General features: G+C 70.7%; 57 protein-coding genes and 1 pseudogene (2 of these 58 only partly in view). 31 read left to right on the top strand and 27 right to left on the bottom strand.

All coding sequences use genetic code 11. The annotated features are described in order from the left end of the window. Nucleotides 1-174 carry the 3' end of an SPW repeat protein gene (locus ACGFSB_RS23750; protein ID WP_393402599.1) on the top strand. Its footprint begins 273 nt before the window's first position, so the window shows 174 of its 447 coding nt (coding positions 274-447); the start codon falls outside the window, past its left edge; it ends in the stop codon at nt 172-174. A gap of 87 nt (nt 175-261) precedes the next feature. On the opposite strand, the gene ACGFSB_RS23745 is transcribed toward ACGFSB_RS23750, so the two are convergent. From ACGFSB_RS23745 to ACGFSB_RS23730, 4 genes are all read right to left on the bottom strand, one after another. Continuing rightward, nucleotides 262-1,626: a GH1 family beta-glucosidase gene (locus ACGFSB_RS23745; protein WP_393402597.1), complete on the bottom strand. Its 1,365-nt coding sequence runs from the start codon at nt 1,624-1,626 to the stop codon at nt 262-264. 44 nt (nt 1,627-1,670) lie between these two features. Next, nucleotides 1,671-2,549 carry a carbohydrate ABC transporter permease gene (locus ACGFSB_RS23740; protein ID WP_393402595.1) on the bottom strand — a complete coding sequence of 293 codons (879 nt, stop codon included), beginning with the start codon at nt 2,547-2,549 and terminating at the stop codon, nt 1,671-1,673. Then, complete coding sequence (locus ACGFSB_RS23735) at nt 2,542-3,495, bottom strand: carbohydrate ABC transporter permease (RefSeq protein ID WP_393402593.1); 954 nt, start codon at nt 3,493-3,495, stop codon at nt 2,542-2,544. Before ACGFSB_RS23735 ends, ACGFSB_RS23740 begins: the two co-directional genes overlap by 8 nt. Nucleotides 3,496-3,605: 110 nt before the next feature. Next, nucleotides 3,606-4,925 (bottom strand): ABC transporter substrate-binding protein, encoded by a 1,320-nt coding sequence (locus ACGFSB_RS23730; RefSeq protein WP_393402590.1) that lies wholly within the window; start codon nt 4,923-4,925, stop codon nt 3,606-3,608. 189 nt (nt 4,926-5,114) lie between these two features. On the opposite strand from ACGFSB_RS23730, the gene ACGFSB_RS23725 reads away from it, so the two are divergent. The 3 genes from ACGFSB_RS23725 (at nt 5,115) to ACGFSB_RS23715 (ending at nt 7,940) form a co-directional block, all read left to right on the top strand. Continuing rightward, complete coding sequence (locus ACGFSB_RS23725; RefSeq protein WP_393402587.1) at nt 5,115-6,410, top strand: ROK family protein; 1,296 nt, start codon at nt 5,115-5,117, stop codon at nt 6,408-6,410. 237 nt (nt 6,411-6,647) lie between these two features. After that, nucleotides 6,648-7,724, top strand: a complete 1,077-nt coding sequence (locus ACGFSB_RS23720) for a medium chain dehydrogenase/reductase family protein (RefSeq protein WP_393402584.1) — start codon at nt 6,648-6,650, stop codon at nt 7,722-7,724. An 87-nt stretch (nt 7,725-7,811) separates the two neighbouring features. After that, nucleotides 7,812-7,940, top strand: a complete 129-nt coding sequence (locus ACGFSB_RS23715) for a hypothetical protein (protein WP_393402582.1) — start codon at nt 7,812-7,814, stop codon at nt 7,938-7,940. A gap of 133 nt (nt 7,941-8,073) precedes the next feature. On the opposite strand, the gene ACGFSB_RS23710 is transcribed toward ACGFSB_RS23715, so the two are convergent. Next, on the bottom strand, nt 8,074-8,634 hold the full coding sequence (locus tag ACGFSB_RS23710) for an NAD(P)H-dependent oxidoreductase (RefSeq protein ID WP_393402580.1): 561 nt from the start codon (nt 8,632-8,634) through the stop codon (nt 8,074-8,076). 141 nt (nt 8,635-8,775) lie between these two features. On the opposite strand from ACGFSB_RS23710, the gene ACGFSB_RS23705 reads away from it, so the two are divergent. Beyond that, nucleotides 8,776-9,423 (top strand): TetR/AcrR family transcriptional regulator, encoded by a 648-nt coding sequence (locus ACGFSB_RS23705; protein ID WP_393402578.1) that lies wholly within the window; start codon nt 8,776-8,778, stop codon nt 9,421-9,423. 24 nt (nt 9,424-9,447) lie between these two features. On the opposite strand, the gene ACGFSB_RS23700 is transcribed toward ACGFSB_RS23705, so the two are convergent. Beyond that, a complete protein-coding gene (locus ACGFSB_RS23700) occupies nt 9,448-10,476 on the bottom strand; it encodes a GlxA family transcriptional regulator (protein WP_393402575.1) in 1,029 nt (342 codons plus the stop codon). 102 nt (nt 10,477-10,578) lie between these two features. Here ACGFSB_RS23700 and ACGFSB_RS23695 point away from each other — a divergent pair, with 102 nt between their 5' ends. Beyond that, entirely contained in the window at nt 10,579-11,883 is a 1,305-nt protein-coding gene (locus ACGFSB_RS23695) for an MFS transporter (protein WP_393402572.1), read from the top strand. 11 nt (nt 11,884-11,894) lie between these two features. On the opposite strand, the gene ACGFSB_RS23690 is transcribed toward ACGFSB_RS23695, so the two are convergent. Together ACGFSB_RS23690 and ACGFSB_RS23685 are read right to left on the bottom strand one after the other, a co-directional pair. Then, nucleotides 11,895-12,419 carry a DinB family protein gene (locus tag ACGFSB_RS23690; protein WP_393402569.1) on the bottom strand — a complete coding sequence of 175 codons (525 nt, stop codon included), beginning with the start codon at nt 12,417-12,419 and terminating at the stop codon, nt 11,895-11,897. Between the two features lie 100 nt (nt 12,420-12,519). Next, nucleotides 12,520-14,304 (bottom strand): ABC transporter ATP-binding protein, encoded by a 1,785-nt coding sequence (locus ACGFSB_RS23685; RefSeq protein ID WP_393402793.1) that lies wholly within the window; start codon nt 14,302-14,304, stop codon nt 12,520-12,522. 259 nt (nt 14,305-14,563) lie between these two features. Between ACGFSB_RS23685 and ACGFSB_RS23680 the strand changes: the two genes are divergently transcribed. The 3 genes from ACGFSB_RS23680 (at nt 14,564) to ACGFSB_RS23670 (ending at nt 18,669) form a co-directional block, all read left to right on the top strand. Then, on the top strand, nt 14,564-16,699 hold the full coding sequence (locus ACGFSB_RS23680; protein WP_393402566.1) for an ATP-binding protein: 2,136 nt from the start codon (nt 14,564-14,566) through the stop codon (nt 16,697-16,699). 228 nt (nt 16,700-16,927) lie between these two features. Beyond that, nucleotides 16,928-18,244 carry a hypothetical protein gene (locus ACGFSB_RS23675; RefSeq protein WP_393402564.1) on the top strand — a complete coding sequence of 439 codons (1,317 nt, stop codon included), beginning with the start codon at nt 16,928-16,930 and terminating at the stop codon, nt 18,242-18,244. A gap of 20 nt (nt 18,245-18,264) precedes the next feature. Next, the gene (locus tag ACGFSB_RS23670; protein WP_393402562.1) at nt 18,265-18,669 is read left to right on the top strand and encodes a hypothetical protein; all 405 of its coding nucleotides are present in this window, start codon (nt 18,265-18,267) and stop codon (nt 18,667-18,669) included. Between the two features lie 73 nt (nt 18,670-18,742). Here the strand turns inward: ACGFSB_RS23670 and ACGFSB_RS23665 are convergent, their stop codons facing one another. Then, nucleotides 18,743-18,889, bottom strand: coding sequence for a hypothetical protein (locus ACGFSB_RS23665; protein ID WP_393402560.1), 147 nt, complete (start codon nt 18,887-18,889; stop codon nt 18,743-18,745). 140 nt (nt 18,890-19,029) lie between these two features. Between ACGFSB_RS23665 and ACGFSB_RS23660 the strand changes: the two genes are divergently transcribed. The 4 genes from ACGFSB_RS23660 to ACGFSB_RS23645 all read left to right on the top strand — a co-directional run bounded on the left by ACGFSB_RS23660 (nt 19,030) and on the right by ACGFSB_RS23645 (nt 21,051). Further along, on the top strand, nt 19,030-19,428 hold the full coding sequence (locus ACGFSB_RS23660) for a tetratricopeptide repeat protein (protein WP_393402557.1): 399 nt from the start codon (nt 19,030-19,032) through the stop codon (nt 19,426-19,428). A 276-nt stretch (nt 19,429-19,704) separates the two neighbouring features. After that, nucleotides 19,705-20,280, top strand: coding sequence for a hypothetical protein (locus tag ACGFSB_RS23655; RefSeq protein ID WP_393402554.1), 576 nt, complete (start codon nt 19,705-19,707; stop codon nt 20,278-20,280). A 210-nt stretch (nt 20,281-20,490) separates the two neighbouring features. Continuing rightward, entirely contained in the window at nt 20,491-20,736 is a 246-nt protein-coding gene (locus ACGFSB_RS23650) for a hypothetical protein (RefSeq protein WP_393402552.1), read from the top strand. Nucleotides 20,737-20,859: 123 nt separating this feature from the next. Further along, on the top strand, nt 20,860-21,051 hold the full coding sequence (locus ACGFSB_RS23645; RefSeq protein ID WP_393402549.1) for a DUF5999 family protein: 192 nt from the start codon (nt 20,860-20,862) through the stop codon (nt 21,049-21,051). 39 nt (nt 21,052-21,090) lie between these two features. On the opposite strand, the gene ACGFSB_RS23640 is transcribed toward ACGFSB_RS23645, so the two are convergent. After that, nucleotides 21,091-21,702 (bottom strand): TetR/AcrR family transcriptional regulator, encoded by a 612-nt coding sequence (locus ACGFSB_RS23640; protein WP_393402546.1) that lies wholly within the window; start codon nt 21,700-21,702, stop codon nt 21,091-21,093. A gap of 122 nt (nt 21,703-21,824) precedes the next feature. On the opposite strand from ACGFSB_RS23640, the gene ACGFSB_RS23635 reads away from it, so the two are divergent. After that, on the top strand, nt 21,825-23,297 hold the full coding sequence (locus ACGFSB_RS23635; protein ID WP_393402543.1) for a cytochrome P450: 1,473 nt from the start codon (nt 21,825-21,827) through the stop codon (nt 23,295-23,297). A 38-nt stretch (nt 23,298-23,335) separates the two neighbouring features. On the opposite strand, the gene ACGFSB_RS23630 is transcribed toward ACGFSB_RS23635, so the two are convergent. The 3 genes from ACGFSB_RS23630 to ACGFSB_RS23620 all read right to left on the bottom strand — a co-directional run bounded on the left by ACGFSB_RS23630 (nt 23,336) and on the right by ACGFSB_RS23620 (nt 24,629). Beyond that, on the bottom strand, nt 23,336-23,557 hold the full coding sequence (locus ACGFSB_RS23630) for a hypothetical protein (RefSeq protein ID WP_393402540.1): 222 nt from the start codon (nt 23,555-23,557) through the stop codon (nt 23,336-23,338). Nucleotides 23,558-23,682: 125 nt separating this feature from the next. Then, the gene (locus tag ACGFSB_RS23625; protein WP_393402537.1) at nt 23,683-23,994 is read right to left on the bottom strand and encodes a hypothetical protein; all 312 of its coding nucleotides are present in this window, start codon (nt 23,992-23,994) and stop codon (nt 23,683-23,685) included. A gap of 65 nt (nt 23,995-24,059) precedes the next feature. After that, nucleotides 24,060-24,629 (bottom strand): TetR/AcrR family transcriptional regulator, encoded by a 570-nt coding sequence (locus tag ACGFSB_RS23620; RefSeq protein WP_393402790.1) that lies wholly within the window; start codon nt 24,627-24,629, stop codon nt 24,060-24,062. Between the two features lie 215 nt (nt 24,630-24,844). Between ACGFSB_RS23620 and ACGFSB_RS23615 the strand changes: the two genes are divergently transcribed. Together ACGFSB_RS23615 and ACGFSB_RS23610 are read left to right on the top strand one after the other, a co-directional pair. Continuing rightward, a complete protein-coding gene (locus ACGFSB_RS23615; protein WP_393402534.1) occupies nt 24,845-26,293 on the top strand; it encodes a purine-cytosine permease family protein in 1,449 nt (482 codons plus the stop codon). 62 nt (nt 26,294-26,355) lie between these two features. After that, nucleotides 26,356-28,020 (top strand): amidohydrolase, encoded by a 1,665-nt coding sequence (locus tag ACGFSB_RS23610; RefSeq protein WP_393402532.1) that lies wholly within the window; start codon nt 26,356-26,358, stop codon nt 28,018-28,020. Here ACGFSB_RS23610 and ACGFSB_RS23605 read toward each other — a convergent pair. After that, nucleotides 28,017-29,222, bottom strand: coding sequence for a glycosyltransferase (locus ACGFSB_RS23605; protein WP_393402529.1), 1,206 nt, complete (start codon nt 29,220-29,222; stop codon nt 28,017-28,019). The genes ACGFSB_RS23610 and ACGFSB_RS23605 overlap by 4 nt on opposite strands. Beyond that, nucleotides 29,219-30,007: a MerR family transcriptional regulator gene (locus ACGFSB_RS23600; protein ID WP_393402526.1), complete on the bottom strand. Its 789-nt coding sequence runs from the start codon at nt 30,005-30,007 to the stop codon at nt 29,219-29,221. Before ACGFSB_RS23600 ends, ACGFSB_RS23605 begins: the two co-directional genes overlap by 4 nt. A gap of 130 nt (nt 30,008-30,137) precedes the next feature. Here ACGFSB_RS23600 and rpmF point away from each other — a divergent pair, with 130 nt between their 5' ends. Together rpmF and ACGFSB_RS23590 are read left to right on the top strand one after the other, a co-directional pair. Continuing rightward, nucleotides 30,138-30,308, top strand: coding sequence for a 50S ribosomal protein L32 (rpmF, locus tag ACGFSB_RS23595; protein ID WP_393402523.1), 171 nt, complete (start codon nt 30,138-30,140; stop codon nt 30,306-30,308). Between the two features lie 38 nt (nt 30,309-30,346). Then, nucleotides 30,347-30,587: pseudogene (locus ACGFSB_RS23590) on the top strand (hypothetical protein); the annotation flags it as partial. Here the strand turns inward: ACGFSB_RS23590 and ACGFSB_RS23585 are convergent. The 3 genes from ACGFSB_RS23585 to ACGFSB_RS23575 form a co-directional block, all read right to left on the bottom strand. Then, a complete protein-coding gene (locus ACGFSB_RS23585) occupies nt 30,576-30,812 on the bottom strand; it encodes a hypothetical protein (RefSeq protein ID WP_393402520.1) in 237 nt (78 codons plus the stop codon). The pseudogene ACGFSB_RS23590 and the gene ACGFSB_RS23585 sit on opposite strands and share 12 nt — an antisense overlap. 33 nt (nt 30,813-30,845) lie before the next feature. Then, nucleotides 30,846-31,493, bottom strand: coding sequence for a TNT domain-containing protein (locus ACGFSB_RS23580; protein ID WP_393402788.1), 648 nt, complete (start codon nt 31,491-31,493; stop codon nt 30,846-30,848). 211 nt (nt 31,494-31,704) lie between these two features. Then, complete coding sequence (locus ACGFSB_RS23575; protein ID WP_393402518.1) at nt 31,705-32,097, bottom strand: STAS domain-containing protein; 393 nt, start codon at nt 32,095-32,097, stop codon at nt 31,705-31,707. Nucleotides 32,098-32,580: 483 nt separating this feature from the next. Between ACGFSB_RS23575 and ACGFSB_RS23570 the strand changes: the two genes are divergently transcribed. The 3 genes from ACGFSB_RS23570 (at nt 32,581) to ACGFSB_RS23560 (ending at nt 35,308) form a co-directional block, all read left to right on the top strand. Continuing rightward, the gene (locus ACGFSB_RS23570) at nt 32,581-33,771 is read left to right on the top strand and encodes a lactonase family protein (RefSeq protein WP_393402515.1); all 1,191 of its coding nucleotides are present in this window, start codon (nt 32,581-32,583) and stop codon (nt 33,769-33,771) included. 65 nt (nt 33,772-33,836) lie between these two features. Further along, nucleotides 33,837-34,511 (top strand): TetR/AcrR family transcriptional regulator, encoded by a 675-nt coding sequence (locus tag ACGFSB_RS23565; RefSeq protein WP_393402513.1) that lies wholly within the window; start codon nt 33,837-33,839, stop codon nt 34,509-34,511. Nucleotides 34,512-34,519: 8 nt separating this feature from the next. Continuing rightward, nucleotides 34,520-35,308 carry an SDR family NAD(P)-dependent oxidoreductase gene (locus ACGFSB_RS23560; protein WP_393402510.1) on the top strand — a complete coding sequence of 263 codons (789 nt, stop codon included), beginning with the start codon at nt 34,520-34,522 and terminating at the stop codon, nt 35,306-35,308. A 42-nt stretch (nt 35,309-35,350) separates the two neighbouring features. On the opposite strand, the gene ACGFSB_RS23555 is transcribed toward ACGFSB_RS23560, so the two are convergent. Beyond that, a complete protein-coding gene (locus ACGFSB_RS23555; RefSeq protein ID WP_393402508.1) occupies nt 35,351-36,559 on the bottom strand; it encodes an amidohydrolase family protein in 1,209 nt (402 codons plus the stop codon). 117 nt (nt 36,560-36,676) lie between these two features. On the opposite strand from ACGFSB_RS23555, the gene ACGFSB_RS23550 reads away from it, so the two are divergent. After that, a complete protein-coding gene (locus ACGFSB_RS23550; RefSeq protein ID WP_393402505.1) occupies nt 36,677-36,967 on the top strand; it encodes a YkvA family protein in 291 nt (96 codons plus the stop codon). Here the strand turns inward: ACGFSB_RS23550 and ACGFSB_RS23545 are convergent. The 3 genes from ACGFSB_RS23545 to ACGFSB_RS23535 all read right to left on the bottom strand — a co-directional run bounded on the left by ACGFSB_RS23545 (nt 36,938) and on the right by ACGFSB_RS23535 (nt 39,530). Continuing rightward, nucleotides 36,938-37,657 carry a DUF2470 domain-containing protein gene (locus ACGFSB_RS23545; RefSeq protein WP_393402502.1) on the bottom strand — a complete coding sequence of 240 codons (720 nt, stop codon included), beginning with the start codon at nt 37,655-37,657 and terminating at the stop codon, nt 36,938-36,940. The two genes, ACGFSB_RS23550 and ACGFSB_RS23545, sit on opposite strands and share 30 nt — an antisense overlap. A 158-nt stretch (nt 37,658-37,815) precedes the next feature. Beyond that, nucleotides 37,816-38,445, bottom strand: a complete 630-nt coding sequence (locus tag ACGFSB_RS23540; RefSeq protein ID WP_393402499.1) for an MBL fold metallo-hydrolase — start codon at nt 38,443-38,445, stop codon at nt 37,816-37,818. Beyond that, a complete protein-coding gene (locus ACGFSB_RS23535; protein ID WP_393402496.1) occupies nt 38,445-39,530 on the bottom strand; it encodes an S-(hydroxymethyl)mycothiol dehydrogenase in 1,086 nt (361 codons plus the stop codon). Before ACGFSB_RS23535 ends, ACGFSB_RS23540 begins: the two co-directional genes overlap by 1 nt. Before the next feature lie 128 nt (nt 39,531-39,658). Between ACGFSB_RS23535 and ACGFSB_RS23530 the strand changes: the two genes are divergently transcribed. Further along, a complete protein-coding gene (locus ACGFSB_RS23530) occupies nt 39,659-40,441 on the top strand; it encodes an ABC transporter permease (RefSeq protein ID WP_393402493.1) in 783 nt (260 codons plus the stop codon). Between the two features lie 48 nt (nt 40,442-40,489). After that, nucleotides 40,490-40,981 carry a glutathione peroxidase gene (locus tag ACGFSB_RS23525; protein ID WP_393402490.1) on the top strand — a complete coding sequence of 164 codons (492 nt, stop codon included), beginning with the start codon at nt 40,490-40,492 and terminating at the stop codon, nt 40,979-40,981. Between the two features lie 119 nt (nt 40,982-41,100). On the opposite strand, the gene ACGFSB_RS23520 is transcribed toward ACGFSB_RS23525, so the two are convergent. Continuing rightward, nucleotides 41,101-41,700: a restriction endonuclease gene (locus tag ACGFSB_RS23520; protein ID WP_393402785.1), complete on the bottom strand. Its 600-nt coding sequence runs from the start codon at nt 41,698-41,700 to the stop codon at nt 41,101-41,103. 294 nt (nt 41,701-41,994) lie between these two features. Here ACGFSB_RS23520 and ACGFSB_RS23515 point away from each other — a divergent pair, with 294 nt between their 5' ends. Further along, entirely contained in the window at nt 41,995-43,188 is a 1,194-nt protein-coding gene (locus ACGFSB_RS23515) for a D-alanyl-D-alanine carboxypeptidase family protein (RefSeq protein WP_393402487.1), read from the top strand. A 67-nt stretch (nt 43,189-43,255) separates the two neighbouring features. Here the strand turns inward: ACGFSB_RS23515 and ACGFSB_RS23510 are convergent, their stop codons facing one another. Next, nucleotides 43,256-44,476 (bottom strand): lipase family protein, encoded by a 1,221-nt coding sequence (locus ACGFSB_RS23510; protein WP_393402485.1) that lies wholly within the window; start codon nt 44,474-44,476, stop codon nt 43,256-43,258. A 125-nt stretch (nt 44,477-44,601) separates the two neighbouring features. Then, nucleotides 44,602-45,015, bottom strand: coding sequence for an SsgA family sporulation/cell division regulator (locus ACGFSB_RS23505; RefSeq protein WP_393402483.1), 414 nt, complete (start codon nt 45,013-45,015; stop codon nt 44,602-44,604). Nucleotides 45,016-45,222: 207 nt separating this feature from the next. On the opposite strand from ACGFSB_RS23505, the gene ACGFSB_RS23500 reads away from it, so the two are divergent. The 4 genes from ACGFSB_RS23500 to ACGFSB_RS23485 all read left to right on the top strand — a co-directional run bounded on the left by ACGFSB_RS23500 (nt 45,223) and on the right by ACGFSB_RS23485 (nt 50,159). Further along, nucleotides 45,223-46,695 (top strand): sigma factor, encoded by a 1,473-nt coding sequence (locus ACGFSB_RS23500; protein ID WP_393402480.1) that lies wholly within the window; start codon nt 45,223-45,225, stop codon nt 46,693-46,695. A gap of 49 nt (nt 46,696-46,744) precedes the next feature. Continuing rightward, a complete protein-coding gene (locus tag ACGFSB_RS23495) occupies nt 46,745-48,286 on the top strand; it encodes an ATP-dependent DNA ligase (RefSeq protein ID WP_393402478.1) in 1,542 nt (513 codons plus the stop codon). Nucleotides 48,287-48,406: 120 nt separating this feature from the next. Next, a complete protein-coding gene (locus ACGFSB_RS23490; RefSeq protein ID WP_393402475.1) occupies nt 48,407-48,892 on the top strand; it encodes a cation:proton antiporter regulatory subunit in 486 nt (161 codons plus the stop codon). A gap of 4 nt (nt 48,893-48,896) precedes the next feature. Continuing rightward, nucleotides 48,897-50,159 (top strand): cation:proton antiporter, encoded by a 1,263-nt coding sequence (locus ACGFSB_RS23485; protein WP_393402472.1) that lies wholly within the window; start codon nt 48,897-48,899, stop codon nt 50,157-50,159. An 84-nt stretch (nt 50,160-50,243) separates the two neighbouring features. On the opposite strand, the gene ACGFSB_RS23480 is transcribed toward ACGFSB_RS23485, so the two are convergent. Continuing rightward, entirely contained in the window at nt 50,244-52,100 is a 1,857-nt protein-coding gene (locus ACGFSB_RS23480) for a gamma-glutamyltransferase family protein (RefSeq protein WP_393402470.1), read from the bottom strand. A gap of 11 nt (nt 52,101-52,111) precedes the next feature. Then, nucleotides 52,112-52,534 (bottom strand): oligopeptide/dipeptide ABC transporter ATP-binding protein, encoded by a 423-nt coding sequence (locus ACGFSB_RS23475; protein WP_393402782.1) that lies wholly within the window; start codon nt 52,532-52,534, stop codon nt 52,112-52,114. Between the two features lie 80 nt (nt 52,535-52,614). Here ACGFSB_RS23475 and ACGFSB_RS23470 point away from each other — a divergent pair, with 80 nt between their 5' ends. Together ACGFSB_RS23470 and ACGFSB_RS23465 are read left to right on the top strand one after the other, a co-directional pair. Then, nucleotides 52,615-53,028 carry a VOC family protein gene (locus ACGFSB_RS23470; RefSeq protein WP_393402466.1) on the top strand — a complete coding sequence of 138 codons (414 nt, stop codon included), beginning with the start codon at nt 52,615-52,617 and terminating at the stop codon, nt 53,026-53,028. 118 nt (nt 53,029-53,146) lie between these two features. Continuing rightward, a protein-coding gene (locus tag ACGFSB_RS23465; RefSeq protein ID WP_393402463.1) for an MFS transporter crosses the window boundary here: on the top strand, nt 53,147-53,987 show its 5' portion. 695 nt of this gene lie beyond the right edge of the window; only the first 841 of its 1,536 coding nucleotides appear in the window; its start codon is at nt 53,147-53,149; the stop codon falls past the right edge of the window.

Below are 53,987 nucleotides of genomic sequence, written 5' to 3'. Positions count from 1 at the left end.
TGGGCCATGTGCGCCATGGGTGTATGGATGATCGTCTCGCCGTGGGTCGTCGGCGACAGCCCTGACACGGGCGTCATCCTCACCAACATCATCATCGGCGGCCTCACCTTCCTGCTGGGGCTCGCATGCACCGGAGCGGCGGCGAAGGAGAGCCGGAAGGCGGATTCGACCTGACGGAGAAGGACTGCGGCGGCCCCCGGATCGGCGGAGAGCCGGGAGCCGCCGCCGGCAGTACAGCGCCGTGGACCGCGTAAGGCCGTGTCAGGCGGCGCGTTCCACGCGCCCCCGGTGGCCGCGGATGATGTCGGCGTACCGGTGGCCGCTGCCCTTGATGGTGCGGCGCTGCGTCGCGTAGTCGACGTGGACGAGGCCGAACCGCTTGTGGTAGCCGTAGGCCCACTCGAAGTTGTCGAGCAGCGACCACGCGTAGTACCCGGCGAGCGGCGCCCCTTTGCGTGCTGCGCTCGCGCAGGCGGCGAGATGCCGGATCAGGTAGTCGGTGCGCTCCGGGTCGTCGACGGTTCCGTCGGGTCGTACGACGTCGGGGTAGGACGAGCCGTTCTCGGTGACGTACAGCTTGCGCGCCCCGTACTCGTTCGTGAGGCGCAGCAGGAGTGTCTCGATGCCGTTCGCGTCGATCTCCCAGTCCATGCCGGTGCGGGGCACCCCGTCTCGGCGCACTTGGTGGGCGTGCGGCGCGGGTCCCGCGGGATCGTCGGAGACCACGGCCGGGAAGTAGTAGTTCAGGCCGAGCCAGTCGAGCGGCTGCGCGATCGTCGCCAAGTCGCCCGCGCGCTCGGGGAGTTCGACCCCGTAGACCTCACGCATGTCGTCGGGGAAGCCGCGGCCGTGGACCGGGTCCAGCCACCAGCGGTTGGTGTGGCCGTCGACGCGTCGGGCGGCCGCGATGTCCTCGGGGCGGTCGCTCGCGGGCTCGACCGTGGAGAGGTTGTTGACGATGCCGACCTGCGCGCCGGGCACCGCGGCGCGGATCGCCTGGGTGGCGAGGCCGTGCCCGAGCAGCAGGTGGTAGGACGCGCGTACGGCGGCGGTCAGGTCGGTCAGGCCCGGTGCCATCCGGCCTTCGAGGTGGCCGATCCAGGCCGAGCAGAGGGGTTCGTTGAGTGTGGCCCACTGGGTGACGCGGTCGCCGAAGCGCGCGGCGGCGACGGACGCGTACGCGGCGAAGTGCTCGGCCGTCTCGCGCTCGGGCCAGCCGCCGCGGTCCTGGAGGACTTGCGGCAGGTCCCAGTGGTAGAGGGTCACGGAGGGGGTGATGCCCGCTTCGAGCAACCCGTCGATCAACTGGTCGTAGAAGTCAAGGCCCTTGGCGTTGGACGGCCCGTCTCCGCCGGGCACGACGCGCGGCCAGGCGAGGGACAACCGGTAGGCGTCGGTGCCCAGTTGCTTCATCAGCGCGATGTCCTCGCGCCAGCGGTGGTAGTGGTCGCAGGCGAGGTCGCCGTGGTCGTCGTTGTCGATCTTTCCGGGGGTGTGCGAGAAGGTGTCCCAGATCGAAGGGGAACGGCCGTCCTCGGTGACGGCTCCTTCTATCTGGTACGCCGATGTGGCCGTGCCCCACGCGAAATCGTGCGGGAGTGCGGCGAGGTCGATGAGCTCGGACACGGACGTCCTCTCAGACGTAAGGGGATCAGGCAGAAGGGGAGGGATCACTTGACGGCTCCGGCGGTGAGACCGGCGACCAGATAGCGCTGGAGCAGGAGGAACCCGGCGACCACAGGCACGCTCACGACCAGCGAGGCGGCCATGATCTGGTTCCAGTAGACGTCGTTCTGGGTGGAGTAACCCTGGAGGCCGATGGCGAGGGTGCGGGTGGCGTCGTTCGTCATGACCGACGCGAAGAGCACTTCCCCCCACGCGGTCATGAACGCGTAGACGGCGACCGCGACGATGCCGGGGATCGCGGTCGGCACGACCACCCGGAAGAGCGCACCGAGCGGCCCGCAGCCGTCGACGAGCGCCGCCTCGTCAAGGTCGCGCGGCACCGAGTCGAAGTACCCGATCAGCATCCAGATCGAGAACGGCAGCGAGAAGGTCAGATAGGTGAGGATGAGTCCGGCCCGCGAGCCGAACAGGGCGATCCCCGTGGCGTTGCCGATGTTGACGTACATGAGGAACAGCGGAAGCAGGAACAGGATGCCGGGGAACATCTGGGTGGACAGGACCGTCACCGTGAAGACGCGCTTGCCGCGGAACTGGTAGCGGCTGACGGCATAGGCGGCGAAGACGGCGATCACCACCGAGCAGACCGTGGCAGCGCCCGCCACGATCAGCGAGTTCATGAAGTACTTCGCCAGCGGGACGGTCTTCCAGATGTCGATGTACGGGCGGACCGTGAGCCCGCTCGGCATCCAGCGGAACTTGCCCGACACGTCCTCGAGGGGCTTCAGCGAGCTGGACACCATCACGAATACGGGAAGCAGCACGAAGCCCGTGAGCAGGGTCAGGAAGATCCTCCGTGACCAGAGGAACGAGCGGGGCGCCGCCATCGGCGACCGGGGCCGCGCCGCGGTGTGGGTCCTAGGCATCGGCGGACTTCCTCTCGCGTGACGTGACCCGCAGATAGACGCCCGTCACCGCGAGCAGGAACAGGAGCAGCAGGACCGACATGGCGGAGCCGGTGCCGAAGTTCCAGGTGGCGAACGAGGATTGGTAGATGTGGATCGAGATCAGGTCCGCCGCTTCGGGTGCCGACCGGCCGAACAGGACGTACGGCGTGTTGAAGTCGTTGAACGTCCACAGAAACAGGACGAGCACGAGGACCTGGTTGACGGGCCGCAAGGACGGCAGGGTGATGCGGCGGATCTGCTGCCACACTCCCGCCCCGTCGAGGGCTGCCGCCTCGTACATCTCTCTGGGGATGTTCTGCAGCCCGGCCATCATGATGAGGAAAGCGAAGGGCCAGCCCTTCCACACGGACACGGTCAGCAGCGCGACGAAACTGTTGTCACCGATGAGCCAGAACGGGGCACTGTCGGTGAGGCCGAGCTGTTCGTGCAGCACGTGGTTGATCAGGCCGTTGTCACGCTGGAACATGAAGCCCCAGGTGATCACGGCGGCGTACACGGGCAGTGCGTACGGGACGAGGAAGAGCGCCCGGAGGAAGCCCCGTCCCTTGAACGCCTCTTGCAGGTAGATCGCTGCCGCCGTCCCGATCAGCCAGCAGAGGCCGACCGAGAGCAGCGTGAAGACGCAGGTGACGAGGAACGAGTGCAGCAGCGCCTCGCCCACCGGTGCGTCGAAGTCGACCGAGACCTTGTAGTTGTCCAGGCCCGACCAGGGGGCGGCGCCCCAGTCGCGGATGAAGAACTGGGTGAGCTCCTTGAAGCTCATCACGACGCCGATGACGATCGGCAGGAGATGGACGAGGAGTTCGAGGAGGAGGGCGGGCAGGAGCAGGAGGTACGGGAGGCCGATGCGGCGCAGCCGTCCGGGGCGGCGGCGCTGGCCCGGCTGTGTCTCCGGGGCGTTCACGGACGGCTCCTTGGCATCCTGAACAGTGGTCGTAGTCCCAGTGGCCGTAGTCCCAGTGGTCACAGTTGCCCCAACAGTCCCAGCAGTCCCAGTTGTCACGGTCGTATCACTCACTGCTGGGACATCTGCAGCTGAGCCTTGACCAGTTCGGCCTTCACCGACGCGGTGGTCACCTCACCGCCATCCGCGGCGTCCGCGAAGAGATTCTTGACGGCGGTGCCGACCCCTGTCTCGAACTGCGACTCGTTGGCCACCTGAGGAAGGGGCGCGGCGCTCTTGGCGAGGGTGTCGCGCAGGACCTTCAGCTCGGGGCGGTCGAAGGCGGCGTCCTCCTGTGCGGCCTTGACGGGCGGGACCGAGCCGTAGGACTTGCAGAGGATCTTCTGTTCCGCGTCGCTCGTCATGAACTTCATGAACTTGAGCGAGCCGTCGATGTTCTTGGTGTTCTTGAAGACGGCCATGTTGATCCCGGCGACCATCGAGTTGGTGGCCTTGCCCGCGCCCGGCGTGCCGGACTCCACCGGAACGGGCGCCACGCCCCACTCGTCGTCGCCCATGCCCTGCGACTTGAAGGTGGTGGCGGCGGCCTGCCACAGCACCATCGCCGTCTTGTCCTTGGCGAAGTCGCTCAGGGACTGGTTCTGCGCGTACTCGGCGTTGCCCGGGGCAACGATCTTGTCCTTCGCCATCATGTCGACGTACTGCTTCACGGCAGCGACCGCGCCGTCGGAGGTGAAGTCGGGCTTGCCGTCCTTGGTGAAGAAGTCGGCGCCGTGCTGCTTGCCGAGGGCGAAGACCTGGTGGATGTTGTTGGCGAGGTTCGCGCCCTCCGCGCCCAGGGCCCATTTACCGCCCTTGGAGATCTTCTTGCCGTCCTCGACAAGCTCGTCCCAGGTGGCGGGCGGCTTCTCCACCCCGGCCTCCTTGAACATCTTTTTGTTGTAGTAGAGGGCGTACGCCATCGAATACAACGGCACGGCGGCCGGGTCCTTGTCGGGCGCTCCGGCCGAGCCGAGCGCGGACTCCACGAACCGGTCCTTGCCGCCGATCTTGGCGAAGTTCTTCTCGTCCCAGGGCAACAGGGCGCCACTGGCCTGCAGTGACGCGCTCCAGGTGTTGCCGATGTTCAGGACGTCGGGGCCCTGCCCCGAGGTCGTCGCGGTCAGGATCCGGTTGAGCAGTTCCGACCAGGGGATGACCTCGAGCTTCACCTTGATCCCCGTCTGCTTCTCGAACTTGGCGAGTTCGGGCTTGAGGATCTTCTTGTCCGCCTCGAGGTTGGGTCCTTGGTTCGACGCCCAGTACGTCAGGGTCTTCGGCGAGTCGTTGGACCCCGCACCGCCCGTCGTCGAACCACCGCCGCAGGCGGACGCGGTGAGGGCGAGCGAGAGGGTGGCGGCGCCGACGGCGGCGGCTCGGAATCTGCGCATGGCTCCAGGTGTCCCTTCCGGAGGGAGTCATGGGGCGGATGGCTCAGCGCCGGGTTCGGACCCGCGCTGTGTTCAACTCTTGAATGACCTCATGACTTAATTTAGGACGTGAGTTAAACCGGCAGGGAAGATACCGTCAAGAGGTCACACAGGACCAACTTCGAGGCAGAGCACGCCGGAAGGAACCACATGGCTGGGCAGCGCAACGGGCGTACGGTGCACGACCTGCGGCGGGAGAACCGCGCCGCCGTACTCCAGCGGTTGTACTTCGACGGACCGATGAGCCGCTTCACGCTCGGGCCCGCCACCGGACTGAGTTCAGGTTCCATCAGCAACGTCGTGGCCGATCTCGTGGCGGAGGGGTGGGTGGAGGAGGCAGGCAGCGTGGAGTCCGACGGCGGGCGGCCGCGTACGCTGCTGCGCGTCGCGCCGAGCCGCGGACGGCTGATCGGCGTGGACGTCGGCGAGACCCGCGTACGCGTCGAGCTCTTCGACCTTTCCCTCTCCGAACTCGCCCGCGCGGAACGGCCGTTGACCCTGAAGGGCCACGACGTCGGCGGAATCGCCGCACACATCAGCGACGGCATCCGCGAGGTCCTCGGCGCGACGGACGTCACCGACGAAGGGCTCCTCGGCGTCGGGATCGGCGTCCCCGGAGTCGTCGCGCGCGACAGTGAACTCGGCGCGCTTGTGCACGGCCAGACCATCGACTGGGACGCGGTCCCGCTGGAGTCACTCCTCCGGGAGTCCGGCCAACTCCCCGACTCCGTCCCGTACTTCATCGACAACGGCGCCAAGACGCTCGGCCAGGCCGAGATGTGGTTCGGCGCCGGGCGCGGCACACGCAACGCGGTGGTGGTCCTGTTCGGCTCGGGCGTCGGCGCCTGCGTCGTCACCGAGGATCTGGCGCAGGGCCGCGCCCTCGAGTGGGGGCATCTCACCGTTCGCGTGCAGGGCAGACGGTGCCGGTGCGGGGCACTCGGCTGCCTGGAGGCGTACGCGGGGGCCGAGGCGCTGCTCGAACGGTGGCAGGAGGCGGGTGGGCGTCCGCCCGGGGGCGTGGACGAGGAGAGCGCGCTCACCGCGATGCTCAGCGCCGCCCATCCGGAGGGCGACGGTGCGGCCCCCGACCCGACGGCTCTGCTGGTCCTGGAGGAGACCGCCGAGTACCTGGGCGCGGGGCTCTCCGATCTGATCAACCTCTTCCAGCCGGAGCGGATCATCGTCGGCGGCTGGGCAGGACTCCAGCTCGGGCAGCGGTTCCTGACCGCGGTGAAGCGCTACATCCCCACCTACGCCCTGGCCTACCCGGCGGGGCGCGTCACCATCGGCCTGGGCCGCCTCGGCCCGGACGCGGTGACGGTCGGGGCGGCGACGCTCCCGCTCGCCGACTTCTTCGCGCGGGGCGGGCGGCGCGCGGCCCCGGTACGCGAGGCCGAACTACCGGGCTGGCAGGCCGCGTTGGAGGGGCGTTCGCCGAAGTGATGGCTAGTGGGGAGTAGGCGGGTGCGGGAGCGTCAGGGCTTCCGCACTGCTGCGCTTCTGGCTCACGAGTGGGCGGTTCCGGCTTGCGCCGGAGCCGCCCACTCGCGCTTTCACCCCTTGACCAATCGCCTTGACCTGCCGCCTTGACCTGCCGCCTTGACCTGCCGACGCGATAGGTACACACTCACGTTAGAGGTTATAACTACAGCTTTACCGAGAAGCGCACCGGGAGACGTCATGTGGGAGCGGCAGACGATGAGCGAGCGGCACAACGACAAGGAGCTCGCGATGACCGAGGTCGTCCTGCCCGGAGCGGTCGAGCCGGAGGGGCTCGAGGTCCGGCAGACAGCGGCGCCGGTTCCGGCGGCCGGTCAGGTTCTGCTGGCCATGGAGGCGACGGGGATCTCGTTCGCCGAGCAGCAGATGCGGCGCGGCAAGTACTTCGACCAGCCGCCCTACCCCTTCGTCCCCGGGTACGACGTGGTGGGCCGCGTCGTCGCGGTGGGCGCCGGAGCGGATCAGGGGCTTGCCGGACGACGGTTCGCGGCGCTGACGAAGACCGGCGGGTGGGCCAGCCAGGTGGTCGTGGAAGCCGCCGATCTGGTCGAGGTACCCGAGTCCGTCGCGTCAACCGACGCCGAGACCCTCGTCGTCAACGGCATCACGGCCTGGCAGATGCTGCACCGCATCGCCAAGGCCGAGCGAGGACAGACCATCCTGGTGCTCGGCGCGAACGGCGGGGTCGGAACCACCCTCGTACAGCTGGCCCGCCAGGCGGGAGTACGTGTGATCGGCACGGCTTCACCGCGGCACCACGATGCCCTGCGCGCTCTCGGCGTAGCGCCCGTCGACTATCGCGATCCCCAACTCACCACGCGTCTGCGGGCGTTGGCACCGAACGGAGTCGACGCCGTTTTCGATCACGTGGGCGGCGATGGCATCGTGGACTCGTTCCACATGCTCGCACCCGGCGGCACCCTCGTCTCGTACGGCACCGCCTCCACCCGCGATGTCACCGGCTCGTCGAAGGCGCCCGTCCTGAAGCTGCTCGCACGCCTCGCTTACTGGAATCTGCTGCCCAACTCACGTCACGCGCACTTCTTCAACATCTGGGCCGGCAAGAAGAAGGCAGACGTCTTCCGCGCCCGGCTTCGCGAGGACCTCTCCCAGGTCTTCGCGCTGCTCGCCGACGGAGCCATCGAGGCGCAGATCGCCGACCGGATCCCGCTGTCCCGGGTCGCGGACGCGATGCGGCTCGCCGAGTCCGGCACGGTCGCGGGCAAGGTGGTCCTGGTTCCCGACGCGGCGGCATGAGGCCCCACGGGCTCACGGACCGCGTAGCCGCTTCCCGACGCGGGTCGCGCCGCGGCGCACCCCTGCCGAAGAAGCGGTATGCACTCGATGACCTCGAAGAACCCACTGCTCGACCGGGCCGCCGCCTTCCTCTTCCCGGATACCGATGACCATTACGGCGTACTGCCGCCGCTCCTCATCCTGTTGACCTTCGTCACGGGCCTAGGGCCCTTCTGATGGATCTCCGCGGCTTCGCGACGCCCGGCACGCACCCTCGGCGCACAGCGCAAAGGGACAGGCGGCTCCGCCACGTGACCCTTCACACCGCACGCCGAGGGCACGCAACGACCGGACGAGGCCCCCGAAGAGGTCAGGCAGCAGCAGCGCCGGCCTGCTCCGTGAGGCGGGTGACGACCTCGGTGAGGGCCGTGGTCACCTCGGCATCGTCGGCCGGGTGCGTTTCGGCGAAGCGCGTGAGGGATGCCGGGATGGAGAGCTTGGCGTCCTCCAGGACCGCGCCGCCGGCCAGACCCGCGGCCTTGCGGGCCTCGTCCTGCGCCCATACGCCGCCGTACTGGCCGAACGCGGTGCCGACCACGGCGACCGGCTTGCCGGAGATCGCGCCCGCGCCGTACGGACGGGACAGCCAGTCGATCGAGTTCTTCAGGACGGCGGGCATGGTGCCGTTGTACTCGGGCGAGAACAGGAGGAAGGCGTCGACGCCGCCCGCCACCTCGCGCAGCCGGGCCGCGGCGGCCGGGACGCTGCCTTCGGCGTCGATGTCCTCGTTGTAGAAGGGCACCTCCGCGAGACCCTCGTACAGCTCGATCTCCACACCAGCGGGCGCATGCTTGGCGGCGGCCTCGGCGAGCTGGCGGTTGTGGGAGCCGGCGCGGAGGCTGCCGACGAGCGCAAGGATGCGTACTGACATGGGGAAACTCCTGAAAGTGCGTACAGAACTGCGGGACTCATGAACTCATGTGCGGAATCAACCGGACCGGGGTCCGTTTAAAGTTGTACCACCTAAGTGGACCGCGGTCCACTTGTCGGCCCGCAGCGCTACCCTGGACCCATGACCGGCCCCACTCCCCCTCTGCCGCCCTCACCCGAAAGTCCGGGCGGGGTGCCGGAACTCGTCCTCACCCCCCTCGGCGAACCGCCGTTGCTCAGGGCCGACGCGGCGCGCAACCGCACACGCCTGCTCGATGCCGCCGCGCGGCTGATGGCCGGATGCGGGGCCGCGCAGCTGACCATGGACGCGGTGGCGGTGGCTGCCGGTGTCGGCAAAGGGACGGTCTTCCGGCGCTTCGGCGACCGCACCGGGCTCCTCGTCGCCCTCCTTGACCACCGCGAGCAGCAGCTCCAGGCCGCCTTCCTCACGGGTCCGGCGCCGCTCGGCCCCGACGCCCCGCCCCTGGAGCGCCTGCACGCCTTCGGCCCCGCCCTCATCCGGCACGAACGCGAGCACCACGAACTGATCCTGGCCTCCAGGACCGACCCCCTGCGCACGTACGCCGTCCCGGCGAACCGGCTGCGCCTCACCCACGTCACGATGCTGCTGCGCCAGGCAGGCGCGGCGGGCGACGCCGAACTCCTCGCGCACACCCTGCTCGGATCCATCGACAGCGTCCTCGTCCACCACCTGACCGCCGAGCGCGGCATGTCGCTCGACCGCGTGGACGCCGCCTGGCACGACCTCGTCGCACGGCTGGCGCCCTAGCCGCCGCCGGACGGCCGGACCGGCTCAGCCGGGCAGCCCGCGGTACGTACGGCGGTACGCGGCCGGCGTCGTGCCAAGCAGACGGTGGAAGTGCTGACGCAGGCTGTCTCCCGTGCCGAGCCCCGCGCGTTCGGCGACGGTGTCGACGGGCAGGTCCGTGGTCTCCAGGAGCGTGCGGGCGTGGGTGACCCGCTGCTGGTTGAGCCATTTCAAGGGGGTGGTGCCCACCTCGCGGGCGAAGTGGCGTTCGAAGGTGCGTACGCTCATGCCCGCGCGGGCCGCGAGCTCGGCGATCGGCAACGGCCGGTCGAGACGGGTCAGGGCCCAGTCGAGCACCGGAGCAAGGCCGACGACCGAGGCCGAAGTGGTTTGCCCAGACGGCGACTTGGGTCTGGCGTACTGCGCCTGATCGCCCTCCCGGTGCGGGGCCACCACCATCCGGCGGCCCACTTCGGCGGCGACAGTGGCGCCATGATCGCCCCGCACGATGTGCAGGCACAGGTCGAGCGCGGCCGCCGTGCCCGCGCTGGTCAGGATGGAGCCGTCGTCGATGTAGAGGGCGCGGTCGTCGACCCTGACGTCCGGGTGGCGGCGGCGCAGCTCGTCGGCGTACATCCAGTGGGTGGCCACCTCACGGCCCGCCAGCAGACCGGCCGCCGCGAGGACGAACGCGCCCGAGCACAGGGAAGCGATCCGGGCGCCCCGGGCATGTGCGGAACAGAGCGCGTCGAGGAGCGCCGCGGGCGGTTCGTATCCGTCCATCACACAGGCCGGGACGATCACCAGGTCGGCCGAGGCCAGGGCCTCCAGGCCGTGCGAGCTCTCCATCCGCAGCCCGCCCACGGCGTGGTGCGCACCCGGCACGGTCTGGCACAGCACCAACTCGTATCCCGGCGAGGGGATTTCCCCACCGTCTTGACCGAACACCGCGCAGGGCACGGCCAGTTCGAAGAGGGACGACGGTGAGAGGAGGGTGACGGCCACACGCAACGGTGCCGCCTGAGCGGGAGGCGGAGCCGAAGCGGGGGTGCGCGCGGGCCGTAGATGCGTCATGACGTAAATCTAGTGGTCCTTGCCGTTTCCGTCACTGTTACGGCGTCGCCGCAGGCCACAGGCTCGGTACTGCCAGTACGGATGACATGGAAGGCAGCAGACGTGAGCCGAGCACAGCGGGCGGTGGGTCGCGTGCCCGTGCAGTGGCGGGTCGGCGGGGCCGGGATGGCGGCGGTCGGCGTCACCTTCGGGTTCGCGCGCTACGGATACGGGCTCTTCCTGCCCGAGTTCCGGCGCGCCTTCGACCTGCCGGTCGCGCTGGTCGGGCTGATCGCCAGCGCCAGCTATCTGGGCTATGTGGCCGCCTTGTTGCTGGTCGGCGTACTCGTGACCCGCCTCGGGCCGCGCCCACTGGTCGTCATCGGCGGGCTCTTTGCAGCCGGCGGCATGGGCCTGGTGGCGTGCGCCCGAGGTCCGGCGACCCTGACCGCAGGCCTTGTCCTGGCCGGGACGAGCCCGGGTTGGGTGTGGGCGCCGTACTCCGACGCGGTGGACCGTATGCTCGCGCCGCAGCTGCGGGAGCGGGCGATGGGCGCGATCGCCACCGGCACCGCCTTCGCGGTCACCGTGGCCGGACCGCTCGCCCTGGCCACCCAGGGACCGCAGTGGCGCAAGGCCTGGCTGGCCTTCGCCGCCGCGGCGCTGCTCGCCACGCTCGGCAACGCCCTCGTCCTGCCGGGCGGAGGGCGGGCCCACCCGGCGGGGAACAGCGGTGCCGGTCGCGAGGCTCACCCGGCGACGGACGAACACCCGCCTCGCACACTCCACCGAGCACCCCGCCCCGGCATCAGCTGGCTCGCTCGCCCCGCGGCCCTCCCGCTCTACGCGACGGCCTTTTCCTACGGCCTGGTCGGCGCCGTCTACTGGGCCTTCGCCGTCGAGGCGGTCTCCGACCACGCGGGGGCGTACGCCGACGTCGCCGCGCCGCTGTTCTGGACCCTGATGGGCCTGGCAGGCACCGCGGGCGTGCTGACCGGGCACACCATCGGGCGGTACGGGCTTCGCCGCGTCCATCGGTGGATCTTCGCGGGGCTCGCCGGTGCCGCGGGCCTGCTGGCCGTCGCCGGGCTGCCCGGCGCCGCCCTGCCCGGCGCGCTGCTCTCCGCGCTCGTCTACGGACCCTGCTTCATGGCCGGTTCAGGTCTCCTCGCGGTGTGGAGCTACCGCGTCTTCCCGGACCGGCCCACGCCCGGATTCACCGCCACCGTCCTCTTCCTGGGCCTGGGCACCATCACCGGTCCCGCGCTCCTCGGTCTGCTGGCCGAACACCAGGGCCTCCCGGCCGTTTTCGCCGCCACCGCGATCGCCTCCGCGCTCACGCAACTCCTCCCACCACCCAAGACCCGGTCACACCCACGCACCCAACACCCCCAAGCACAAGCCCAGTTGAGCAACCACGCCCCGTAGAGGGCTTCGGCTCACACGCCTATCGCACCGTCGATCCGCTCGCGCAGCAGGTCCGCGTGGCCGTTGTGCCGGGCGTACTCCTCGACCATGTGGATGAGCACCCAGCGCAGCGAGACCGTTCCGCGCCAACCGTCGTCGCCCTCGACATCCAGGTCGGGTGCCTCGGCGACGAAGCGGTCGGCGAAGGCCGCCTCGGCGCGCCAGACGTCCCACGCGGCGGCGATCACGGCCGGTTCGGGCACGGCGCCGTCGAAGTCCTGGTCGGGGTTCGCGTCGCTGCCGAAGAGGGGCGGCGCGTCCTCACCTGCGAGCACGCACCGGAACCAGCGGCGCTCCACATCGGCGAGGTGCCGGACGAGGCCGAGCAGCGAGAGCGTGGAGGGCTCCACGGACCGCCGGGCCAACTCGGCCTCCAGACCCGCGCACTTCAGCTCCAGCGTCGTGCGCTGGGCCGCGAGGAAGTCGACGAGCATGTGCCGCTCGTCGCCGGTGGTCCGTGCGCCGAGCCTGCCGTCCCGCTCTTCGTCGACGAACATTTCCGCTCTTCTGCGTCCGCTGGCCGTGGTCATACCCCCATCAACCCCGGCCGTCCCGTGTGGGCCAGCAGTTGTCCCTGCGCTGTCCGGGCGAGACCGATCACGCCGACGTCGCGAGGAACTGGGTCGCGGCGAGCTCGCCGTACAGCGGATCGGCCGCCACCAACTCCTCGTGCGTACCGGAAGCACGGACCCGCCCCGCGTCCATCACCACGATCCGGTCGGCCAGCGTCACCGTCGAAAGCCGGTGTGCCACCACGAGGACCGTCACCTCCCTGGAGACCTCGGCGACGACATCACGCAACGCCATTTCGTTCACCGCGTCGAGCTGCGAGGTCGCCTCGTCGAGGAGCAGGAGGCGCGGTTTGCGCAGCAACGCCCTGGCGATCGCCACCCGTTGGCGCTCACCGCCGGACAGCTGGGAGCCGCGGTGCCCGACCAGGGTCTCCAGGCCGTCGGGCAGCCGTTCGACGAGGGTGTGCAGTCTGGCGCGTACGAGAACGTCCTGGATCTCGGGATCGGTCGTGCCGGGCGCCCCGAAGAGGAGGTTCTCGCGCAGGGTGCCCGCGAGGACGGGCGCGTCCTGCTCCACGTATCCGATGGCGGCGCGGAGTTCGGCGAGCGGCCACGCGTGCACGTCGCGGCCGTCGACGAGGACGCGGCCGCCCGTCGCGTCGTAGAACCGTTCGAGCAGACCGAAGACGGTGGTCTTGCCCGCGCCCGAAGGGCCGACGAAGGCGGTCATGCCGGGGCCCGGGATGTCGAAGGTGACGCCGTGATGGACGTACGGAAGGCCTTCCCGGTAGCGGAAGGTCACGTCTTCGAAGGTGACGGCGGCCGGACCGCGCCCCTGTGGCCGCTCCGCGGGCGACTCCGTGACGTCCTCCGTCTCCAGACGTTCGGCCCGTACGATCCGGGCGATGGCCGCCGAGCCGACCTGATACTGCGTGACTCCCTCGACAAGGCGGGACACGGGGTCGATCAGATAGAAGAGGAAGAGCAGGAAGGCCACGAGCGTCGAGATCGAGATCGCGCCGGACGCGACGCGCGCGCCGCCGATGCCCAGTACGGCGAGGAACGAGACCTGCACGGCGAGGCCGACCGAACTCCACGCCACCGCCTGCCACTTGGCTGACCGCACCCCATGTCGCCAGGCCTCCTGCGTGGCGGCCCGCACGGAGGCGGTCTCGCGCTCCTCCGCGCCTGAGGCCTTGAGCGTGCGGAAAGCGCCGAACGCCCGCTCCAGCGCGGTCGAAATCGTGCCGACCGCCTCCTGGGCACGCTCCGTCGACCGGGCGATCTTCGGCATCACCAGGGCCACCGCTCCGCCGATCAGGACGATCACGCCGAGCGTGACGCTCAGCAGAACGACGTCCATCAGGCCCATCATCGTGATCGTCGCGATGAAGGTGAGCCCGCCCGCGACCGCGGACACCACGGACTGCGTGGTGACGGCGCGCAGCAGTGTCGTGTCCGAGGTGATCCGGGACATCAGGTCGCCGGGCTGGGTGCGCTCGACCTCCGGCAACCTGAGCCGCAGCAGCCGCCCGATCAGGGTGCGCCTGGCAGCGAGCACCACGGATTCGGCGGTGCGCTCGAGGACGTACGCGCCAAAGGATTCGATCGCGGTGCCGAGCACCACGAGCGCGGTGAGCAGCAGGATGATCCCGGCGATCGAGTCGTCGCTGCCGAGACGGTCCACCAGGGTCTTCGCGGCCAGTGGCTGGGCGAGGCCGGTCGCGGCGCCGATCAGCGTGCAGAGGGCGCCGAGAGCGACGGCCGCGCGGTGCGGGCGGAAGTAGCGGTACAGCGCCCGCCAGGTCTCGGCGGCGGAGAGCCGCTCCTGCGCCGACCGCGCTTCGGCCGGTCTCTCCTGCGCCGGGATCCCCGGCTCGCTCCTGGTCACGCCAAGCAGGACGCCGGTGACGGCTGATCTACCTGACTGGCTCGGCCCCCTCGCCCCGTGGCGCCCCGTGACTCGCCCCGTAACCCAGATCGAGGCGCGGAGTTAGAGGATCTGTCGAACTCGATGCAGTGACGATTCTGCACGGCGAGTGTGGCATCGGCGGGCAGTGAGCTCGCGGCGTGGAGGGCCCGAGCGTGAAGGGGATGACAGGGCAGTGCGTGTTCGCGGGGGTGGGCTGATGGGCCGGGCGGAAGAGTTGCAGAGACTCCGCCGCCTGCTGGCCCAGAGCAGGCTGGTGACAGTGGCGGGTGGCGCGGGCATCGGCAAGAGCACCCTGGCCGCTCATGCCGCGGCCGCGGTGGGCGGCCAGCTGCCGGACGGCGTGGTGATGGTGCGGTGGTGGGACGGCGGGCCCCCGGTGCGGGGCCGGTCGGTAGCGCGGGCGGTGGTGCTCGCGATGGACGGGGAGACGGATGGGGGCGGCAGGGAAGACGGGGACGGCAAGGATCACGGGGACGCTAGGGAATACGGGGACGGTAGGCAACACCGGATCGGCGTGGCCGGCGACAGACAGGCGTCCGCCGACGGGCAGGACGGCCGGGCGGCCGGACGAAGCGCCGGAGGCCGGCAGACGCCCCCCGAGCAGACGACCCACCACTGCGCCCCGCACCCCCATCCCCACTCCCATCCCCCCGAGGACACGCAAGGCAGCGCAGACCCGCTGAACGTCAGCGAGCGTGAGCTCATCTCCCGGCTTCGGGACCGCCGTGTGCTCGTCGTCCTCGATGACTTCGACCCGGTGCGCGACGAGTGCGTACGTCTCGTGCAGTTTCTGTTGCAGCGCGCTCCGGGCGTGCGCGTACTCGCCACCGGGCGTCATCCCCTCGGCCTGGGGCAGGAGTTGGTGCTGCGTCTCGGACCGCTCCCGGTCACCGTGCCCGGCGCCGGGGAGGAACCCGGGCCCGCTGTGCGGCTTTTCATGGAGCGGGCGCGTGGTGTCCGGCTCGGAGCCTCCCCTGAACCCCTCCCTGAGGAAGCCGACGAAGCCGAGCTGCGTGCCGTGAGCGACATCTGCGCTCGGCTGGAAGGCGTGCCACTGGCTGTGGAGCTCGCCGCGGAGCAGACCGCCCAGCATCCGCCCGCGCAGCTCGCGCGGATGCTGCGGCCCGCGCAAGGGTGGCTCGGCAGGCCGGAAGCGCCCTTACGGCGGCACCGGTCCCTGAGGGCCGCGGTGGGCGCGAGTTACGCGTTGTGCGGGCAGGCCGAGCGGAGCGTCTGGGCGCGGCTCAGTGTCTTCGCGGGCGCGTTCGACGAAGATGCCGCCGTGCACGTGTGCGCGGGCGGCGGACTCGCCCCCGCGCGGGTGGCTTCCTGCCTGGCGCGGCTCGTCCTGGCTTCGGTGCTAGAGCCGGTGCGCGATCCCGGTGGGGTGCTCCAGCCCCGGTACCGGCTGTCCGCGGCGGCCCGCGGGTTCGGTGCCGAGCGCCTCGAATCCGTCGGGGAGTCCGCCGCGGCGGCCGCCCGCCATCTGACCTGGTACAGCACCGTCGCCTCGACCGCCCATCAGTTGTGGAGCACCGGGCGGCACGAGCAGGCGACCCTGCTCCTCAGCGACGAGGAGCCCAATCTGCGCGCCGCCCTCGAGCGTGGCCCGCACACCGCCGACCAGAGCGCGACCGCGCTCGGCATGGCCGTCGACCTGTGGTTCTGGTGGGCTGTGTGCGGGCATGCCGCCGAGGGGCGTGAGCATCTGCGGCGGCTGTTGCCCCTCGGCCGCTCCGACACCCTCGTCTGCGGGCGGGCCCTCTGGCTGGCCGGTTGGCTCGCGGCGTGCACGGGCTCCCCGGACGCCGGGGAACTCCTCGGCCAGGCCTGGCGCGTGGCCGTCCTCACCGGCGACGACGCCACCGTCGGCCGGGTATCCCACGCGCAGGGCATCCTCGAACTGCGGGGCGGCGACACCGAGCGCGCCATCGAGCATCTGCGGGAGGCCGCTCACACCATCCCCTCCCATGCGGTGCACGGTCCACCGGCCGCCGTCAGCTGGGCCGAGCTCGCTGTGGTCCAGGCGCGCGTCCGCCCGGCCGACGCACTGCGCAGCGTCCGTCGCGCATCGGCCGGTACGCAGCTGCGGCACGACATATGGACGCGCTCCGTAACGCAGTACGCGCACGCCCTCGTCGAGCATCTGCGCGGCCGCCGCAGCAGCGCCTGGCGCCGCGCGCACAAGTCCCTCGCCGCAGTCACCTCCGTGGCCGGGCCGCTCGGCGGCGCCTCGGTCCGTCAGCTGATCGCCGAGATCGAGCGCGGTCCCGCACTCGGCGGGGCGGCGGAGCGCATCCCTCCGTGCGGGTGGAATCCACCCGGCACCTGAGACGCGCCGCCGGGCCACCCATGGGCACCTCGCGGCCCACTGATGGACCATCAATTCTTACGTTCCGTCACTTCTGCGACAGAACAGTCCATCTGCGCCCGCACTTAGCGACTCTCCGTAAGATTTTATTCCGGGTCAAATCTCATAAAAGATACTTATTCACCTGATTCATTCATCTTCCCGCGGTCTACAGATGCTCCGACCAGGAAGCGAGTGAACGGAGTGAGTATGCACGCGGTCGGCCGAAGGCACGCGCTGGGTCTGGGGCTTGCGGTGACCGCGGGCGTGGGCCTTGCCGGGTGCGGTGTGAAGGACTCCGAGGATCCGGGTTCAGTCTCCGGTCAGCACGGTGCGCAGCAGAAGCAGAAGCCGCAACAGAAACGGAAACAGCGTGCGGCGAAGCCGATCGGTGACGGTTCGACGGCGTACACGGGACAGCAGCCGAACCAGCCGGACACGCCCGTCCCCCTCCAGCCGGGTGAGACGCCCCCGCAGTTCGTGATCTTCTCCTGGGACGGCGCGGGCGAGGTCGGCAACGGCCTCTTCCCGCGTTTTCTGAAGCTGGCCGAGGATCACGACGCCCGGATGACATTCTTCCTCTCCGGGGTCTATCTGCTCCCCGAGTCCAAGAAGCGGCTCTACAAGCCGCCGAACAACGCGGTCGGCGCCTCCGACATCGGCTATCTCACCGACGGTCACATCAAGGAAACCCTCAAGTACGTCCGCCAGGCCTGGCTCGAAGGCCATGAGATCGGCACGCACTTCAACGGGCACTTCTGCACAGGCACCGGCAGCGTCGCCAACTGGACGCCCGCGCAATGGCAGAGCGAGATCGACCAGGCCACCTCCTTCGTCAAGGAATGGCGGACGAACACCGGCTGGACCGATCTGCCCTCGCTGCCTTTCGACTACGACAAGGAACTCGTCGGCGGCCGCACTCCGTGCCTCCTCGGCCGGAACAATCTGCTGCCCGTCGCCCGCGATCTCGGCTGGCGCTACGACTCCTCGTCGCCCGGCGGCCTCCAGCAATGGCCGGGAAAACGCCTCGGCGTATGGGATCTGCCGCTCCAGCAGATCCCGTTCCCCGGGCACCGGTTCGAAGTCCTCTCCATGGATTACAACGTCCTGGCCAACCAGTCGAAGAACTCGACGCGGGCACCCTCGTACAACTATCCCGGCTGGCGCACGCAGGCTACCGAGTCCTACCTCGCCGGTTTCCGACGGGCGTACGAGACGAATCGCGCGCCGTTCTTCATCGGCAACCACTTCGAGGAGTGGAACGGCGGCATTTACATGGACGCCGTCGAGGAAGCCCTCAAGGGGATGGCCGGAAAGAAGGACGTACGCCTCGTCTCCTTCCGGCAGTTCGTCGACTGGCTCGACGTCCAGGACCCCGCCGTCCTCGCCAAGCTGCGCGGACTCGGAGTGGGGCAGCGCCCCGAAGGCGGCTGGAAGAGCTATCTCGGCGGCGGGACCAGAAGAGAAAGCAACAGCGAAATCACCAGCGAACCCAACAACAAAGTCAACAGCAAAGTCAACAGCTGAATGGAGACGGAAAGTTGACCGTGAACCGGTTGAAACTGAAGTACGCGTCGGTGGCAGGGCTTGCGGCCATCGCCGTTCTGACAGGCCCGGCAGCGGCGGGTGCCACCGCCGCGACCCCGCACGCATCCGCGACCGCCCCGGCCGCGGCCCCGCGACCGACACTGACGGCGAAGGCGACCGTGGGCAGTGTGCGCGCCTGGCAGCAGTTCCGTATCTACGGAGTCAGCCACCACATGCGGACCGGAACGCGCGTCACGCTGCAGCAGAAGCAGGGCAAGCGGTGGGTGTCGCTGCCCGCGTCGATGAACACCACGCGCTCCGCGACGTACAACATGCGGGTCAAGATCGGCCTCAAGGGGCGCAACGCCCTGCGCATCGTCGGTGGCGGCGCCATCTCGCCCGTGGTCAATGTAACGGTCCGCTGAGCGCCCTCGACCTATGCCACGACGAGGCGCCTCGCACGCTCCCTCCCTGTGCGGGACGCCTCGTTCAGCCGGGTCAGGCTCCGATCTTGTCCAGCTTCGCGGGCCACTTCCAGCTCGACGTCCAGTAGTAGCTGGAGGGGACCTTCCGCCAGTAGTCCGAGTGACTGTCGAGGATCACGTGGTAGGTGACGGAGTAGGAGCAGCGGTTGATCACCTTCAAGCGGGAGCTGGTCCAGTGCCCTGCTCGGCACCGCCCTGGTCCAGCTGGAGCTGGGCGATGCGGCCGCCTCCGGCCGGACGTCTTCGCAGGCGCTCAAGCTGGCCCAGGAGATCGGCAATCCACACAGCCAGGCGTGGGCGATGATCGCGCTGGGGCTCTCCCACTGCTACGCGGGAGCCCACCCGGAGGGCACGGGGTGGCACCGCAGGGCCGCCGATCTCGCCCGCCGGATCGGCGAACCCCACACCGAGGCCATGGCGCTCAACGGCATCGGCTACGGATACACCCACTTGGCCCGTCACGAGGAGGCCGAGCGGCACCTGCGCGCCGCGCTCACGCCGCGCCTGCGCATCCGGCACGGTGAGGCCGAGACCCGCGGCGATCTGGCTGCACTCCTGGACGCCGTGCACCGCACGGAGTCGGCCCGCGCCGAGGCGGAGCGGGCCCGGTCGATCTACGCGCGGATCCTCCCCGCGGGAAGCGCCGAGCCATCGCTCCCGGTGTTGGCCGATCGTGGCGCCCGAAGACGTCATGGCTGAGACCAGGACTGCTGACGCCCATCCGCATCGCTTTCGACAGCTCGGCGAAGTATCCGGCGACCGGCCGCACGATCCGGCGACCCAGTTCGAGATGCAGCTGGCACCGCACGCGCTGAGCCTGCTGCCTGCTGCCTGCTGCCGGGTGGGGTGAGACACCCGGTACGCCGGGCGCACCCGATGCATCACCCGGACGCGCCGCGAGGGCGGCCACCCGTGGCCGTTATCGAGCCGTAATGTCCCCTTCGCCCCAACTCCCAGGTGAAGGAGAGTTCTTACGTGCGTGCCCGTCTCATGGCCGCTACTGCCGTCCCCCGCATCGTCGTCCTCTTCCTCCTCCCGCTGCTCACCACCCTCAGCGGCACCCTGCTCGCCCCGGCACACGCCCACGCGGCCGCACCTGCGCGGCACGCCCCCGCCGTCGCCAGGCTCCTGGCCCCGCCGCCCGCACCCACCGAGCCGTGCACCAGCAAGGATCCCGCCGTCTGCCTGATCCGGCAGATGAGCCCGGAGGAGCGGGAGCAGGCGCGCGAGGTGCGGCTGCGCTACCACCGGCTCCTGGACACCATGGAGCGCGTGGCGGACCGTATGCACGAGGAGGGCCGCTCCGACGAGGAGATCGCCCGCGTCCTCGTCGACATGCGCAACGACGCCAAGGACATCACCCGGGCCGGCATGTCCCCCGAGGCGGTCCAGGCACTGGAGCAGCGGAACATGGACAAGTACGGCAACCCGCTCGGCCCGACAGCGGACCAGCAGTTCGCCAAGTACGGCAGCTGGGCGAAGGTCATCGAGGCGTCGACGCGCACCAGCGCCGCCGTCGACCGGGAACTCGGCATCCCGCCGCGCGTCTGACGCCCATGGTGCTCCAGGATTACGACCACCACGGCCGGACGTGGGCCCTCGACCCCCGTACGGGTCTCCTGTCCCCCGCGTCCGACCCCCTGCCACGGCTTCGTCCATGTGGGCGACGGGTCGGCAGCGGCGGCACTGTACGCCGACCCGTCCGACGCGGAGCCGACCCTCTGGCTCCAGCACGGTCAACGCCGCTGGGATTGCGGAAAAGTGACCGCCCATCAGTCCGCAGGACCGAACGGCACCCGCCGCTTCACGGTCGAGGGCGCGCGGGGAACGGCCCTCGAACTCCTCTACCCCGCACCGGACACCGGCCCTTTCGACCCGACGTACGACTGGATCGACGCGGAGTCGGACGACTTCTTCCTCTGGGCGGCGGGCCGTCTGTCGGACGTGGACACCACGTCAAATACCGCACTCCTGGCGCACTTCAGGGCCGGTTTCCTCCCCGCCTGAGGTCACAAGTAGCCTCTCCGTGCGATGAGTTGATGTCTCCGGTGGAGTCTTCACTCACACAAGGAGAAACCGAACAAGACCGGGCCGCGCACAAGGTTCGCGACCCCCACCCGGAGGTACACCATGTGCGCCCACCAGCCCCCGTGCCCGCCCGCCGACAGCCCCGACCACCTCGCGGCCCGGATCCTCTCCGCCCACCCCGAACAGGGCTGGAGCCTGCTGTGCAACGGCACGATCGTCTTCGACGACACCGGCGAGCTGCTTCCGGACGGACGCGTGGTGGCGGTGACGAGGCCGCCCGCGATGGCCGCCTGAACGCGCGGGGGCCGGCGAGGGGGGCACGCGACAGTCACCTCACGGCGCGATCGCGCCGAGCAGCGCCCTGGCGCACAGATCCCGCACCTGTGCGCGCGGCAGCAGCTCCGGCTCCTCAAGCCACTCCAGGCAGACGGCGACCATGAAGGCGAGCCAGCCGCGCACGGCCAGGCGCAGGGTGGGCAGGTCGTGGGGGGTGGACGCTGTCTCGGGGTCCGCGGCCAGCGCCTCCAGGATCTGGTCCTCGTGGGCCGCCAGGCCTTCCCGGTAGATCCTGCGGACCGTGGCGTCGCCCGTCTCCTCCGCACGGTGGAAGGCGCGGAAGCCTTCCGCGTGGGATTCGACGTACGCGAGGAACGTGTCGAGGCCCGTCCCGATCTGATCGCGGACGGGGATGCCCGGGACAGCTGCCGTCAGGCGCAACATGCGGGTGCTCTCGCGCTGCACCACCGCCGCGAAGAAGTCGCTCTTGGTCGGGAAGTAGTGGTAGAGCAGGCCGCGTGAGACTCCCGCGATCTCCGCCACCCGCTCGACCCACACATCGTCGTAGGGATTCTGGGCGAAGAGCCGCGCGCCCGCCGAGAGCAGCTGCTCCCTGCGCTCCTCCGTACTGAGTCTGCGGCGCGTGCGCTCCTGCGGTTTCGCGGCCATGCGAGCACCTTACTTGACGTGGATTCAACAGCGGGACCAGACTGGGAGCCCTTATTGAATCCACGTACAACAGACACGTACAACAGGCTCAATGGGCCCGTGGCACAAGGGAGATGGCACATATGGCGCAGGTGTCGCAGACCTCGCAGGTGGCGAGGGGTGCCGAGCCCCCCAAAGGGTTCCGCAGCGCCGAGCTCGGGTGGCCGCGTCTCGACCTCATCCCGCATCCGCCGCGCCGCCTGCCACTGATCGGCGACGTACTGGGCGCCAACGTCCGCACACCCGTGCAGGACTCGATGCGGATAGGCGGCAGCCTGGGCCCGATCTTCCGCCGCAAGGCCTTCGGCAAGGAGATCGTCTTCGTCTGGGGCTCCGAGCTCGCGGCCGAGCTCGCCGACGAGTCCCGGTTCGCCAAGCACGTGGGGCTCGGCGTCGCCAATCTGCGGCCGGTCGCCGGTGACGGCCTGTTCACCGCGTACAACCACGAGCCCAACTGGCAGCTGGCGCACGACATCCTCGCGCCGGGCTTCAGCCGGGACGCGATGGCGGGCTACCACCCGCTGATGCTGGACGTCGCCCGGCAGCTGACGGCCCGCTGGGACGCGCGGGAAGCGGCGGGCCGGGCCGTGGACGTGCCCGGCGACATGACGAAGCTGACCCTGGAGACGATCGCCCGCACCGGCTTCGGCCACGACTTCGGTTCCTTCGAGCGGTCAAGGCCGCACCCCTTCGTGTCGGCGATGGTCGGCACGCTCTCCTACGCCCAGCGCCGCAACGTCGTACCGCCCGCGCTCGCCCCGCTCGTGCTGCGCGGCGCCACCCGGCGCAACGCCGCCGACATGGCCTACCTCAACCGCACCGTCGACGACGTGGTCGCGGCCCGCCGCGCCGCTTCGGGCCCCGGCAACGGCGACCTGCTCGACCGGATGCTGGAGGTCGCCCACCCCGACACCGGCGAGCGGCTCTCCGCCGAGAACATCCGGCGCCAGGTCATCACCTTCCTGGTCGCCGGACACGAGACGACTTCGGGCGCCCTCTCCTTCGCCCTGCACTACCTCGCCCGTTCCCCCGAAGTCCTGGCCCGCGCGCAGGCCGAGGTGGACCGGGTCTGGGGAGAGGCGGCGGAACCCGCCTACGAGCAGGTCGCCAAGCTGCGCTATCTGCGCCGCGTCCTCGACGAGTCGCTGCGGCTCTGGCCGACCGCGCCCGGCTTCTCCCGCCAGGCCCTGCACGACACCACCATCGGCGGCATCCACCCCATGCGTGAGGGTGCCTGGGCTCTCGTACTCGCCACGCTCCTGCACCGCGATCCGACGGCGTGGGGCGAGCGGCCCGAGGAATTCGACCCCGACCGGTTCGCCCCTTCGGCCGTACGCGCACGTCCTGCCCATGTCTTCAAGCCGTTCGGCACCGGCGCGCGGGCCTGCATCGGCCGCCAGTTCGCGCTGCACGAGGCGACGTTGGTACTTGGCCTGCTCCTTCGCCGCTACGACCTGCACGCAGAGCCGGGGTACCAACTGCGGGTCGCCGAGCGCCTCACGCTCATGCCGGAGGGGCTCACCCTGCGGCTCACCCGCCGCGCCACGGCAGCGTAGGGACGCGATTGTCAGACCCGTGCGCAAGAGTGGAGGGTTCAGCGGTGCGAACCATCGGGCCGTCCGACCCCGCGCAGAGGAGCTCTCGACATGACCGGCACGCCGACCCCTGAACTGGCCGCCGCCCAGGCCTGCTTGCGGCTGCTGCACACCGCACGAGCCGCGCTGTCAGGACCCGCACCGGCAGCGGCGGCGTCGCTGCTCGCCGGGCCCATCGCGGAGGCGGACGAAGCGCTGCGCCGCGCGGGCCTGACGGGCAACGAGGCCGAGCTCCTGAACAGGATCTACGACCTCGAGCCCGATCCCGGCCCCTATCCGTATCCCCATCCCCATCCCCACCCCCGGAGTCGCGGCGCTTCAGCTGCTTCGACGACTCCGGCACCTTCTAATCCATCGGCTCCTTCGCCTCCTCCAATTCCCTCGGCTCCCTCGACTCCCTCGACTCCCTCGGCTCCCTCGACTCCTTCGGCTTCCAGGTGAACTTGTCGCCGCCCACCCAGCGCACGGCATCCGGATCGTCCACGTCGTGCAGGACGACGCCCAGCTGAGCGGCGACCTCCAGGACGTCGACGAGCTCCCTGGCCTCGCCGACCACCTCGCCGTCGAGCTCCACGATGCGGAAGGGTGGTCGGCCGGGGTTGACACCGAGGACCGTGATCCTGGGGTTCGCCATATGGAGGCTCGCGCTTTCGGTCATGCTCAGAGGCTTCCACGCTCCGGCTCCGTCTTGACCATCACGACCTGCCCGTTCGGCCGCTCGGGCTACGCGCCGGTCGTTTCGGGGCGTGCGACGAGACATTCGGCCGCCGAGCGCGCGGATGCGAGGGCTCCCCTGCGGTCCGCACCACGCTGCCCGAGGACGACCCGGGTGCTCAGGCCGTCGAGGAGCGCGAGGAGTTCACCGGCGCGGCCCGCCGCGTCGTCCACCTCGAAGGCCTCCTGAGCCGCGCCCTGCGTGAGCAGGGCCTCCAGATCCCGCTGCCAGCCGCGGTCCAGATCGTCCTGGGCCGCGCGGAGCGGTTCGTTCGCCCCGGCCCGCGCCCAGAGCTCGATCCACAGCATCCAGCGGGGATCGCGCGGCCCCTTGGGCAAGTACATCCGCAAGAAGCGGTCGAGCTTTCGGGCGGGTGCCGCCCGGCCCGCGAGCAGCGCGCGGCGCTCCTCGGTGAGCGCGGCCTCGCTCCAGCTCAGCGCCTCCAGGAGCAGGCGGTCCTTGCTGCCGAAGTAGTACAGGATGTGGCCGCCGCTGGTGCCCAGGCGATCGGCGAGCGCGGACATGGTGAGCGCGGCGAGGCCGTTCTCGGCGATCGCCGTCATCGCCTCTTCGAGCATCCGGTCCCGCGCGACCTGCCCGTCCCGCCGTCGTGCCACGCCTGCTCCCGTTCCGGTCCCCGCGTCCTGCTCCACCCTGCCGACCTTATCCCCGGTGTCCGCGACCGATTTCCCGCAGGGTCTTGACGTCTCCCCGACCCATGGCGCATTTTGAATGCCGTTCTAGGAAATAGAACGGCATTCAAAGTCTGGATGCCGGAGAGTGAGGTGCCCGCATGGCACGACAGGCCCCGGATTCCAACGGGATCGGCACGGGAGTCACCAGCGACGAGGTGTTCCGGGTCGAGACCCACGGCATCGACCCGATCCCGGACGAAGACCGGCACGGCAGCGCCAAGGATCTGTTCTGGCTCTGGTTCGGCTCCAATCTGACCTTCACCTACGTCATCAACGGCGCCCTCGCCGTCAGTTTCGGCCTCAGCTTCTGGCAGGCCACCGCCGTGGTCGTGATCGGCGGGCTCTCCTTCTTCGTCATCAGCGCGGCAGGCCTCAGCGGCATCCGCACCGGCACCGCGACCCTCGTCATCTCCCGTGCGGCCTTCGGTATCCTCGGCAACTTCCCGGCCGGACTGCTCAACTGGGTGGTCTCCATCGGCTACACCATCGTCAACACCGTGGTCGGCACGCTCGCCCTCGAAGCCCTCTTCACAGACCTGGGTCTGGCGGGCGGCGGGGACGTGGCACGCGCCCTCGCGCTCGCGGTGACCCTCGCGATGACGTTCGCGGTGGCGATGTGGGGGCACGCCACCGTGCAGCTCGCCGAACGCTGGATGGCGTACGTCCTGGCCGCGGGCTTCGGCGTGCTGCTCGTCTTCGTGCTGCCCGATGCCGACTTCGGTGCGGCATCGGGCAGCGGCGCGGACTTCTCCGGCTGGACGCTCGCGTTCGTGGTGATGCTGGCGGGGCCGTTCTCGTATCTGCCGATGCCCGCCGACTACACCCGCTATCTGCCCCGGGACACCTCGCTGCGCTCGATCACCGTCACCGGCGCGCTGGGCGGTCTCGTCTCCTCCGTCGCGCTCGGCGTCGCGGGCGTCGCCGCCGCCACGCAGGCCGATATGACGGACGCGGTCGCGGGGGTGGAGAAGCTGCTGCCCGGCTGGTTCCAGCCGGTGTTCCTGCTGCTCGTGCTCGGCGGCTCAGTCACCAACTCGATCCTCACGCTCTACTCCTCCAGCCTGAACCTCCAGGTTCTCGGCATCCCTTGGAATCGCGCGAAGGCCATCGTCATCAGCGTCGTCGTGACGGCGCTCGGCTCGCTCGGCGCGCTGTTCCTGACCGACTTCACCGAGTCCCTGCTCAGTTTCCTCTCGCTGCTGATCATCGTGTTCGCACCGTGGGGCGGGGTGTTCCTCGCCGACATGCTGCTGCGGCGCTGCCGGTACGACACGCAGGCGCTGCACACCACCGGGCGCGGCGGCGCGTACTGGTACCGGGCCGGATTCCACCCGGCCGGTGTCGCCGCCCTCGTCGCCGGGATGGCCTTCGCCGCGCTCACCTGCGACTCGGAGCTGTGGACGGGACCGCTGGTCGCGCCGCTCGGCGGCGGTGATCTCACCCTGCTCGGCTCGGTCGTGGCCGGGCTCGCGTACTGGGCTCTCGCCCGCCGCGGCATCCCCGCTCCCTCGTCCGCAGCCGCCGCTCCGCGCTCCACCTCCGCGTGAAGCACCCCTCGTACGACACGAACCACCCGCATCACCCGCACCACCCCAGGAGCTCACCCCTCATGACCAGCACCACCGCCCCTGCCCCTGCCCCCGCCGACCTCGTCCTGCGCAACGCCCGTATCCACACCGTCGACCCGGACCTCCCATCGGCCGAGGCCCTCGCGGTCCGGGACGGGCGCATCGTGTGGCTCGGGGCCGACAGCGGCGCGGACTCCTGGACGGGCGAAGGCACGCGGATCGTCGACGGGCACGGCCGCCTCGTCCTGCCCGGCTTCATCGACGCCCACAATCACGTACGCCTCGGCTCCGACGACTCCTGCGTGCAGCTCGCCGGGGCGCGCACCCTCGGCGAGATCCACGACCGCATCCGCGCCTGGCGTGCGGAGAACCCGGACGCCTCCTGGATCGAGGCCGAGGCCTTCGACTACTCCGCGATCCCCGGCGGCCGTATGCCGAACGCCGCCGATCTCGACCCTGTCACGGGCGGCACACCCGCCTTCGTCCTCAGTTACGACGTCCACACCGCGTGGCTCAACACGGCCGCCCTGCGCCGTCTGGGCGTCGACCGCGGCCATACGTCGCTGCCGTTCGGCCGCGCCGAGACGGACCCGACGACGGGCGAACCCACCGGTTTCATCAAGGACTTCGCCATCAAAGGGCTCTCCCGCGACGGTCACCGGGCACTGCGCGAGCTCGGTCTGCCGTGGGCGTCGCCCGACCGGCAGTACGGGCGCCTTGCCAAGAGCCTGGACGACGCGATCGGCTTCGGCATCACCACGGTCGTCGAGCCGCAGAACTCCCTGGACGACCTGGAGCTGTTCACCCGCGCCCGCGCGGAGGGGCGGCTGCGTTCGCGGATCGTCGCCGCGCTCTTCCATCCGCGCGGCACGACCGACGCGGATCTGGACGACTTCGCGGCCGCCGCGCATCGGTTCGCGGACGACCGCCTTCGGGTCGGGCCGCTGAAGCTGTACATCGACGATGTCGTCGAGCCGCGCACGGCCGCGCTCCTGGAGCCGTACGCGGGCTGCGGGCGGCATCGGGGCGACACGTTCTACCCGGCGCACGAGTTCGCGGAGCTGCTCGCGAAGCTCGACGCACGCGGCTTCCAATGCTTCGTGCACGCCACCGGTGACCGGGGCATCCGCACGGTCCTGGACGCCGTCGAGCACGCACGCTCCCTCAACGGACCGCGCGACGCCCGCCACCAGGTCGTCCACGTCGAGTGCCTGGACCCCGCCGACACCCCGCGCTTCGCCGGACTCGGCGTCGTCGCCTGTATGCAGCCGCGCCACTGCGCCCCCGACATCGCGGGGCCAGGACAGGACTGGGCCGAGAACATCGGCGCCGACCGGTGGCACAAGGCCTGGCCGATGCGGAGCCTGCACGAGGCGGGGGCGGTGCTCGCGTTGTCCAGCGACTGGAACGTCGCCGAGATGGACCCGATGGCGGGCATCTACACCGCCCTCACCCGCCGCCCCCTGGAGGGCGGCGAAGCCTGGCAGCCCACGGAGACCCTGGACGTGGAGACCGCCGTGCACGGCTACACGATGGGCTCCGCGTACGCCAACTTCCTCGAGGACGAACGGGGTTCACTCACCGTGGGCAAGCTCGCCGACTTCGTCGTGCTGTCGCGGGACATTCTGCGGATACGTCCCGAGGACATCCCGGGGACGCGGACCGAGGTCGTGGTGGTGGGCGGCGAGGAGATGGTGATCCCTTAGCCGAGGTTCCCGACCGCCTTGAGGACGTGCCCCGCGCCGTCCTCCGCGCGTATCCGTCGGGAGACGGAGCCGGCGGCTTCCTTGTACGAGTCCTCGCGCACCGCACGACCGAGCTGCTCGGCGAGCCGTTCCGCGGTGAGCTCCTTGAAGGGGACGGGAGTGGTGGCGGCGCCCAGGGCGGCGAGCCGTGCGGCCCAGAAGGGCTGGTCGGCCATGACCGGTACGGGGACCGCGGGCGCCCCGGCCCGCAGCCCCGCCGCCGTGGTCCCGGCGCCCGCGTGGTGGACGACGGCGGCCATCCTCGGGAACAGGAGCGCGTGGGGCGCCTCGTCGACGGTGAGGATGTCGTCGCCGTGCCCCATCAGCCCTGCCCGCCCCTCCTGGAGAACTCCCCGCAGCCCGGCCCGGCGCAGCGCCGCGACGGCGATCTCGCTCAGCCGCTCCCCGTCACCCGCGGCCATGCTGCCGAACCCGATAAAGACGGGCGGCGGTCCGGCCCGCAGGAAATCCTCGACGGGGGCGGGCAGCGCGGTGTCCGGGTCGTGGTGCGGCCACCAGTTGCCGACGACATCGAGCCCGGCGCGCCAGTCCGCGGGCCTGGGCACCACGGCCGGGCTGAATCCGTGCAGGACCGGCCACCCGACTGCTTCCCGGCGCCGCCGGACAGCGCCCTGGGCAGCCGGCGGCAGCGAGAGACGTGCCCGCAGGTCGGCGACCGCGTCGGCGTAGACACGGTCGGCCATCCGCAGCGAGAAGCGCCCCATGGCGCGGTTTCCCAGGCCGCCGAGCGATCGTCCGCCGCTCACCACCGGCGCGAACTCCCGTGTGGGATGGGTGGGTTGCAGATAGACGCCCAACGCCGGTACATCCATGGCCTCGGCCACCTGCCAGCCGAGCGGAGCGGTGGTCGTCGAGAGGAGCAGTACGTCGGTGCCGGGCTCCACGGCATCGACGAGCCCGGCCCCCAGTTCCCGTACGAACGCGGCGGCCGTGCGCATCAGCTGCCGCTTTCCCGCACCGCCGCCCGCGCTCGTGTCGGCGGGCAGCGGACGGAACGCGAGCCCGGCGCACCGCACCAGCGCGGCGAAGGACTCCTGCGTGGCAAGGGTGACGTCGTGTCCCGCCTCGCGCAGTCGGACACCGAGGCCGGTGTACGGGGCGACATCACCGTACGACCCGGCGGCGGCCAGCAGAATCCTCATCGGCTCCCCACCTCGCTCCCGCCCGCTCCCGCGTTGGCCCGCACCGCCGCGTGCAGGAACGCGGCAAGGCCGGGGCGCTGCTCCGAAGGCGGCACGACGAGGGCGAAGGCACGCGGATCGGTGACGAAGTCGTCGGCGATGCGCAGGTGCATGGCGGGCGGGCAGGGCGTGAACCAGCGGCTGATGTGCTGCCGGTGCTCCTCGGCGAGGTCCGTGGCGCGCTTCCCCTCGGCGGGTTCGTCCTCCTCGAACGCCTTGATGAGTTCGGCCCGCCAGGCCGCGGCCTCACTCATGAGCCGCGCCCAGTCCTCCTTGGAGTGCGCGGCGGCGCGGCTCATCGCCTCCCGGTGCCCCGCGCTGTTCTCCCATTTCAGTCCGGCATCGGTGGCGTAGCTCAGGTCGAAGGTGATCTCGCCGAACACCTCGAACCGCTCCTGCGGGCTGAGCCGCACGCCCGTCTGCTGGACGTCCATGGCCCGCTCGGCGACCTCGACCAGGCGGCCCAGCTTGCCGATCTGCTCCACAAGGGCCTTGTGCCGGGCCCGCAGCTGATCGAGCGCGTTGGCCTGCGGGTCAGCGAGGATCTCCGCGATCTCCTCGAGGGCGAAGCCGAGTTCGCGGTAGAAGAGAATCTGCTGGAGACGTGCCAGATCGGCCTCGCTGTACAGGCGGTACCCGCCGGAACTCCGCTCGCTGGGCACGAGCAGCCCGGAGCGGTCGTAGTGATGCAGAGTGCGGACGGTGACCCCCGCGAACCCGGAGACCTGCCCCACGGTGTAACTCATGGACCTCGCCTTTCGTCACGTACAGCCTGCGGCCTGACGCGACGTGAGGGTCAAGCCACCGGACCCTAATTCGAAATGGGATCCATTTTCATATAGCCTCGACGTCCCACGCCGAGAAAGGACCGAAACCATGGCCGTACCCAAGCGGAAAATGTCCCGCAGCAACACCCGTCACCGCCGAGCACAGTGGAAGGCCAGCACCCCGCGGCTCGTGCCGGTCACCGTCGACGGCTCCGCCCATCTGGTGCCCCAGCGACTGGCCAAGGCGTACGAGCGCGGCCTGCTGCGCCCCGAGGGCTGACGGGTTTGAGCGGGCGACTGCCGGTGACCGTTCTGTCCGCGGCCCGCGTCGCGACCGCGACCCACGGCCACGTCGATCCCCGACAGGTCCTGGGCACCGGCCTGTTCGACCTGGAGCGGGCACAGCAGGCCCCAGGATGGGTGCGAGAGCTGAACGGCGATCACGTTCCGGAGACCGGAGGAGCACGGGATCTCGGGGGATGACCCGTTCCCCGCGTGGGACACGTACGGCATCGACGACGCCTGCGAGCACGAGGCGCTCGCCGTCTCACAGCAGTAGCCGCAGCAGCTGCGCGCAGGCTTCCCCCTCGTCCGTGTGCCGGTCGAGGGGGTGGTGCGTTCCGCGTTCGTACGTTCCGGTCTCCCACGCCCCGCCGCCCCCGGTTCTCCGCAGATAGACGAAGTCGGGGGGCGTGGGGGCCGGTTCGTGGACGCCCTCGATCCAGTAGTAGCCGTCGGCGACACCGGCTTCGCGCAGTGCGGCGGGCAGCCCACGGATGTCCATCGGTACGACAGGGCCTCTCGTTCGGATCAGGCCCTAGTCGTTCGCGGGCTCGAGGTAGCCGTGGTCGAGGAGCCACTTCACGTTCAGGCGCTGCCCCTCACCCGGGTTCAGGAACACCGGGTCGAGCTTGATCTGCTGACCTCCGCCGGGCTGCGCGAACCAGGGGGCGATGCCGCCCTGCCAGACGGAGAACGGCTTGCTCACCTCGTAAACGCGATAGTCGCAAGCGACCGCGGCGTCACGGGTGTTGAGGTTCTGCGGGGGCAGCGCGCGCTCGGCGTACGAGTCACCGGCGGGGGCCAGGAACGAGCCGTACTCCGAGCCGAAGCGGTCCAGGAGCTCGCCCTCCGCCAGCTCCTCGGGGTGCTTGTCGACCTGGCCGTTGACCGTCTCGAAACCGTCGTTCGGCGGGTACTTCCAGCCGCCCGATTCGGCGGGGCCTTCCCAGTACTTCTTGAGGAACGACGACGGCGACAGACCGCCCGTACGCTGCCAGCCCTTGAGCAGCGGACCGACCGGCTCCTGCCACTTCTTGGGGAGCCACTTCGGGCCGAGGCGGGCGTCCTTGTGGAACTCGCCGGTGCAGGGCTCATGCCGCGCCGCGGACGAAGACGCCGCTGCCGCCGGCGCCGCCGCCGGCTGCGGCTCCGCGGACGCCGTCGCGATGGGTGCGGCCGCCATCGCGGTCGCCACGCCCAGGGCGGACAGCACTGTACGGATCCGGATCACAGAACTGCGGTCCACTCAGCAACTCCTCGCGTATCCACGGGAAACGGATAAACAACTCGCACACCGTATCGGAGCAGTGGCTCACAGTGGTCGATTTCCGTAGCGGTGGACCCACGGGAACGGGCCGAAAATTTGGCCGGAAGCGGGCGGGACCCTGCTTCACCTAGGCCGGAATGTCATCGCCGTCGGGCAAGTCAAGGTCGCCGGGCCCGTCGAGCTCGACGGGCATGACGTCGAGGACGGTGAAGCTGCGGTCGAGCCGGGTGATGCGCAGGACCCGCCAGACGCGCGGCCTGCTGCGGACGAGCCGCAGGCTGCGCCGTCTCGCCGCCGCATGGCCCTTGACACGCACAAGGAGCCGCAGGCCACCGGCGTCCAGAAACGTCACCTGCCGCAGGTCCGCCACGATGCCGGGGCCGGGCCGGTCCACTAACTCCGCCAAACCCGGCGCGAGTTCCTGGTCGGCCCAGGCATCCAGTTCACCGCGGAATGTCAGAACGAGCGACCCGCCCACCACCTGGTGGCGCAACCCGAAGCCCGGGTCGGACGTACCCATGGTCCACCCCCAAAGTCCCTGCACCCCGCATACGAAGAGTTACGACAACGCGAGCGGCGCGGCCCGTGAGACCGGCGCCCGACGCCGCCGGGGTCTGGGGCGGCACCGCGATTGGCATCTACATCTTGCCCGCTCAAGGCCAGTTCATACCTTCGAGTGACATCATCGGCCAGCATGGGACGTTACGCGACACATCTCGGTGCCCCACCCATCATCGTCACTCTCCGTATCTGATGCGGCGTGGAGGCCGCAAGCGGAGGGGGCGCATCAGGAGCGCGTAGACGGTCACCGCCACGGGCGATTCCACCGGGCAGGGCGAGGTCCGCGCCGCCTGGAGACGCCTGGAGACGCCTGGAGACGCCTGGAGACCGTGCGAGCCATCGCAACTCTGGTTGTACCTCTTGTCCTCGGACGTTTGGGGGCAGCACTGTGATGGTCACATGCGTCACCACCGACACATGGGTTGCGGACATGGAGGCAGACATGACCGGCACGACGGGCGAGACCGACGGGCACCGCACGGCGGGCGACTGGGGGCGGCGCGGATTCATCGGAGCGCTCGCCGTCGCTGTCGGCACCACCATCTCCGCTTCCACGCCCGCGGCGGCCGCCGCGCCCTTGGTCCGGCCCCCGCGTCGCGCACGGCCCCTCTTCCTCGGCACGTACACCACCCAGCCAGGCGGCGGCACCGGCCTCGGTCTGGCGACGTACGACGAGACCACGGGGCACATCACCGGCACCGGGACCCTGACCGGCGTGCCCGATCCCTCCTACCTCTGCCTCCACCCTTCGGGCAGGACTCTCTACACCGTCAATGAGCGGGAAGAGGGTGGCGTGACCGCGGTCTCACTCTCCCCGGAGACGGGAGAACCCCGGGTCATCGGCACGCGGAGCACCGGCGGCGCCGGGCCCTGCCAGCTGTCCGTACATCCCAGCGGGCGATGGCTGTTCAGCGCCAACTATCTCTCCGGGAGCGTGACCGTCCACCCCATCGAAGACGGCGGCGCAGTGGGCGAGTCGACCGATCTGGTCACACACTCCAGCCCTCCCCCCGGTCCGGGGCAGGACGGGCCGCACGCCCATCAGATCGTGACCAGCCCGGACGGCGGGCACATCCTCGCCGTCGACCTGGGCAACGACACGGTCTACACCTACCGCCTCGACACGAAGAAGGGGACGCTCACCCAGGTCTCGTACGCCTCCCTGCGGCCCGGCGCGGGGCCCCGCCATCTGACCTTCCACCCCTCAGGGCGCTACGCCTATCTGGCCAACGAGGTCGACAACACCGTGGTCGTCTGCGCGTACGACCCGGTCGACGGTCGGCTGACCCCGGGTACGCCACAGTCCACCGGCACCGGTGAGGGCACCAGCTATCCGGCACAGTTCGCCGTCACACGCGAGGGCCGTTTCGCCTATCTCGCCAACCGCGGGCACAACAGCCTCACGCGGTACGCCGTCGATGCGGGCGGCGCCCGGCTGCGGCTGCTCGACACCGTGCCCGTCGGCGGGGACTTCCCGCGCCACATCGCCTTCTCGCCGTCCCAGCGGCTGCTGTTCGCGGCCAACCAGAAGTCGAGCTCGGTGAGCGTCTTCCAAGTGGCGAGCAGCGGCGAACTCCGCCTGACGGGAACGCCGTTCGCCGCTCCCCTCGCGGTGTGCGCGCTGCCGCTGTAGGACTCTGCTTGAGTCCCGTCGGGACAGATGTCCCATTGGGACATCATGGGTGTACAGTCGAAGACATGAACGATCGGAGCGGCGAGGACCGCAGACAGCGCAAGGCCCGGCAGACCCGGGAAGCGCTCGCCGACGCGGCCATCGAGCTGATCCTGGAGCACGGCCTCGCGGCCGTCACCGTGGAGGCCATCGCCGAGCGCGCCGACGTCACGCGCCGAACCTTCAGCCGTCACTTCGGCGGCAAGGAGGCCGCGGCGCTCGACTTCACCCGCGCCGACGGCGACCGCATCAACGCGGCCCTGCGGGTCCGTCCCGCCGACGAGCCCCCGCTGGCCGCCTATCGCGCGGCCGTGCGGGACTGGCTCACCGACCCGGAGGCCCCGGGTGCGCGCCGCCGGGCCCCCAGGCGGGCGCTGCTCGCGCTCGTCGACACGGAGCCCGCGCTGTTCGCCGCGTACGAACGCGTCCGGGTCAACGCCCAGGACGAATCCGTCCGGATCATCGCCGACCGCCTCGGCACCGACCCCGCCCGGGACCAGCGCCCGGCCGTAGTCGTCGGCGCCGCCGCCGGAGTGCTGACCGCCGCCCTGCGCAGCTGGGCCCGCGGCGTACACGCCGAAGACGCCGACGCCGCCGACGACACGGACGACGCAGACCTCGCCGCGCATGTGGAGCGGGCCTACGCCGTTCTCACCGGGGAGGCCGCCCTCGCGGCCCCCCACATCGCAACAGGAAAGTGAAGAGCACCATGAGCACATCCCCCGCCACCACCACCGTCCCCGACTACGCCACCGAGTTCGCGGGCAGGACCGCGCTGATCACGGGGGCCGCCTCCGGCATCGGCCTGGCCACCGCCCGCCGTGTGGGCCGGGGTGGGGCGAACGTCGTCATCGCCGACTACAACGCCGATGGCGCGGAGAAGGCCGCCGCCGAGCTGACGGCCGAGGGCATCAAGGCCTCGGCCGTCGCCGTGGACGTCACCGAGCCCGCGTCGGTCGAGGCCGCCGTGCGGTTCGCCGTCGACACGTTCGGCGCGCTCGACCTCGCGGTCAACAACGCGGGCATCGGCGGAGAGAGCAAGCCGACGGGCGCGTACGACATCGAGGTGTACAACCGCGTCGTGCGCACCAACCTCGACGGTGTCTTCTACTCGATGCGCTACGAACTCCCCGCCATGGAGGCCGCGGGCGCCGGCGCCATCGTGAACGTCGCCTCGATCCTCGGCTCCGTCGGTTTCGCGGGCTCCCCCGCCTACGTCGCCGCCAAGCACGGCGTCGTCGGCCTCACCAAGACGGCCGCCGCCGAGTACGCGGCGAAGGGGATCCGTGTGAACGCGGTCGGCCCCGGCTTCATCGAGACCCCGCTCCTGCAGAACATGGACAAGGAGGCGTACGACGCCCTGGTCTCCCTGCACCCGGCGGGCCGCCTCGGTCACTCCGACGAGGTCGCCGAGCTGATCGTGTTCCTGCTCTCCGAGCGGGCCTCGTTCATCCACGGCAGCTACCACCTGGTGGACGGCGTGTACACCGCCCGCTGATCCCCCTTCCCCGTTTTCCGGGTTCGTCGGCGGTCCGATCGGTCACTCATGGTCCGCCACCGTGCCGTTCGCCATGACCAGGCGTACGTCACCCAGGGCCGCGACGTCACTGAGCGGATCGCCGTGCACGGCGATCAGGTCGGCGCGGTAGCCCGCGGCCAGGCGTCCGACGTGGTCGGCGATGCCCAGTGCGTCGGCGGCCTCCGTGGTCGCCATGTCGATGACGCGGTCGGGTTCCACCCCCAGGTGCTGGTAGAAGCCGAGGCTCTGGGCCAGGCCGTCGCAGCCCGCGCGCTGGACTCCCGCGTCCGTCCCGGCGATCAGCCGCGCGCCGCGCTCCGCCATCGTGCGGACCTGGTCGAACATCGCCTCGGCCCGCTCGGCGCCGAAGAACATGGGCAGCATCCGCCAGTTCGGGCTGACCGTGGGGCAGATCCGGATGCCCTTGGCGACGATGGCGTCCAGCACGTCCTCGCGCAGGTCGAGGCCCTTGCGGGTCATCCAGGTGCAGTGCTCGATGGTGTCGACGCCCGCCAGCACGGCTGCCACGATCCCGGCCGTGCCGTGTCCATGGGCGGCGACCGGCAGACCGGCCCGGTGCGCCTCACGGACGATCACGCGGAGCTCGGGGGCGCCGAACTGGGACTGCCAGGTGGCGGGGCCGCCTCGGGTGAGGCCGCCACCGGTGGCCATCACCTTGATGACGTCGGCGCCCAGCTCGGCGTTGCGCCGCACCAGGGCACGGATCTCGTCCTCGCCCTCGACCTCACCGCCGAGGAACCAGCAGTGGCCGCCCTTGGTGGTCAGCGGTGTGGTGGCGGCGACGATCCGCGGCCCCGGCACCTCGGACGCGGTGATCGCCTCGCGCAGGCGCAGAGTGAGCCGGCCCCGGTCACCCAGATCGCGCACCGTGGTGACACCGCTGCGCAGGAACTGGAGCGCCCGCTCCTCCATCGCCGCCATGAGCGTGGTCTCACTGTGCGCGTCGAGGACGGCGACCGGGTCCTTGCTCGCGTCGAAGACCAGGTGGACATGGGCGTCGATCAGGCCGGGAAGCACCGTGGCGTCGGGCAGGGCGATCCGCTGCGCCACGCCGCGTACCAAGGGCTCGACCTCGGCGAGGGTGCCCGCGGCGACGATGTCCGCACCCTCCGTCAGGACGGCGCCGTCCGTGACGTGCCGGCCACGCGGCCCGGTCAGAACCCGCTTGGCCGTGATCAGCGTCTGGCTCGTCTGGCTCGTCTGGCCCATCTCGGCCTTTCCCGGAAGGAGTGTGGAGGAGCTGGCGGTGATGCCGGCCTCCATAATCGGTCATGGGAAGGCAGAACGTCCGTCACGGGAGGGCGTTGGAACGGAGGTCAGGGTCTGATGAGTACGGACGTCATGCCCCTCCTCGTCATCGGAGCGGTGCTTGTCGCCGTGCCGCTCGCGGTCGCGATCACGCTGCTCGTACGTCTGGTCCGCGCGCGGCGGACGCTGCGCAGGGCCGGGCTTCCGGTCGAGCGTCAGTGGGTGTTCTGGGGTGCGGTCGCCTATCTCGTCCTGCCGGCGGATCTGCTGCCGGACCCGGTGTATCTCGATGACATCGGCGTCCTGGTGCTCGCGCTCCGGTCGATGCGGTCGGCGGGTTCAGGCGTCGGGGGGCGTGGGGCGCAGTAGGGGACGGCGCAGGTGCCGGGCCTTGGTCAGCAGGATGTGCATGCGCTCGGTGACCTGGGCGACATCCTCGACGGGTTCGTCGAAGGCGAGGCGGACATCGGCCTGGCCGCGCACCCGCTCGAGCCGCAGCGTGAGCGCGTAGCGGTCGATGGCGACCGGCCGTACGCGCACCACACCGTGCAGGCTGTCGGCACCGACGAGCCGGGTCAGCTGCTCGACGGCGTCCTCGTGCGCGTCGGCGAGGTGGGTGAGCAGCCGCGCCTCGGCCTCCGCGAGCGGGTCGGGGGCGGCGAGAGCGAGTTCATCGAGGTCGATGCCGATCCGCCCGCCGGTCGCGTCGTGCAGGACGGCGCAGGTCGGCGCGAAGATGAACCCCTCCCCGTCGGGCACCAGGGACCCCGAGAGCCAGAGCCGGGCCCGGATCCGGTCCCTGACCGGCACGGGCGAGACGTCGGCGAACTCCACCAGGGTGGAGGGTTCGCCGCGCGGCGCGCAGATCATCGCGGTGGCCAGCGCGCTGTCGGGTGGCGGCGACAGCAGGAGGATGCCCTCCGGCGTGACGCTGTGCGCGCCGACGAGCTCATCCCTGCCGATCTCCGTGGTCACCGCGCAGGACCACGCGGTGGTGAGCAGCGAGCGAGCGCGTGCCGCAGCGGTGGGCACGGACGTGCTGGCGTGACGGACACCCATCCTTCAACCTCCATTAGGTAAGCCTTGCCTAACTTATCGGAGATCGCGGAACAGGGCCAGTACGCGACCAGTACGCGAAAGGCCCCGCGCGGCGAACCACGCGGGGCCTTGGCGCGTACGCGGGACAGGGCCCTTGTCGCGTACGTCAGTTGAGGAGCTCAGTGACCGCGGGCGATCCACTCCTCCAGCTGCGGCGCCTCAGCGCCGACCGTCGTGCTGTCGCCGTGCCCGGTCCGCACCACCGTCTGAGGCGGCAGTGTGAGGAGCCGGTCCCGGATCGACTCGACGATCGTCGGGAAGTCGCTGAACGACCGGCCCGTCGCTCCGGGCCCGCCCGCGAAGAGCGTGTCGCCGGTGAAGACCGCGCCCAGGGCGGGCGCGTAGAGGCTGACGGCGCCCAGGCAGTGGCCCGGCGTGTGCAGCACCTTCAACTCCACGCCCGCCACGGTGAGTTCCTGACCGTCGGACAGCTCACCGTCGGGGGCACGCTCGGGGTGCGTCTGCTTCCACAGCTCCGCGTCGGCGGGGTGCAGCAGGATCGGCGCGCCGGTGCGGGCGGCGAGTGCCGGGGCCGCGTCGATGTGGTCGTCGTGGGCGTGAGTGCACACGATCGCGACGACCCGGCGCTCACCGACCGCCGCCGCGATGGCGTCCGCGTCGTGCGCGGCGTCGATGACGACGACCTCGCTGTCGTCCCCCACGATCCATACGTTGTTGTCGACGTCCCAGGTGCCCCCGTCGAGGGAGAACGTGCCCGATGTGACCAGGTGGTCGATGCGCGCCGCCATCAGAAGACCACCACCGAACGCAGGACATCCCCGTGGTGCATTCGCTCGAACGCCTTCTCCACGTCCGCCAGGGCGATCGTCTCCGTGACGAAGGCGTCCAGGTCGAGCCGCCCCTGCTGGTAGAGGTCGATGAGCATCGGGAAGTCGCGTGAGGGCAGGCAGTCGCCGTACCAGCTCGACTTGAGCGCACCGCCGCGCCCGAAGACGTCCAGGAGCGGCAGATCGATACGCATCTCCGGGGTCGGCACGCCGACCAGGACGACCGTGCCCGCCAAATCACGGGCGTAGAAGGCCTGTTCATACGTCTCTGGGCGGCCGACCGCCTCGATGACGACGTCGGCGCCATTGCCGTCGGTCAGCTCGCGGATCGCCTCGACGGGGTCGCCCGCGCGGGAGTTGACGGTGTGCGTGGCGCCGAGGCTCTTCGCCGTGTCCAGCTTCTTGTCGTCGATGTCGACGGCGATGACCTTCGCCGCCCCGGCGAGCCGTGCGCCCACGACCGCCGCGTTGCCGACGCCGCCGCAGCCGATGACGGCGACCGAGTCGCCGCGGCCCACGTTGCCGGTGTTGATGGCGGCGCCGAGACCGGCCATGACGCCGCAGCCGAGGAGCCCCGCCGCGGCGGGCGAGGCGTTCGGGTCGACCTTGGTGCACTGTCCGGCGGCGACGAGGGTCTTCTCCGCGAAGGCACCGATGCCGAGCGCGGGCGAGAGCTCGGTGCCGTCCGTGAGGGTCATCTTCTGCTTGGCGTTGTGCGTGTCGAAGCAGTACTGGGGACGGCCGCGCAGGCACGCCCGGCACTGACCGCACACCGCACGCCAGTTGAGGATCACGAAGTCGCCGGGCGCGACCTCGGTGACACCGTCGCCGACCGACTCGACGACGCCCGCCGCCTCATGACCGAGGAGGAAGGGGAACTCGTCGTTGATGCCGCCCTCGCGGTAGTGCAGATCGGTATGACAGACCCCGCAGGCCTGAATCCGCACCACGGCTTCCCCCGGCCCCGGGTCCGGCACGACGATCGTCTCGATCCGTACCGGCTCGCCCTTCGCGCGCGCGATCACGCCCTGCACCTGCTGCGCCATGAGGTCAGCCCTTCTGTCTTCCGGCATCACATGTACTCCCGGCATCCTCACAGACCGAGCCCCCGCACGACGACCCCGGTCGCACGGCTTACTGCTCCGGGGGACGCGTCGCCGCCTAGTGTGGGCGCGTGCGTGATCTCGCTGCTCAGGCCCTGCTTCCGGTCAACGCGACACTCGGTGCGGCGCTGCTTGTGCTGCTGCTCGCCGCGGCCACCACGGCCGCCGTGTTCCGCCTGTCCCCCGACGGGTCGTACAGCAGGGCGCGGGAAATCCTCGTGGCCGGGGTGCGGGCAGCGGTGCAGCTGGGCGTGGTGTCCCTGGTGATCGGCTGGGTGATCCACCACACCGCGGCGCTCTTCGCCTTCCTGCTCCTGATGCTCGCCGTCGCCACCCGCACCGCGGGGCGCCGCATCACCGCGAACGGCAGCTGGTGGTGGGCGGCACTCCCGATCGCGGGCCCCGTGGTCCCGGTGGTGACCGGGCTCGCCCTTGCCGGTCTCCTTCCGGTGCGCGGCGTCGCCATGATCCCCGTGACCGGCATCCTCATCGGCGGGGCGCTGACCGCGACGGTGCTCGGCGGGCGCCGGGGCCTGGATGAACTCCACTCCCGCAAGGGCGAGTTCGAGGCGGGTCTGGCCCTCGGACTGCTCGATCGGGACGCCCGCCTCGAGGTGATCCGCCCCGCCGCCTCCGACGCCCTGCTGCCCGGCCTCGACCAGACCCGCACGGTGGGTCTGGTCACGCTGCCCGGCGCGTTCGTCGGTATGCTCCTGGGCGGCGCGTCGCCGGTGCTCGCCGGGGCGGTGCAGCTGTTCGTGCTGATCGCCCTGGTGGCGGTCCAGGCGATCGCGGTGGCGCTGACGGTGGAGCTCGTCGCCCGCGGGCAGCTGAACCGGGCGGTTCCGGGGTGAGAGCGCCGGAGTGATCGGCGTCGCTCCGTGCGCGTAGGCTCCATGACCATGTCTGTTTACGAAGATGCAGAGATCGGCGCCCTCCAGGGCGGGTCCGCGAATCTGGGCCAGTACCTGGGCAAGGCCGTCCTGATCGTCAACGTCGCCTCCAAGTGCGGGCTCACCCCGCAGTACGCGGGCCTCGAGCGCCTGCACGCTCAGTACGCGGCACGCGGCTTCACCGTCATCGGCGTGCCCTGCAACCAGTTCATGGGCCAGGAGCCCGGTACGTCGGACGAGATCGCGGAGTTCTGCTCGGCGACGTACGGCGTGACCTTCCCGATGACCGAGAAGACCGACGTCAACGGCGACGCCCGGCACCCGCTGTACACGAACCTGGTCGACACGGCGGACGCCGAGGGGCACACCGGGGACATCCGGTGGAACTTCGAGAAGTTCGTGATCGCACCCGACGGAACGGTCGCCGCGCGGTTCTCGCCGAAGGCGGAGCCGGACTCCGCCGAGGTCGTCGCCGCCATCGAGAAGGTCCTTCCGGCCTGACACCGGCCCGTGCCGCCTCGGGGCAGTGTCCGGACCGCCGGGCGCTGCCCCGGGGTGAGCCGGCGTCGACGGCGGGATGCCGCGTGAGACCGCCCTCGCGACTCCCCTCGCGCACGGCGCTATCCGTACGTCTTCCTCCATCGCGCCCGGTGCCGGTTGTCCCCCTGCCCCGCGCCGCTGACACCGAGCAGCGAATCCAGGGAAGTGCCGCTGTTCCACAGGCCCAGGTGGTCGCGGTGTACGGCCACGATGCCGTGCTCCGCCGCGAAGGCCTCCGAGGGCCGGCTGAACCGCGTGGTCGTCACGAAGATCGCCACGTCCGCCCCGAAGTGCACCCGCGAGCCGAGCAGATCGCGCAGTTCGCGGCTCGCGATCGCGCTGGTCGGCGCATAGCGCTTGCACTGGACGACCATGGACCGGCCGTCCGGGAGCCGCCCGACGACATCGGCGCCGTTGTCCCCCGCCCCGCCCACGCGGCGCACCTCGGTGCACCCGTCCCTGCGGCAGAGCCCGGCGACCAGCTCCTCGAACTCGGTGCCGGTCATCGCGTCCACCTCGGCGAGCGTCCGGTGCCCTGCCCGCACCGCGTCCGCACGCCGCCACGCGAGATCACGGCCGCGCGCCATCCGGTCCGTACGCCACAGCCACCACCCCACGGAACCGAGGCCACCGATGATCAATACCCCCGCCGCATAGGGCCAGATCGCCGACCAGAACATCACCACCAGGAGCAGCAGCAGAGCGCCGCCCACCGCTCCCCTCCTGAGCCGCGCCTCGCGCCGCCTGCGTGCCGCCGTGCGTCGTCCCCGTCGAACCGTGCGCCGTCCCCGTCGAGCGGTCATCCGTGCCCCCTCCGCCACGTCCACCGTCCTTGGCAAGCAGTCTGGGCAGCGGGCGCGGGTTCGGGAAGAGCGCGTCGGCACACGTCGCATCCCCTCTCCCCCACCCGCCCCATACATCCAGCCGGACCAAGCTGACCTGCGAGCTACGGGCCGCGCTCCTACGGTGGCTGAATGGTCATCAGGTACCTCCCGCGCTCCTCATCCGTCCGCACCGCGGCCCTCGCGCTCGCTGCCCTGGTCCTCCTGCCCACCCCCTTCGCGGCGGCGTCCCAGGGCCCCCCGGCCGAGCCCGCGCCGCCCAAGCCCGCGCCCGCGTACTCCTCGAACCTCCTCGACAAGCCGGGCGTCCACGCCAGGCCGGGCGCTGCCGCTCCGGCCGTCCCTGACGGTGTGTCCGCTCTCTCCTGGGTGGTGGCCGACGCCCATACGGGCGAAGTGCTCGCCGCGCGCGACGCGCACCGGCGGCTGCCGCCCGCCTCCACCCTGAAGTCGCTCTTCGCTCTCACGGCCCTGCCCCACCTGGACCCCGTGGCGCGGCACAAGGTCACCGCGAGCGAGCTCGCCGAAGTCGCGGAGGGCAGCAGTCGTGTGGGCGTCGAGGCGGGGTTCAGCTACAGCGTCGCCGATCTGTGGCGTGGCGTGTTCCTCAGCTCCGGCAACGACGCCGTGCATGTACTCGCCAAGCTCAACGGCGGCTGGCAGCAGACCGCCCGGCAGATGCGCGCCAAGGCCCGCGCCCTGGGCGCCCGCGACACCCAGGTGGTCTCCCCGGACGGATACGACGCGGCCGGGCAGGTCTCATCGGCGTACGACCTGGCGGTCTTCGGCCGGGCGGGGCTCGCGGATCCGGACTTCGCCCGTTACTGCTCGACGTCCGTCGCCAAGTTCCCCAACGGCAACTGGTCCTACCCCATCCAGAACACCAACCGGCTCCTCACCGGAGCCGACGGCGTGGCGCCCTACCCCGGCCTGCTCGGCATCAAGAACGGCTACACCACCCACGCGGGCAACACCCTCATCAGTGCGGCGCAGCGCGGTGGCCGCACCCTCGTCGTGTCGGTGATGAACCCTCAGGCGGGCGGCGGATACACCGTGTACGAGGAGGCCAGGTCGCTCCTCGACTGGGGGTTCAAGGCGGCGGGACACACCAGGCCGGTGGGTTCGCTGCTCCCCAAGAGCGGGACGACCGTGCAGCGGGGCACGGCACAGGGCCCCGCGCACGCTGGCGAGCTCGCCGCCCACTCGGTCGAGGCCGACGGCTCGGACTGGCCCGCGATCCTGCTCGTCGGCGCGGGTTCCGTGGCCCTGCTCGCGGGTGCGGTCGTGGTGACCCGGCGGCGGAGGGCCGCCGTTTCCCGCTTCTAGGGCCCTTCTGGACGAGCGGACGGTCGGGTGCACCCTCCGCTCGGCCAGCCGTTGCCGGTGGCGCGCTTCAGCCGGTCTTCGCCGACGCGTCGAAGAACCTGACGATCCGGGGCAGGGCTTGCCGCACCGATCCGTTGTGGTCGTAGTCGCCGACGTCGGTCAGCCGGCGTGCGGCGCCGTTCCTCGTCAACTGGTCGGCACAGTACGTCGCGTGGCTGAAGTCGACGTCCTTGTCGCCCCGGCCGTGGAAGATCTCCACCGGTACGTTCGGCCGCCAGTCGCACGTGTCGTCCATCGGGCGCAGCTTGTCTTTCAGGACACCGTCGGGCGTGCGGACCTTGTTCAGGAAGTCCTCGGTGAACAGGTCCTTGGAGGCTGCCGGGAGTTTACTGAGGATCTCCTCGGCGGTGTGATGGCCGTCGAAGAGATCCTCCACCTCGGTGTCGTAGGGGGAGCGGAAGACATCGCCGGGTGACGTGTAAAGGCCGTACGTCTTGTTCCAGGCGGTGGCGAAGTAGGCGAGGTAGATGCCGGATTTATCGATCTTGTCGTCGGCCGCGGCGGCTTCGAAGGCCGAGAGGTTGTAGGGGCCGCTGACCGGTGCGAGTGCTCCCAGCCTGAAGTAGCGTTCGGCGCCCTCCTGTTGGAGCGCCCGGCCTACCAGCATGGTCGCGGGACCGCCCTGAGAGAAACCGCTGACCTGCACCTTCCGCTTGAGCTCCCGGCCGCTTCGGTGGGCAAGGGTCCGGGCCGCACGCAGGCCGTCCACCGAGGCCGCGACGGTGGCCCGAGGGTCACCGTAGGGGTGGAAGCCTTCGCCCGAGCCGAGGCCGACATAGTCGGGCGCCGATACGGCCCGCCCGGTCGAGGCGAACAGCAGGGCGGCGAGCCGGTCGTTCGACTTCGGATTCTCCGAGGCGACGTCCTTGCGGTAGACGGTGGTGCCGTGCAGCCAGGAGACGGTGGACAGGTGGCGCGCCCCGTTCTTGGGCAGGACGACGAGTTGGCTCGCGGTCGTGGGGGCGCCCGCGCTGTCAGTGGTGCGGTAGGTGACCCGATAGGCGGCCACGCCGTAGCGGACCTGGGACGCGTCGATCTTTCCCCGGAGTTCCCCGGCCACTTCCTCCGCTGCGAGGTCGGCCACTTGCTCGACGGAGACGACGGCCCCGCCTTGTGCCCGCTCGCTGCGGGAGCCGGCCGCCGCCGAGACCGGAGTCAGCAGGGCAGACACGCTGCCGAGGACCGCCGCACCAGCCAGAATCCGAATTTCTGTTCGTCGTAAAGTCATGGATGGATCATGCCCGGCGGCCGCTCCGCTGGGACATGGAGTGGTCCCCCGGCCGCAATGGGGGGAAACCCCCGGCCCGTAGGGGATGCCAGATGCCCTACTCCCCTACCTAGTTGTCCTGTCCCTCACACCCCGCCGAGGAGACGGGCGAGGTCCCGGTCCAGGTCGAGCCCCGCGACTTCACGCCCCGCGCCCACGACGGCGTACGTACGGAGCAGGAACCGCTGGAGCACCGTCCTGTCGAACTGCACCAGGGCAAGACCCTGCGGGGCGTGGAACTCGAGAACCGTCCGCGCCCGCCCGCACGGCCAGATGTGCACGTCACCGCTGCCCGCGGGGGTGCGGAGACCCTCCTCGAGGAGCTGGCGGGCGAAGATCCAGGTGACCTCCGCGCCGTCGAGCGAGGCCTCGGGCGGGAAGGTGATCTGGACGGCCAGGGGGTCGGCCGCCGAGTAGCGCAGCGTCACAGGAAGGGGACGCTCGCGCCCTTCCGGGGTGATCAGGCGGGCACGGGCGGGCTGGTCAAGGGTGACGTCCATGATCGGACTCCTCTTCTGTCGCAGCTGAAGCTGCTCGCTCTGCTTTCTTCCGTGTCTGTACGAGTCCGGGGCGAGGGGGTTCATTACGCGACACGCGGGCCGATCCATGTGACCTACGCCACTCCGGCGTCACAAGTCGGACATTTGTCGCCTAGGCTTTCGAATTCGTCCGAACCACCCGCAGTGGGACCGGGAGAGTGCTCTGCCATGACCGACGTCTCAGCCGAGGGGCCCGCCACCAGGCCCGCCACGGCCGCGTACGCCCGTATCTACGAGGAGGAACAGCCCCGGCTCGTCGCTTACGCGCGCTCGCTGACCGGCAACGCCTGGGTCGCCGACGACCTCGTCGCCGAGGCACACTTCCGCGTCTGGCGGCGGCTGTCCGCGGGGCACGAGATCGAGAACGTACCGGCGTACCTGATGACGACCGTGCGGCACCTCGCGGTGGCCGTGGGGCGCGGGGCGGGGCGCGAGACGCCGCGTGATCCGCAGACGGCGGAGTCCGTCGAGATCGTCGGCGCGACACCCGGTGGTGATCCTGATCCCGGCGACCGCGCCTCCTCCGTGGAGCTGCTCGGTCGCGTACTCGGGCAGCTGCCCGAGCGCTGGGTGAAGGCTTTGTGGCTCGCCGAGGCGGAGGGACAGCCGCTGGAGGCGGTCGGCCGCCGCATCGGTGCCGGGCAGGGTGCTACGGCCGTACTGCTGCACCGGGCCCGCGAGGGGATGCGGCAGGCGTTCCTGCGCGCGCACCCCGGGACGCCCGACGATCCCGCGTGCGAGCAGCACTGGGACCGGATACCCGGCCATGTACGCGGCGAGGCCTCCGCCCTCCAGTCCGAGCGGCTGCTCGCCCATCTCGACGGCTGCGCCGACTGCCGGGGCAGGCTCGCACTGCTCGCCCGCGCGAACGATCGGCTGCCCGCGCTGGTGGGACCGGCGCTGCTGATCTTCGTTCTGGGCGGCACGGGCAAGTTCCTCATACCGCTGGCGGCCGGCTCCGCTTCCGCCTCCGGCGGGCATGGCGGGGGCTTCCTGCACGGCGTACGTCACGTGCTCACCGGGGGCAGCAAGGTGCCGGCCGCCGCGGTGGGCGTCGTGGGCGCGTCCGTGGCCGGGGCTGCTGTGGCGGCGGGGCTGATACTCGGCGGTTCGAGCCACGCGGTGCCGCCGCAGCGGGCCACTGCCGTGGAGAGTGCGTCTCCGGAGCAGCCTCCTGCCGCTTCGGCTCCAGCGGCTCCGGCGGCTCCTGTGCCGGAGCCTCGGGGGGAGGAGGCGGGGGCGCCGCCGGCTGAGGAGGAAGCGCCGCCCGAGCAGAAGCCCGCGGCTGAGGTGGCTCCGCCGAAGCCGGAGGCGCCTGCGCCTGAGCCGCCGGCTCAGCCGGAGCAGGTTCCGGCGGAACAGCCGGAGCAGCAGGAGCAGCAGGTCCCGGCGGAGCCGGAACCGGTTGAACCGGCACTTCCTGCCGAGCCGACGGAACCAGCGAGTCCGACTCCGACTCTGGTGCCAACGCCAACGCCAACTCCAACGCCAACGCCTACACCTCCCCCGACGCCCACTCCTGTGGATCCGACGCCGGTGGACCCCACGCCTCCCGAGCCGACGCCGGTCGACCCGACGCCTCCGCCGGAGCCGGTCTGCGAGCCCTGGGTCGGGCCGATCTACATCTGCCACAGCCCGTAGCGGGGGGGTGCGGTTTCGGGAACGGGCGGGATCGGGGAAAGGAAAGCCCATGCTCCTAGCCCGCCTCGCCCATGTATCAGCCACCGTGGCCACCACCCCCGCCCGCTCCCAGAAAATCGCCCTCCTCGCCGACCTCTTCCACGCGGCCACCCCCGCCGACGCCCCCATCGTCATCCCCTACCTCGCGGGCCGCCTCCCCCAGGGAAGACTGGGCATCGGGTGGAGCCTCCTGAAGGAGCCGCCTCCGCCCGCCGCGGAGCCCACCCTCACCGTTCAGGCCACGGACGCCGCCCTCACCGCCGTCGGCGCCCTGTCCGGGCAGGGTTCACAAGGCGAACGCAGGCGGCTGGTGCGGGAGTTGATGGGTGCGGCCACCGCCGAGGAGCAGCGGTTCCTCTTCGGGTTGCTCACCGGGGAAGTCCGGCAGGGCGCGCTCGATGCCATCGCCGTGGAGGGCCTCGCCCGAGCCACCCAGGCCCCGCCGACCGCCGTGCGCCGCGCGGTGATGCTGGCCGGAGCGGTGACCCCCGTCGCCGAGGCGCTGCTCGCGAGGGGGCCGAGCGCGCTGGACGAGTTCCGGCTCAGCGTCGGACAGCCCGTACTCCCGATGCTCGCGCACGGCGCAGCCTCCGTCGCCGAAGGCATCGGCAAGCTGGGCGGCCCGTGCGCCGTCGAGGAGAAGCTGGACGGCATCCGCATCCAGGTGCACCGCGACGGGGACGACGTCCGCGTCTACACCCGCACCCTCGACGACATCACCGACCGTCTGCCCGAACTCACCTCCACGGCACTCGACTTGAAGGGCCGGACCTTCATCCTCGACGGTGAGGTCATCGCACTCGACGGCGACGGCAGACCCCGCCCCTTCCAGGAGGTCGCCGGACGCGTCGGGTCCCGCGTCGACGTCGCATCCGCCGCGGCCGGGCTGCCCCTCTCCGCCGTCTTCTTCGACGCCCTCTACGCCGACGGCCAGGATCTCCTCGACCTGCCGTTCGCCGAGCGGCACAGCCACCTCGCACGGCTCGTCCCCGAGCCGATGCGGGTGCGCCGCGCCCTCGTGACAGTTCCGGCGGACGAGGGCCAGCTGCGGGCCGCGGAAGCCTTCTTCGCCGACACCTTGCGGCGCGGCCACGAAGGCGTCGTACTCAAGACTCTCGACGCGCCGTACACCGCAGGGCGCCGCGGAGCGAGCTGGCTGAAGGTCAAGCCCGTACACACCCTGGACCTGGTGGTCCTGGCCGCCGAGTGGGGGCACGGACGGCGGACCGGCAAGCTCTCCAACCTCCATCTCGGCGCCCGGCGCGCCGACGGGTCGTACGCCATGCTCGGGAAAACCTTCAAGGGCATGACCGACGTGCTGCTCGCCTGGCAGACCGAGCGGCTGCGTGAGCTCGCGGTCAGCGACGACGGCTTCGTCGTGACCGTCCGGCCGGAGCTCGTCGTCGAGATCGCGTACGACGGACTGCAGAAGTCCACCCGCTATCCGGCCGGGGTCACGCTCCGCTTCGCCCGCGTCGTCCGATATCGCGAGGACAAGTCACCCGCCGAGGCCGATTCCATCGAAACGGTGCTTGCGGAGCGCCAGACCTAGCCTCGCTCCTAGCGTCGGCGCAGGATCTCTACCACCAAGTTCAGGCAAAGATCAGGCCGATAGGGTGACCTTAACGCCGTATTGACGCCCATCAGCCCAATCAGAGCTAGGGGGAGAGCTGTGCCCGCATCACGCCTGAGCCAGACGCCACTTCCAGGTATCGGCATCCGGTACGACCTGACCACCCGAGAACAGCGCCAGATCTCGGTCGTCGCACACCGGGACGGCGCACGCACCCTCAGCGCGTACCGCGCGGACGACCCAGACGAGTGCGCGCTCTCGCTGCGGCTGAGTTCGGGTGAGGCGGACGCGCTGATCGACGCGCTGATGCCCTCGCATCACAGCCCGAACCTCCTGCACACCACGGATCTGGGCCTGGTCGCCGAACGCATCGAAGTGTCCGGCACCTCGCACTGGAACGGGCGGGTGCTCGGCGAGACCCAGATGCGGACGGAGACCGGCGCCTCCATCGTCGCGGTTCTTCGCAGAGCCGAGGCCATTCCGTCGCCCACCCCGGCCTTCCGCCTCGCGGGTGGGGACACTCTCATCGTGATCGGCACCCGCGAGGGTGTGGAGAGCGCCGCCGCGATACTCGGGCGGGAGTGATTCGATGCACTCCGCTGTCTTCCTGATCGAATTCGGCGCGATCATCCTCGCGCTGGGGCTGCTCGGCAGGTTCGCCGGACGGTTCCGCTTCTCGCCGATCCCCCTCTATCTGCTGGCCGGTCTTGCGTTCGGCGAGGGCGGTCTGCTGCCGCTGGGTACCAGTGAGGAGTTCGTCGCCATCGGCGCCGAGATCGGCGTCATCCTGCTGTTGCTGATGCTCGGGCTCGAATACACCGCGAGCGATCTGGTCAGCAACCTCAAGACCCAGTACCCGGCCGGTCTGGTCGACATGGGGCTCAACGCCGTGCCGGGCGCGATCGCCGCGCTGCTCATGGGGTGGGGTCCAGTGGCCGCCGTGGTCCTCGCGGGCGTCACCTGGATCTCGTCGTCCGGGGTCATCGCGAAGGTGCTCGGCGACCTGGGCCGTCTCGGAAACCGCGAGACGCCCGTCATCCTCAGCATCCTGGTACTCGAAGACCTGGCGATGGCCGTCTATCTGCCCATCATCACCGCCCTGTTGGCCGGTGTCGGCTGGGCCGCGGGCAGTCTCACCCTGGGCATCGCGCTCGGGGCGGCCGGTCTCGTACTGTTCCTCGCCGTGCGCTACGGCCGTCTGATCTCGCGCTTCGTGTCGAGCGACGACCCCGAGAAGCTGCTCCTTGTCGTCCTCGGTCTGACCATCCTGGTCGCCGGAATCGCGCAGCAGCTCCAGGTGTCCGCCGCCGTGGGAGCGTTCCTGGTCGGTATCGCCCTGTCCGGCGAGGCCGCCGAGGGGGCGCACAGTCTCCTCGCGCCGCTGCGGGACCTGTTCGCCGCGGTCTTCTTCGTCTTCTTCGGCCTGCACACCGATCCGGCGAGCATTCCGCCCGTCCTGCTTCCCGCGCTCCTGCTCGCCGTCGTGACGGCGTGCACGAAGATCGCCACGGGGTACTGGGCGGCCCGCCGCGCCAAGATCTCCGTCAAGGGACGGTGGCGGGCGGGCGGTGCGCTCGTGGCGCGCGGCGAGTTCTCGATCGTCATCGCGGGTCTTGCCGTCACCGCGGGCATCGAGCCGCGACTCGGCCCGCTGGCAACGGCGTACGTCCTGATCCTGGTGATCGTCGGCCCGCTCACCGCACGCTTCGCGCAGCCGGTGGCCGCCGGGGTGAGCGGCCTCGTGTCGCGCCGCCGAGAGGCCGCGGCCACGGTGGCGCTGCCTTCCCCGCGGGAGCCGGAGCGCTCGACGGAGGAGTCGCGCGACGGCCAGGAGACCAGCGGCCGGTCCTGACACCGGGCGGCCCCATGATGTGCGGCTGAGGTACGGCCCCCGTGCGGCCGCCGGGCGGTTGTCCTCGCCCGGCGGCTTGTGGGCTCACCGCCCCACGGCGTACCCCTGCATCCCGCGCGGATTGGCCGCGGCCGAGAGCACCCCGGTGCGCGGATCGCGCGCCACCGCGCACAGCCGCCCCTCCGACCAGGGCTCGCCGACCGTCACGTCGTGCCCTCGGCGCCGCAGCTCCTCGATGACCGACTCGTCCATGCGGGACTCGACCGTGACGCTCCCCGGGCGCATACCGCGCGGGTAGAAGGAGCCGGGGAAGCTGTCGTTGTGCCAGTTGGGGGCGTCGATGGCGCCCTGGAGGTCGAGGCCGCCGCGGACGGAGTCGCGCACCGCGACCGACAGGAAGAAGTGCACCTGCCACTGGTCCTGCTGGTCGCCGCCGGGCGTGCCGAAGGCCATCACAGGTACGCCGTCCTTGAGCGCGAGGGACGGTGTCAGGGTGGTGCGCGGACGGCGGCCCGGCGTGAGGGAGTTGGGCAGGCCCTCCTCGAGCCACGCCATCTGAAGGCGGGTGCCGAGCGGGAAGCCCAGTTCGGGGACGACCGGGTTGGACTGCAGCCAGCCGCCGCTCGGCGTGGCCGCGACCATGTTGCCCCAGCGGTCGACGATGTCCAGGTGGCAAGTGTCGCCGCGGGTGGCGCCGTCCGCCGAGACGGCCGGTTCGCCGGGCACGGGTGAGGTGCCGCTCTTGGCGACGGTCGGCTCACCGGCGCCCGCTCCGGGCAGCCCGAGGGCGTCGAAGCCGGGCTCTCCGGCAGCTACGGCGCGTGCGTGTTCGGAGATCGTCGCCGTGCGTCCGCCTGGGCTTCCGGGGCGCAGCTCATGCGATGCCTTCTCGCCGATGAGCGTCCGCCGCTCCTCGTTGTAGGCGGGGGACAGCAGATCGGCGACCGGGACGGTGCCCGCGCCGTCCGCGTCCCCGTACCAGGCCTCGCGGTCCGCCATGGCGAGCTTGCAGCCCTCGATCAGCAGGTGCACGTAGTCGGCCGAGCCGTACGCGGGCAGGTCCGCGAGCGCGGAGGGGAGCACGGCAAGCTGCTGGAGGAAGACCGGGCCCTGGCTCCAGCCGCCCGCCTTGCACAGCGTCCAGCCGTTCCAGTCGTACGTCGCCGGGGCCTCGTACGTCGCTTCCCATCCGGCCAGGTCGGCGGCCGTCAGGGTGCCGGTGTGCCGGGTTCCGCTGGTGTCCGTCGTGGGGCGCGCCGCCTGGCGCAGCAGCGCCTCGGCGATGAACCCCTCGCTCCAGATCTTCCGTGCGGCCTCGATCTGCTCGACGCGTGAGCCGTCTCCCGCCTCCTCGAGCACGCGGCGCCAGGTCGCGGCGAGCGCCGGGTTGCGCAGGAGTTCGCCGGGGCGCGGCGCGCGACCGCCGGGCAGGTAGACAGCGGCCGACGAGGGCCATTCGGTCTCGAAGAGTTCGCGCACCGTCTCGACGGTCTCGCCGACGCGTTCCACGGGTGCGTGCCCGTCGTCGGCGTACCCGATGGCGTACTTGAGGACATCGGCGACGGACTTGGTCCCGTAGTCGCGCAGGAGCACCATCCACGCGTCGAAGGCGCCCGGCACGGCGGCGGCGAGCGGACCGGTGCCCGGCACGAGGTCGAGACCGAGCGAGCGGTAGTGGGCAACGGTCGCGCCCGCGGGCGCGACGCCCTGCCCGCACAGGACCCGCACCTCTCCCCCGGCGGGCGCCAGGATGATCGGTACCTCGCCCGCGGGGCCGTTGAGGTGCGGCTCGACGACGTGCAGGACGAAACCCGCGGCGACCGCGGCGTCGTAGGCGTTGCCGCCGTCTTCCAGGACGGCCATCGCTGACTGCGAGGCGAGCCAGTGAGTGGAGGACACCATGCCGAAGGTGCCTTGGAGGGTCGGCCTAGTGGTGAACAAGAGAGCTGCTCCTAGCGTGCGGTGCGGGTGCTGGGGATCGTACGAAGGGCCGCTGCGGCGGCCGCGTCCGGGGCCGTGCCGTCGTCGGCGACGAGATGGCAGGAGACCTGGCGTCGGCCACCGTCCCCGGGGAGTTCGCGCAGCTCGGGCACCTCGGCACGGCAGCGGTCGACGGCAAGCGGGCAGCGTGTGTGGAACCGGCATCCCAGTGGCGGGGCGAGCGGGCTCGGCAGCTCCCCGCTGAGGACGATGCGCTGGCGGGTGCGCTGCAGGACCGGGTCGGTCACGGGTGCGGCGGACAGCAGGGCCTGGGTGTACGGGTGCTTCGGGTCGGCGAACAGCTCGACGGCCGGCGCCTGTTCGACTGTCTGGCCGAAGGGTGCGCAAGGCCCGGAGCGGGACCCGGGCCGGGTTCCAGGGGCAAATGCGGCGATCGCCAGCTCAGCGGGCCGTTGTCAGTGGGCCGCGCTAGTCTCCGCGCAACTGACCGTTCACCCCGTTCTGGGAGGTTTTCATGGCTTCGCGCCTCAACCCCTATGTCACCTTCGGCGGCGACGCCCGGCAGGCGATGGAGTTCTACAAGGAGGTCCTCGGCGGCACGCTGACGCTCAGTACCTTCGGTGAGATCGGCCGGCAGGGCACTCCGCAGGACGACAAGATCATGCACGGCATGTTGGAGACCCCGAGCGGCTTCACTCTGATGGGTGCCGACACCCCGCCGGGCATGGAGCACACCCCGGGCGACAACTTCTCGGTGAGCCTCAGCGGCGACGACGACGCCGAGCTGCGCGGCTACTGGGAAAAGCTGACCGTCGGCGGCTCGGTGTCCGTACCGCTGGAGAAGCAGATGTGGGGCGACGTGTTCGGCATGTGCACGGATCGCTTCGGCATCCCCTGGATGGTCAATATCAGCGAGCCGCAGAGCTGAGCGCCCGCGCACAGAGCCCGTGACCGGGGCCCCATCGTGCCCCGGTCGCGGGCTCTGAGCAGCACGCTTACCGTGTGACGGGGGTATCTCGTGCGACGGGGGCGTCTGGAGGCCACCGATGGACCGCTCACCCGCGCCGGAGCCCTTCGATGCGGTACAGACCGCAGGATCCTCGGCCTCCGCTCCCCCCGACCAGACCCATCGGAGCGGCGGGCGGCACGAACACCGCTGGCTGATCCTGGGGGTCGTCGGGATCGCCCAGCTGATGGTCGTACTCGACGCGACGATCGTGAACATCGCGCTGCCATCGGCCCAGCAGGATCTCGGATTCAGCGACGGCAACCGCCAGTGGATCGTCACCGCGTACGCACTCGCCTTCGGCAGCCTGCTGCTCCTCGGCGGGCGGATCGCCGACCTGGTGGGCCGCAAGGCGGTCTTCCTGGCAGGTCTCGCCGGATTCGCGCTCGCCTCGGCTCTCGGCGGCGCGGCGACCAGCTTTTCCATGCTGGTCCTTGCCCGCGCGCTCCAGGGCGTGTTCGGCGCACTGCTCGCACCCGCCGCCCTTTCCCTGCTCACCACGACGTTCACGGATCCCAAGGAGCGAGCGAAGGCATTCGGCATCTACGGCGCCATCGCGGGCGCGGGCGGCGCGGTCGGCCTGCTCCTCGGCGGCGTACTGACCGAGTATCTGGACTGGCGCTGGTGCCTGTACGTGAACCTGATCTTCGCGGTGCTCGCCATGCTGGGCGGCGCGCGGCTGCTGCACGGCGGCAGGCCCGCTGACCGCCCGAAGCTGGACGTGCCCGGCACGCTGCTCGTCTCCGCGGGCCTGTTCTGCATCGTCTACGGCTTCTCGAACGCCGAGTCGCACGCCTGGAGCGATGTCAAGACGTGGGGCTTCCTGGCGGTCGGAGTCGTCCTGGTGGCGGCCTTCGCCTGGTGGCAGACGCGGGCGGTGC

The sequence above is a fragment of the Streptomyces sp. NPDC048441 genome (assembly GCF_043200235.1).
Lineage (GTDB): Bacteria > Actinomycetota > Actinomycetes > Streptomycetales > Streptomycetaceae > Streptomyces.
The sequence above is the reverse complement of the archived record's forward strand: the minus strand, read 5'-3'. Positions and strand labels throughout refer to the sequence as shown.

Coding starts and splice junctions, on each gene's coding strand:
- ACGFSB_RS23740 (WP_393402595.1), bottom strand. CDS start 2,549: ATGCCTAGGACCCACACCGCGGCGCGGCCCCGGTCGCCGATGGCGGCG.
- ACGFSB_RS23730 (WP_393402590.1), bottom strand. CDS start 4,925: ATGCGCAGATTCCGAGCCGCCGCCGTCGGCGCCGCCACCCTCTCGCTC.
- ACGFSB_RS23725 (WP_393402587.1), top strand. CDS start 5,115: ATGGCTGGGCAGCGCAACGGGCGTACGGTGCACGACCTGCGGCGGGAG.
- ACGFSB_RS23720 (WP_393402584.1), top strand. CDS start 6,648: ATGTGGGAGCGGCAGACGATGAGCGAGCGGCACAACGACAAGGAGCTC.
- ACGFSB_RS23715 (WP_393402582.1), top strand. CDS start 7,812: ATGACCTCGAAGAACCCACTGCTCGACCGGGCCGCCGCCTTCCTCTTC.
- ACGFSB_RS23710 (WP_393402580.1), bottom strand. CDS start 8,634: ATGTCAGTACGCATCCTTGCGCTCGTCGGCAGCCTCCGCGCCGGCTCC.
- ACGFSB_RS23705 (WP_393402578.1), top strand. CDS start 8,776: ATGACCGGCCCCACTCCCCCTCTGCCGCCCTCACCCGAAAGTCCGGGC.
- ACGFSB_RS23700 (WP_393402575.1), bottom strand. CDS start 10,476: ATGACGCATCTACGGCCCGCGCGCACCCCCGCTTCGGCTCCGCCTCCC.
- ACGFSB_RS23690 (WP_393402569.1), bottom strand. CDS start 12,419: ATGTTCGTCGACGAAGAGCGGGACGGCAGGCTCGGCGCACGGACCACC.
- ACGFSB_RS23680 (WP_393402566.1), top strand. CDS start 14,564: ATGGGCCGGGCGGAAGAGTTGCAGAGACTCCGCCGCCTGCTGGCCCAG.
- ACGFSB_RS23675 (WP_393402564.1), top strand. CDS start 16,928: ATGCACGCGGTCGGCCGAAGGCACGCGCTGGGTCTGGGGCTTGCGGTG.
- ACGFSB_RS23660 (WP_393402557.1), top strand. CDS start 19,030: ATGATCGCGCTGGGGCTCTCCCACTGCTACGCGGGAGCCCACCCGGAG.
- ACGFSB_RS23645 (WP_393402549.1), top strand. CDS start 20,860: ATGTGCGCCCACCAGCCCCCGTGCCCGCCCGCCGACAGCCCCGACCAC.
- ACGFSB_RS23640 (WP_393402546.1), bottom strand. CDS start 21,702: ATGGCCGCGAAACCGCAGGAGCGCACGCGCCGCAGACTCAGTACGGAG.
- ACGFSB_RS23635 (WP_393402543.1), top strand. CDS start 21,825: ATGGCGCAGGTGTCGCAGACCTCGCAGGTGGCGAGGGGTGCCGAGCCC.
- ACGFSB_RS23625 (WP_393402537.1), bottom strand. CDS start 23,994: ATGACCGAAAGCGCGAGCCTCCATATGGCGAACCCCAGGATCACGGTC.
- ACGFSB_RS23620 (WP_393402790.1), bottom strand. CDS start 24,629: ATGCTCGAAGAGGCGATGACGGCGATCGCCGAGAACGGCCTCGCCGCG.
- ACGFSB_RS23615 (WP_393402534.1), top strand. CDS start 24,845: ATGGCACGACAGGCCCCGGATTCCAACGGGATCGGCACGGGAGTCACC.
- ACGFSB_RS23610 (WP_393402532.1), top strand. CDS start 26,356: ATGACCAGCACCACCGCCCCTGCCCCTGCCCCCGCCGACCTCGTCCTG.
- ACGFSB_RS23605 (WP_393402529.1), bottom strand. CDS start 29,222: ATGAGGATTCTGCTGGCCGCCGCCGGGTCGTACGGTGATGTCGCCCCG.
- ACGFSB_RS23600 (WP_393402526.1), bottom strand. CDS start 30,007: ATGAGTTACACCGTGGGGCAGGTCTCCGGGTTCGCGGGGGTCACCGTC.
- rpmF (WP_393402523.1), top strand. CDS start 30,138: ATGGCCGTACCCAAGCGGAAAATGTCCCGCAGCAACACCCGTCACCGC.
- ACGFSB_RS23585 (WP_393402520.1), bottom strand. CDS start 30,812: ATGGACATCCGTGGGCTGCCCGCCGCACTGCGCGAAGCCGGTGTCGCC.
- ACGFSB_RS23580 (WP_393402788.1), bottom strand. CDS start 31,493: ATGGCGGCCGCACCCATCGCGACGGCGTCCGCGGAGCCGCAGCCGGCG.
- ACGFSB_RS23575 (WP_393402518.1), bottom strand. CDS start 32,097: ATGGGTACGTCCGACCCGGGCTTCGGGTTGCGCCACCAGGTGGTGGGC.
- ACGFSB_RS23570 (WP_393402515.1), top strand. CDS start 32,581: ATGACCGGCACGACGGGCGAGACCGACGGGCACCGCACGGCGGGCGAC.
- ACGFSB_RS23565 (WP_393402513.1), top strand. CDS start 33,837: ATGAACGATCGGAGCGGCGAGGACCGCAGACAGCGCAAGGCCCGGCAG.
- ACGFSB_RS23560 (WP_393402510.1), top strand. CDS start 34,520: ATGAGCACATCCCCCGCCACCACCACCGTCCCCGACTACGCCACCGAG.
- ACGFSB_RS23555 (WP_393402508.1), bottom strand. CDS start 36,559: ATGGGCCAGACGAGCCAGACGAGCCAGACGCTGATCACGGCCAAGCGG.
- ACGFSB_RS23550 (WP_393402505.1), top strand. CDS start 36,677: ATGAGTACGGACGTCATGCCCCTCCTCGTCATCGGAGCGGTGCTTGTC.
- ACGFSB_RS23545 (WP_393402502.1), bottom strand. CDS start 37,657: ATGGGTGTCCGTCACGCCAGCACGTCCGTGCCCACCGCTGCGGCACGC.
- ACGFSB_RS23540 (WP_393402499.1), bottom strand. CDS start 38,445: ATGGCGGCGCGCATCGACCACCTGGTCACATCGGGCACGTTCTCCCTC.
- ACGFSB_RS23535 (WP_393402496.1), bottom strand. CDS start 39,530: ATGGCGCAGCAGGTGCAGGGCGTGATCGCGCGCGCGAAGGGCGAGCCG.
- ACGFSB_RS23525 (WP_393402490.1), top strand. CDS start 40,490: ATGTCTGTTTACGAAGATGCAGAGATCGGCGCCCTCCAGGGCGGGTCC.
- ACGFSB_RS23520 (WP_393402785.1), bottom strand. CDS start 41,700: ATGTTCTGGTCGGCGATCTGGCCCTATGCGGCGGGGGTATTGATCATC.
- ACGFSB_RS23515 (WP_393402487.1), top strand. CDS start 41,995: ATGGTCATCAGGTACCTCCCGCGCTCCTCATCCGTCCGCACCGCGGCC.
- ACGFSB_RS23510 (WP_393402485.1), bottom strand. CDS start 44,476: ATGACTTTACGACGAACAGAAATTCGGATTCTGGCTGGTGCGGCGGTC.
- ACGFSB_RS23505 (WP_393402483.1), bottom strand. CDS start 45,015: ATGGACGTCACCCTTGACCAGCCCGCCCGTGCCCGCCTGATCACCCCG.
- ACGFSB_RS23500 (WP_393402480.1), top strand. CDS start 45,223: ATGACCGACGTCTCAGCCGAGGGGCCCGCCACCAGGCCCGCCACGGCC.
- ACGFSB_RS23495 (WP_393402478.1), top strand. CDS start 46,745: ATGCTCCTAGCCCGCCTCGCCCATGTATCAGCCACCGTGGCCACCACC.
- ACGFSB_RS23485 (WP_393402472.1), top strand. CDS start 48,897: ATGCACTCCGCTGTCTTCCTGATCGAATTCGGCGCGATCATCCTCGCG.
- ACGFSB_RS23470 (WP_393402466.1), top strand. CDS start 52,615: ATGGCTTCGCGCCTCAACCCCTATGTCACCTTCGGCGGCGACGCCCGG.